This window comes from Amycolatopsis sp. NPDC051071 (genome assembly GCF_040682875.1).
In the GTDB taxonomy this organism is placed as follows: Bacteria; Actinomycetota; Actinomycetes; order Mycobacteriales; family Pseudonocardiaceae; genus Amycolatopsis.
In genome coordinates, this window is sequence record NZ_JBFBBY010000054.1 from 1 (window position 1) to 46,639 (window position 46,639).

Annotated in this window: 49 protein-coding genes and 1 pseudogene; 19 read left to right on the plus strand and 31 right to left on the minus strand. The window is 65.7% G+C overall.

The features are described from left to right. Positions 1–123, plus strand: a pseudogene (locus tag AB0M65_RS19005) (peptide chain release factor 1); the annotation flags it as partial. Positions 124–135: 12 nt separating this feature from the next. On the opposite strand, the gene AB0M65_RS19010 reads toward AB0M65_RS19005, so the two are convergent. From AB0M65_RS19010 to AB0M65_RS19020, 3 genes are all read right to left on the minus strand, one after another. Beyond that, positions 136–1,062: a hypothetical protein gene (locus tag AB0M65_RS19010; protein WP_364028918.1), complete on the minus strand. Its 927-nt coding sequence runs from the start codon at positions 1,060–1,062 to the stop codon at positions 136–138. Then, positions 1,059–1,670, minus strand: coding sequence for a hypothetical protein (locus AB0M65_RS19015; RefSeq protein WP_364028920.1), 612 nt, complete (start codon positions 1,668–1,670; stop codon positions 1,059–1,061). Before AB0M65_RS19015 ends, AB0M65_RS19010 begins: the two co-directional genes overlap by 4 nt. Positions 1,671–1,751: 81 nt before the next feature. Further along, positions 1,752–2,144: a hypothetical protein gene (locus AB0M65_RS19020; RefSeq protein ID WP_364028922.1), complete on the minus strand. Its 393-nt coding sequence runs from the start codon at positions 2,142–2,144 to the stop codon at positions 1,752–1,754. Positions 2,145–2,501: 357 nt separating this feature from the next. Between AB0M65_RS19020 and AB0M65_RS19025 the strand changes: the two genes are divergently transcribed. The 4 genes from AB0M65_RS19025 (at position 2,502) to AB0M65_RS19040 (ending at position 4,849) form a co-directional block, all read left to right on the plus strand. After that, positions 2,502–3,032: a hypothetical protein gene (locus AB0M65_RS19025; RefSeq protein ID WP_364028924.1), complete on the plus strand. Its 531-nt coding sequence runs from the start codon at positions 2,502–2,504 to the stop codon at positions 3,030–3,032. A gap of 55 nt (positions 3,033–3,087) precedes the next feature. Further along, complete coding sequence (locus tag AB0M65_RS19030) at positions 3,088–3,246, plus strand: hypothetical protein (RefSeq protein ID WP_364028926.1); 159 nt, start codon at positions 3,088–3,090, stop codon at positions 3,244–3,246. Positions 3,247–3,702: 456 nt separating this feature from the next. Then, a complete protein-coding gene (locus AB0M65_RS19035; RefSeq protein ID WP_364028928.1) occupies positions 3,703–4,278 on the plus strand; it encodes a hypothetical protein in 576 nt (191 codons plus the stop codon). A gap of 91 nt (positions 4,279–4,369) precedes the next feature. After that, positions 4,370–4,849 (plus strand): DUF6283 family protein, encoded by a 480-nt coding sequence (locus AB0M65_RS19040; RefSeq protein WP_364028930.1) that lies wholly within the window; start codon positions 4,370–4,372, stop codon positions 4,847–4,849. A 1,116-nt stretch (positions 4,850–5,965) separates the two neighbouring features. On the opposite strand, the gene AB0M65_RS19045 is transcribed toward AB0M65_RS19040, so the two are convergent. From AB0M65_RS19045 to AB0M65_RS19055, 3 genes are read right to left on the minus strand one after another with little or no spacing between them, the layout of a single operon-like run. Next, positions 5,966–6,769: a hypothetical protein gene (locus AB0M65_RS19045; protein WP_364028932.1), complete on the minus strand. Its 804-nt coding sequence runs from the start codon at positions 6,767–6,769 to the stop codon at positions 5,966–5,968. Then, entirely contained in the window at positions 6,763–6,963 is a 201-nt protein-coding gene (locus AB0M65_RS19050; RefSeq protein WP_364028934.1) for a hypothetical protein, read from the minus strand. Before AB0M65_RS19050 ends, AB0M65_RS19045 begins: the two co-directional genes overlap by 7 nt. Positions 6,964–7,023: 60 nt before the next feature. Beyond that, the gene (locus tag AB0M65_RS19055) at positions 7,024–7,239 is read right to left on the minus strand and encodes a hypothetical protein (RefSeq protein WP_364028936.1); all 216 of its coding nucleotides are present in this window, start codon (positions 7,237–7,239) and stop codon (positions 7,024–7,026) included. Positions 7,240–7,299: 60 nt separating this feature from the next. Between AB0M65_RS19055 and AB0M65_RS19060 the strand changes: the two genes are divergently transcribed. Then, entirely contained in the window at positions 7,300–7,785 is a 486-nt protein-coding gene (locus tag AB0M65_RS19060) for a hypothetical protein (RefSeq protein WP_364028938.1), read from the plus strand. Positions 7,786–7,953: 168 nt separating this feature from the next. Continuing rightward, positions 7,954–8,673 (plus strand): hypothetical protein, encoded by a 720-nt coding sequence (locus tag AB0M65_RS19065; RefSeq protein WP_364028940.1) that lies wholly within the window; start codon positions 7,954–7,956, stop codon positions 8,671–8,673. Positions 8,674–8,807: 134 nt separating this feature from the next. Here AB0M65_RS19065 and AB0M65_RS19070 read toward each other — a convergent pair whose 3' ends face one another. The 5 genes from AB0M65_RS19070 to AB0M65_RS19090 form a co-directional block, all read right to left on the minus strand. Continuing rightward, positions 8,808–9,737, minus strand: coding sequence for a hypothetical protein (locus AB0M65_RS19070; protein WP_364028942.1), 930 nt, complete (start codon positions 9,735–9,737; stop codon positions 8,808–8,810). A 185-nt stretch (positions 9,738–9,922) separates the two neighbouring features. Beyond that, positions 9,923–11,536, minus strand: coding sequence for a hypothetical protein (locus tag AB0M65_RS19075; RefSeq protein WP_364028944.1), 1,614 nt, complete (start codon positions 11,534–11,536; stop codon positions 9,923–9,925). A gap of 365 nt (positions 11,537–11,901) precedes the next feature. Then, positions 11,902–12,360 (minus strand): hypothetical protein, encoded by a 459-nt coding sequence (locus tag AB0M65_RS19080; protein WP_364028946.1) that lies wholly within the window; start codon positions 12,358–12,360, stop codon positions 11,902–11,904. 33 nt (positions 12,361–12,393) lie between these two features. After that, complete coding sequence (locus tag AB0M65_RS19085) at positions 12,394–13,404, minus strand: hypothetical protein (protein ID WP_364028948.1); 1,011 nt, start codon at positions 13,402–13,404, stop codon at positions 12,394–12,396. 298 nt (positions 13,405–13,702) lie between these two features. Beyond that, positions 13,703–14,125 (minus strand): LysR family transcriptional regulator, encoded by a 423-nt coding sequence (locus tag AB0M65_RS19090; RefSeq protein ID WP_364028950.1) that lies wholly within the window; start codon positions 14,123–14,125, stop codon positions 13,703–13,705. Here AB0M65_RS19090 and AB0M65_RS19095 point away from each other — a divergent pair. Together AB0M65_RS19095 and AB0M65_RS19100 are read left to right on the plus strand one after the other, a co-directional pair. Further along, a complete protein-coding gene (locus AB0M65_RS19095) occupies positions 14,078–14,350 on the plus strand; it encodes a hypothetical protein (RefSeq protein ID WP_364029012.1) in 273 nt (90 codons plus the stop codon). The two genes, AB0M65_RS19090 and AB0M65_RS19095, sit on opposite strands and share 48 nt — an antisense overlap. 44 nt (positions 14,351–14,394) lie before the next feature. Further along, complete coding sequence (locus AB0M65_RS19100) at positions 14,395–15,174, plus strand: abortive infection family protein (RefSeq protein WP_364028952.1); 780 nt, start codon at positions 14,395–14,397, stop codon at positions 15,172–15,174. A 365-nt stretch (positions 15,175–15,539) separates the two neighbouring features. Here the strand turns inward: AB0M65_RS19100 and AB0M65_RS19105 are convergent, their stop codons facing one another. From AB0M65_RS19105 to AB0M65_RS19115, 3 genes are read right to left on the minus strand one after another with little or no spacing between them, the layout of a single operon-like run. Beyond that, complete coding sequence (locus AB0M65_RS19105; protein WP_364028954.1) at positions 15,540–16,463, minus strand: hypothetical protein; 924 nt, start codon at positions 16,461–16,463, stop codon at positions 15,540–15,542. Then, on the minus strand, positions 16,460–16,798 hold the full coding sequence (locus tag AB0M65_RS19110; RefSeq protein ID WP_364028955.1) for a hypothetical protein: 339 nt from the start codon (positions 16,796–16,798) through the stop codon (positions 16,460–16,462). The genes AB0M65_RS19105 and AB0M65_RS19110 overlap by 4 nt, the downstream gene beginning before the upstream one ends. 27 nt (positions 16,799–16,825) lie before the next feature. Beyond that, positions 16,826–17,362, minus strand: coding sequence for a hypothetical protein (locus AB0M65_RS19115; protein WP_364028957.1), 537 nt, complete (start codon positions 17,360–17,362; stop codon positions 16,826–16,828). Positions 17,363–17,670: 308 nt separating this feature from the next. On the opposite strand from AB0M65_RS19115, the gene AB0M65_RS19120 reads away from it, so the two are divergent. Together AB0M65_RS19120 and AB0M65_RS19125 are read left to right on the plus strand one after the other, a co-directional pair. After that, the gene (locus tag AB0M65_RS19120; RefSeq protein ID WP_364028959.1) at positions 17,671–18,090 is read left to right on the plus strand and encodes a pentapeptide repeat-containing protein; all 420 of its coding nucleotides are present in this window, start codon (positions 17,671–17,673) and stop codon (positions 18,088–18,090) included. Further along, positions 18,087–21,077 (plus strand): glycosyltransferase family 4 protein, encoded by a 2,991-nt coding sequence (locus AB0M65_RS19125; protein ID WP_364028961.1) that lies wholly within the window; start codon positions 18,087–18,089, stop codon positions 21,075–21,077. Before AB0M65_RS19120 ends, AB0M65_RS19125 begins: the two co-directional genes overlap by 4 nt. Here AB0M65_RS19125 and AB0M65_RS19130 read toward each other — a convergent pair. Beyond that, positions 21,069–23,081, minus strand: coding sequence for an NB-ARC domain-containing protein (locus tag AB0M65_RS19130; protein ID WP_364028963.1), 2,013 nt, complete (start codon positions 23,079–23,081; stop codon positions 21,069–21,071). The two genes, AB0M65_RS19125 and AB0M65_RS19130, sit on opposite strands and share 9 nt — an antisense overlap. Positions 23,082–23,386: 305 nt before the next feature. Here AB0M65_RS19130 and AB0M65_RS19135 point away from each other — a divergent pair, with 305 nt between their 5' ends. Further along, positions 23,387–23,602, plus strand: a complete 216-nt coding sequence (locus AB0M65_RS19135; protein WP_364028964.1) for a hypothetical protein — start codon at positions 23,387–23,389, stop codon at positions 23,600–23,602. A gap of 615 nt (positions 23,603–24,217) precedes the next feature. On the opposite strand, the gene AB0M65_RS19140 is transcribed toward AB0M65_RS19135, so the two are convergent. The 3 genes from AB0M65_RS19140 to AB0M65_RS19150 all read right to left on the minus strand — a co-directional run bounded on the left by AB0M65_RS19140 (position 24,218) and on the right by AB0M65_RS19150 (position 25,993). Continuing rightward, positions 24,218–24,352, minus strand: coding sequence for a hypothetical protein (locus AB0M65_RS19140; RefSeq protein WP_364028966.1), 135 nt, complete (start codon positions 24,350–24,352; stop codon positions 24,218–24,220). A 15-nt stretch (positions 24,353–24,367) separates the two neighbouring features. After that, the gene (locus tag AB0M65_RS19145; protein ID WP_364028968.1) at positions 24,368–25,108 is read right to left on the minus strand and encodes a GAF and ANTAR domain-containing protein; all 741 of its coding nucleotides are present in this window, start codon (positions 25,106–25,108) and stop codon (positions 24,368–24,370) included. Positions 25,109–25,531: 423 nt separating this feature from the next. Then, on the minus strand, positions 25,532–25,993 hold the full coding sequence (locus tag AB0M65_RS19150; protein WP_364028970.1) for a MarR family winged helix-turn-helix transcriptional regulator: 462 nt from the start codon (positions 25,991–25,993) through the stop codon (positions 25,532–25,534). A gap of 180 nt (positions 25,994–26,173) precedes the next feature. Here AB0M65_RS19150 and AB0M65_RS19155 point away from each other — a divergent pair, with 180 nt between their 5' ends. Then, entirely contained in the window at positions 26,174–27,769 is a 1,596-nt protein-coding gene (locus tag AB0M65_RS19155) for an amidohydrolase family protein (protein WP_364028972.1), read from the plus strand. 285 nt (positions 27,770–28,054) lie between these two features. Here AB0M65_RS19155 and AB0M65_RS19160 read toward each other — a convergent pair whose 3' ends face one another. Together AB0M65_RS19160 and AB0M65_RS19165 are read right to left on the minus strand one after the other, a co-directional pair. Then, positions 28,055–29,251, minus strand: a complete 1,197-nt coding sequence (locus AB0M65_RS19160; RefSeq protein ID WP_364028974.1) for a cupin domain-containing protein — start codon at positions 29,249–29,251, stop codon at positions 28,055–28,057. Between the two features lie 70 nt (positions 29,252–29,321). Beyond that, a complete protein-coding gene (locus AB0M65_RS19165; protein WP_364028976.1) occupies positions 29,322–29,531 on the minus strand; it encodes a hypothetical protein in 210 nt (69 codons plus the stop codon). A 174-nt stretch (positions 29,532–29,705) separates the two neighbouring features. Between AB0M65_RS19165 and AB0M65_RS19170 the strand changes: the two genes are divergently transcribed. Next, positions 29,706–31,769 (plus strand): catalase, encoded by a 2,064-nt coding sequence (locus tag AB0M65_RS19170; protein WP_364028978.1) that lies wholly within the window; start codon positions 29,706–29,708, stop codon positions 31,767–31,769. A gap of 57 nt (positions 31,770–31,826) precedes the next feature. Then, positions 31,827–32,690 carry an alpha/beta hydrolase gene (locus tag AB0M65_RS19175; protein WP_364028980.1) on the plus strand — a complete coding sequence of 288 codons (864 nt, stop codon included), beginning with the start codon at positions 31,827–31,829 and terminating at the stop codon, positions 32,688–32,690. Positions 32,691–32,729: 39 nt separating this feature from the next. On the opposite strand, the gene AB0M65_RS19180 is transcribed toward AB0M65_RS19175, so the two are convergent. The 3 genes from AB0M65_RS19180 to AB0M65_RS19190 are packed head-to-tail and all read right to left on the minus strand — an operon-like array spanning position 32,730 to position 36,363. Then, positions 32,730–34,832 (minus strand): xanthine dehydrogenase family protein molybdopterin-binding subunit, encoded by a 2,103-nt coding sequence (locus AB0M65_RS19180; protein WP_364028982.1) that lies wholly within the window; start codon positions 34,830–34,832, stop codon positions 32,730–32,732. After that, the gene (locus AB0M65_RS19185) at positions 34,829–35,833 is read right to left on the minus strand and encodes a xanthine dehydrogenase family protein subunit M (RefSeq protein WP_364028984.1); all 1,005 of its coding nucleotides are present in this window, start codon (positions 35,831–35,833) and stop codon (positions 34,829–34,831) included. The genes AB0M65_RS19180 and AB0M65_RS19185 overlap by 4 nt, the downstream gene beginning before the upstream one ends. Next, complete coding sequence (locus AB0M65_RS19190; protein ID WP_364028986.1) at positions 35,830–36,363, minus strand: 2Fe-2S iron-sulfur cluster-binding protein; 534 nt, start codon at positions 36,361–36,363, stop codon at positions 35,830–35,832. Before AB0M65_RS19190 ends, AB0M65_RS19185 begins: the two co-directional genes overlap by 4 nt. 145 nt (positions 36,364–36,508) lie before the next feature. On the opposite strand from AB0M65_RS19190, the gene AB0M65_RS19195 reads away from it, so the two are divergent. Beyond that, positions 36,509–37,192 (plus strand): PAS and ANTAR domain-containing protein, encoded by a 684-nt coding sequence (locus AB0M65_RS19195; RefSeq protein ID WP_364028988.1) that lies wholly within the window; start codon positions 36,509–36,511, stop codon positions 37,190–37,192. A 24-nt stretch (positions 37,193–37,216) separates the two neighbouring features. Here the strand turns inward: AB0M65_RS19195 and AB0M65_RS19200 are convergent, their stop codons facing one another. The 7 genes from AB0M65_RS19200 to AB0M65_RS19230 form a co-directional block, all read right to left on the minus strand. Then, entirely contained in the window at positions 37,217–37,813 is a 597-nt protein-coding gene (locus AB0M65_RS19200) for a response regulator transcription factor (protein WP_364028990.1), read from the minus strand. Between the two features lie 97 nt (positions 37,814–37,910). Next, complete coding sequence (locus AB0M65_RS19205; protein ID WP_364028992.1) at positions 37,911–38,516, minus strand: hypothetical protein; 606 nt, start codon at positions 38,514–38,516, stop codon at positions 37,911–37,913. A gap of 114 nt (positions 38,517–38,630) precedes the next feature. Then, positions 38,631–39,644: a hypothetical protein gene (locus AB0M65_RS19210; RefSeq protein WP_364028994.1), complete on the minus strand. Its 1,014-nt coding sequence runs from the start codon at positions 39,642–39,644 to the stop codon at positions 38,631–38,633. 132 nt (positions 39,645–39,776) lie between these two features. Next, positions 39,777–40,505: a SigB/SigF/SigG family RNA polymerase sigma factor gene (locus AB0M65_RS19215; protein WP_364029010.1), complete on the minus strand. Its 729-nt coding sequence runs from the start codon at positions 40,503–40,505 to the stop codon at positions 39,777–39,779. A gap of 119 nt (positions 40,506–40,624) precedes the next feature. After that, positions 40,625–40,942 carry an ANTAR domain-containing protein gene (locus tag AB0M65_RS19220; RefSeq protein ID WP_364028996.1) on the minus strand — a complete coding sequence of 106 codons (318 nt, stop codon included), beginning with the start codon at positions 40,940–40,942 and terminating at the stop codon, positions 40,625–40,627. 17 nt (positions 40,943–40,959) lie between these two features. Beyond that, the gene (locus AB0M65_RS19225) at positions 40,960–41,976 is read right to left on the minus strand and encodes a DUF3152 domain-containing protein (RefSeq protein WP_364028998.1); all 1,017 of its coding nucleotides are present in this window, start codon (positions 41,974–41,976) and stop codon (positions 40,960–40,962) included. Further along, positions 41,966–42,964, minus strand: coding sequence for a polysaccharide deacetylase family protein (locus AB0M65_RS19230; protein WP_364029000.1), 999 nt, complete (start codon positions 42,962–42,964; stop codon positions 41,966–41,968). Before AB0M65_RS19230 ends, AB0M65_RS19225 begins: the two co-directional genes overlap by 11 nt. A 233-nt stretch (positions 42,965–43,197) precedes the next feature. Between AB0M65_RS19230 and AB0M65_RS19235 the strand changes: the two genes are divergently transcribed. Beyond that, a complete protein-coding gene (locus AB0M65_RS19235; protein WP_364029002.1) occupies positions 43,198–44,118 on the plus strand; it encodes a hypothetical protein in 921 nt (306 codons plus the stop codon). Between the two features lie 541 nt (positions 44,119–44,659). Here the strand turns inward: AB0M65_RS19235 and AB0M65_RS19240 are convergent. Next, positions 44,660–45,019 (minus strand): WGxxGxxG family protein, encoded by a 360-nt coding sequence (locus AB0M65_RS19240; RefSeq protein ID WP_364029004.1) that lies wholly within the window; start codon positions 45,017–45,019, stop codon positions 44,660–44,662. Positions 45,020–45,317: 298 nt separating this feature from the next. Between AB0M65_RS19240 and AB0M65_RS19245 the strand changes: the two genes are divergently transcribed. Further along, positions 45,318–45,644, plus strand: a complete 327-nt coding sequence (locus AB0M65_RS19245; RefSeq protein ID WP_364029006.1) for a hypothetical protein — start codon at positions 45,318–45,320, stop codon at positions 45,642–45,644. A 285-nt stretch (positions 45,645–45,929) separates the two neighbouring features. Beyond that, complete coding sequence (locus AB0M65_RS19250) at positions 45,930–46,271, plus strand: hypothetical protein (protein ID WP_364029008.1); 342 nt, start codon at positions 45,930–45,932, stop codon at positions 46,269–46,271. Positions 46,272–46,639 lie beyond the last annotated feature (368 nt).

Here is a 46,639-nt window from a genome sequence, read left to right on the forward strand (position 1 = left end):
GACCACCGGGTGAACTACAAGGCGTACAACCTGGACCAGGTCCTCGACGGCGACCTCGACAACGTGCTGGACGCGCTCATCACCGCGGACCGCGAAGAGCGTCTCTCCGCCCACGCGGGCTGATACCTGAGTCGATCAGAGCCACGACCTCGGTGTCGGTCCGTTGTCGAAGCGGCCTTCATCGAGCAGCCTTTGAAATTGCTCCTCCAGGTAGCTCGACCTGTACGTGCCGTCCAGGAGTCCGACTGCCTCGGCTTCAGCCTTGCCGATTAGGCGAATGGGGCCGTCGGAGTTGCCCGCTCCGCCGTAATCACCGAACCGACCTCCCCAGGCTGTCACCGCCTGCCAGTAGATGTCTGGTGGGTCGGGAAACAATGCGAGCAGGGCTGGATGGTTTCCGACGATTGGCCAGGTCCCGTCCCTGATCAATCTGGTGCCCGTGTGTACCGGCATATGACGCACCCGGTGCTTGCCCACATCGCCGATCCGCTGTAGAGAGAACACCCCCTCCAGCAACCCGACAGCGAGGCCCGTCGTGTCCTCGCCGAGGACAACAGCCAGATGGTGTCCCCCGGTCACCGCTGGAATCGCCACGACGTCGCCTGTCTTCGCCCGAAAAGTCTTCTTGGCGGCCGGTGGTACCAGAGCTTGTACATCTTCGGCGGCGATGTCGGCGAAAATGCGTTCTCCGGCCTGTAGGACTTCAAGCAAGTGAGTCGCGAGATCCTCGGCCGACAGCTTCCGTTCCCGGTTTGCGCTGATCCTCTCCACGAGGAGGTTCAGGAACTCGGCGGCTTCGTTGAAAGTGTTGTCGTTAAGAGAGGCCACTTGGTCCGAAGGTTCGGCCTTGTACCACCGGTTCCCCCTCTTCTTCGCCTTGAGCAGAAGAGGGAAGGGAACATCGGAAAGGGCGTCCTCATCGGACTGGAACGAGAGGCTGACTATTTCGAGGAACTCGCCGAGCGTCGGGTCCTTGCCGATCTCCTCGGTGAAGGCCTGAAACACGTGGTCCAGCGATTCCAAAGAGGCTTGCAGTTCTTCTGACAACGACTGCGGGTTCATGGACAGCTCCCGCCTCGCAGCTGCTTGAGCCGTGCCTCGTAGCCGTTGTACTCCGGCATGCTGGACGGCGCAAGGGGGCGCTGCCGGTTGCCGCGATAGGTCTTCTTGTCGCGGCCGATGTAGGTTTCGTGCTCTTCGCTAAGCCGATGTTCTAGCAAGCGTGCCTCACCATACGTTCGATTTTCTGGGAGTCGTTCATAGTGGTCGATATCCGGGTCGAATCGGTCCCTGTTCTGGGAATGACGATACTTCACCTTCGCGTCGGTCTGATCCCCGCCGTACATACCCGAGTAGTAGCCATCCCTGTTGAGGTAGTCGAAGCGATCTGCCTTCTTGGCCGCGGCGAGGGTGAGGACGGCTGTGTCACCCGCGGCCACGTAGAAGCCGTTACTGTCTGTGGGGGACAGGTGGTAGATCTGCGTGACCTGCGTGTACGAGCGGATATCGATGACCTTCGCGGGCTTACCGTCGCGAGTGCGCAGGTTCTCCCCGGGCTGGATGTCCTGGGCAGGTGCTGCCCCATGCCGGTCGGCGACCCAGAACGGCTGGTCGGCGCTTGCGTCAACAGAGCCTCGCTTGCCAGCGTCGTCGATGGTCAGCCTCACCATTTGTGTGAGGCTCTTACCGCCGATCACGGAGGTGAGCGGACGGGTGGTGACACGGCCCGTCGCGGGGTCGACCGATGCGACCTAATCACCGGCTACGACGTCCTTGGTCGTCTTGCGACTGTCGTCCGACATCACCACGGACGTGGTGGCCGCGAGCCCTGCTGGTCTCAGCGGTAGCTTGCACTGCCGCATCGCCTCATGGATGGCGTTGCGGCCTGCCATGACCTCGTCTTTGGCCTCAGCGGATCGTTTGAGGAACTTGCCGACCTTGCCGGCGATCTTGGCGATCGCGGTGACCAGCTTGCCGCCCTTGGTCAGCAGTCCTATCGGGTTGGCGAAGCGGAGGGCGTTGACAATCGTCCAGATGCAGGCCTCGACGTCGCCCTGGGTGAAGCATTTGACGGCGTCGTTGTAGCCGATCATCTCTAGGATGATTTCGGCGCCTTCTTGCTTCAGGAAGTCGAGCAACGACATGTTGGTGTCGGCGACGTTTAATCGACAGGACGGTGACGGTCGACGACGTCGACGGCCGCCCCGCCACTCTCTCCTACTCCGGCATCGCGTTGGCCGCGAGTCGTTGATGGTATGGGCGGGTGACGGTTCGGGCCTGTGCTGCGATTGGACGTCACCACGATGTCGTAGAGGGGTCGCGCACATGGCCCCCGCGCCGACAACGGCAACGGCGGTACCGAGCTCGGCAAGTTTTACGGCGCGAACCGTCTCCTCCACCGCGACGCGTTTACCGTCAACATCGTGCCCTGGCCTGAACGAACTGGTGGGGCGGCAACCACCACGATGCCGCCCCACCACCTACACGCCACGATCACAGCCATGTCCCACGACCACCCGCCCACCCTGCTCGCCACCCACCGGTTGACCATCACCCCCGACTACCGGCTGGTCTTCCTCAACGACCAGGACAACGACGCAGGACCAGGAGCCTCCGGTGTCCTCGCCGACGCAGCCCGGAACGTCGCGGCCTCCGACGGCTACACCCTTGTCATTACCGTCGCGCAAGACCTTCTCCCCGTCGGGGTCACCACCACCATCTGGGACAGCGACCCCCATACGGCACCCGGCGCTGCCCGGCTACGTCTGGAATGCCCCAGCGGGCAACTCGCGCTCGGCTCCCCCACCGGCGGCGGCATCGACCTCTACCTCGAACCCGGCACCTACGCCGTCACCGTCAAGCACCACGGCCGCGACACCGCCGCCGCACGCCATCAGGAAATACTCCACGAGTACACGTCATCCGACGACCTCGAAGCCCTCATCACCACCACCCCGCTGACCGAGCGATACACGATCACGATGTGGCGCACCGGCGACATCGGCGACACCGACGACGAAGACGACGACTAGGCAGCGGCGATCCAAAGCGGATTTTCTGTCGGTGCCGCTCGGTAGGCTGACCGCCGTGTTCGACACCAACCTCGAAGTCTGCGGCGTCTGCGGCGTGACGAAACAACACCACGGCGAAACCTGCGATCCCGCCGCTATTCAGCGCATCACGGAATTCGAGGAGCACCTCGACCGCGAACTCGACGCGCTGCTCGCGCCCACCAGCCCGGCCTGACCGCCTGGATAACCGGGAACCCTGCCCCGCCGCGGGAGCACGCCGTAGACCGGGACACCACAGGCCATGATCGAGTGACGCTGACGATGCTCTCACCTGCCGCCGATACCGGACGTTCGGTCGTCGCACCGAATCCAGGGCGTCCTTGATTTAGTACAGTTCGCCGAGGATCGCGAGTTCGAGCTCAGCTTGCGCGTCGTCGTCGGTACAGGAACGGTGGGTAGCGCTCGCTCCCACGGCACAGAATCCGTCGCCAGGACCCCCAGTACCGTTCGAGCAGCTCCTCGCCTGTGCGATATCGGTACAGCCACAGGGCTCGGTCAGGAGCGCGTCCGGTGGTCGCAGGGAGATTAAGCGTCGGTCAGACGCTGGGCGCCAGCAGGTGGTGAGCACCTGGATCGTCGTGACGGAAAATTCGGGTGCCGGAGCCCGCGAACCTGAGACAGGATCGCATCCATGCACGAGTGGCCCGCCCTGAACCCCGGCAATATCCCCACCCCAGAACTGGTCGCCGCGTGGACAGCGCTGAGCATGGCACCCACCGAACGGATTCCCCTCTGGGCGGCACACTGGCTCAGCGACGGCTACGACGGGCACGCCCTGCGGACACTCGCCGGACTGAGTGGCACCGATTCCGGTGATGTGCACGACCTCCTGCGCGACGCACTCGCCGACTGCCGCACCTGCATCCCGGACTCCGCTACAGCCGCGGCGCACACCGCGTTCACCCACCTCGCTCGCCTGCACACCGACGGCCCCGTCAGTGAGGAATGGATCGTCGGCAAGGTCGACCACATCCTCGCCCAAACCGGATACCGCGGCAGCATCATCGACCTTCCACTCGGCCAGCTCTACTACCTCGTCGACGAATGGGACGCAGGCTGGGGCCGAACCATCCCGCAACTCCGAGCAGAAGTCCGCCACGCGTGCGCCGCCCAACTCACCGCACACCCGCCCACCATCACGAACCGGTCCACAGTAGACGAAGCCATACCCGCCAGCCAGCACACCGCGCGGCGTGACGTGCCCTGAAACCAGGCCATCGCGCGCAGCAGTACGCTGATCTCCCACCCACACGATCGACAAAGGTACAGCAGGACAATGCCTGAGAGGTGCCGCGTGGATGTTCTCCACAGCTGACGCCGTTCCCGAACCTGCCGGACGCTCTGACGAGCTCGGTCCGCCTGCCGAGGCGCCCTGCCGGTCGTGCCCGTATCGGCGCGATGTGCCCTCCGGTGTCTGGGACATCAGCGAATACGAGAAACTCGCCCGCTACGACCGGGACACCGGCGAGCAGCCCACCGGCCTGTTCCAATACCACCTCACCGACAAGGACAGCCGCCCCGCCAAACACCGTGCCCCGGAGTACTCAGGTACCGGTCTCGCCGGATCTGCGCCGGCTGGGCGGGCTGGGCGGGCTGCCACGACGGTGACAACCTCCTCAGCGGCCGGGGTGCTCAGTGGCGGAATCGGCTTCCTGGGAGGCGGTAACCCGTTCTTTGTCCCCGTCGGTGTCGGTGGGTCTGTGTCAACCATCAGATGCCTTCAGAACGACTATAATATCACCCTCAACCAAGCCATAAAAAATGGCTCTCGTAGATAGCAAACGGAAGAGCGCTGTGGAAAAGGACACCACCCCAACGTGCCGACAGCTTGCTTTCTGGACAGTTCCAGGAATAGCCTGAACCATTATCGGCGCCTTCGGGGCCGGTCCTGGAAATGGCTTGGCTTTCGTCGCAGTGGGAATCATCTGCGTGCTGGGAGTTGCGTTCTACGCGCTTCGACGCCGCCGGCGCGAGCAACGTAGCAAGGGCGGAAACTAGCCAACATTTCGCTAGCTGCTTCGGCGGTAAAGCCGTCGGAGGTGCGGGCAGGTGACGCCTCTATGCTTCGGCGTCACCTGCCCGGTGGGCTACCCCGTGGCCGTCAACCCGACGTCGCGACGGCGCCCTTACGGGCTCCGCCGGCCCACTGGGCTGCCCCCACCTGCTCTTCTGACCATCACGATCGCCGCCCTCGTCGGTCGTGACCGGCCTGCTCTCCCGCTCCCGGCTCTTGAGCGTGTCCCACCCTCGCTTGATCAGCCTGGCCGTTCCTCCGATGAACACGATGAGCGCCGCCAAGACGGTGGCTACAATGAGCGATACCGGGAAGTCGCCGATAGCGAAGGGCAGAGTCATCGCAAAGCAAGTGGCCCAGATGATCGCAAGTACCCCGACGGTTTCCGCGACTTGCTTAAACAAGCGGCCAATCACCTGAAGAACCTCCAGTTCCCCCGAGTTCTGAGGAGAGCCCAGCTCACCTTGGCATGGTGCCCGTGCCTGCGAAACTTTCTGCCGTAACGAAAGATTCGGACCGTGGAGCTGATCCCAGAATAGCCTAGCTGTCCCAGGACTCCAGCACATGCGCCACCGGCCGCACCGGATGCCATCCAGCCGAAAATCTTACGCGGTGTCACCCGTGAAAGGGGTTCGGCTCGCGGTGTAAATGTCCGAACCCACGAGCACGACTGAGTTGGGTTTCGTCGCCGCGTGAAGAGGGCTTTCGCGTGAGAGAGTGGATGGTCGGTGCCCTGCGTCCCGACGGGGAGACGCCCGGGCGACCAGCCCCGCACCGGACGCCTATCGGATGCCGTCGCATCGTGATCATACTGTCAGGCAAGGTATCGTGGGCATACAGTCCTTTATGGACTCTTCCGGTCGCGGTCGAGTTTCGGCCGCTACGTGAAGCGGATCGTGACCAAGGTTTTGTCGTCATGGCGTTTCGCGCGGGGCAGGGTCCGTGCGTCGGGATCGGCGTCGCGTTCCCAGCTGTGGCACCGGGTCAGGATGTCGTGCAGAGCGGTGTCGGTCATGGCGCTGATAGTGGCCCAGTCAGTGATTCCTAGCTGTGCCATGAGTTTGTAGGCGCCGTCGGTGGCCAGGACCGCCCACGGGATCTGGTCGATGTGGACGGTGGCGCGGAGGGCGTGGCGGGCGGCGGCCGGGTCGGCTTCCGCGATCCAGTAACCGCGGGGATCATTGCGGCGAGCTGCTTGCCGTCGCTGGAGCGCGGCCAGCAGCTCGCGGTGAGTGGCGTCGAACCCGGTTCCGCCGACGAGTCGCTGCCGGTACTGGTGGCGTTCGGGGAGGTCGAGGTTGCCGAGGCGGGGATCGGTGATCATCCGGCCCGGCGCGACCGTGAGGTTGTCGCCGAGCATGAGCATGTCGACCTGGTCGCCGCGCCGGCGCAGGATCGTCACCGTGCTGGACGGGGACGCGCTCGCGACCAGCCCGAGCCGGGCGGCGGTGTCGGTGATCGCAGCGGCGAGCGCGTCAGTGAGGTCGGCCTCGGGATCGCGGTCGAGATGATCCCGCAGGTGTCGGCCGAGGATGTCGGCGTAGGTGGCGGGGCTGACCGGGAGGGGCGCGTGGGCGCTGGCGCCGTCGAGCACGATCACGGCGGTCCGGGTGGTGAAGACCTTGTCGTCGCTGGCGTCGCAGGGTGGGAGCTGGGCGGCAGCGACGTTGATCGGTGTCACCATGTGAAGGGCCCGGCCACCATGTCGGTGCCGGTGACGCGCATGTCCTCGTAGTTACAGCTGATGATCGCGGAGAACTGGGTCTCGCCGACTTTCTTGAACAGCGCCGCGATGTTGTCGGCGAGGTGCTGGGCGGCGCCGAGGGAGCCGATGCTGTGGATTCCGGCGATGTGGACGACGACTCGGCCGTCGATCACGTGCCGTGCGAGGTAGGCGATGTCGCTGTCGCGTGGGTCGGCCTGGTCGGAGGGCGAGCCCTAGCGGGCGCTGCCGGCGGTCGGCTCGATCCACCAGCGTCCTCCGTCTTCGAGCATGGTCAGCGCGGGATCGCGGTGGAGCAGGCGCGCGGCGACCGGCGCGGATTTCGGCCCGCACACCAGGATCGTGTCACCGTCGGGCAGTTCGCTGTGGCCGGGATCGATCCGCGTCGGGTCACAGCTCCCGAAGCTGCCGACGACGGTGATCGAACACATCCTCAGCAAGGCGTCCGTATCACCGAGCAGGGAGAAAAGGGGCGGACGCTGCTCGCGCTCATGGCGACCGGGTCGCGCACTGACTCGTTGTTCGCCGAAGCCGTCGAGTACCTGCGGGAGGAGCCCGACGACGAGACGAGAGCCCTCGGGTTGGGCGAAGCCGTCCGGTACGCGCCGCACGACAAAGCCGAAGCACTGATCGCGGAGTCGCTGGCGGCGATGGAAAACGTGCGGTCGGTCGCGTTGATCGGCGATGTCCAGTTCGACCTGCCCGCGGACCTCAACAAGCGGGACATGGTGCTGGCGGTGTTGCTGGCCGGGGCGCCCACGGCCCTGCGACCCGCGCTCGTTGCGGAACTGCTCGCGTCGCCTCGCAGCGAGGGCTACGAGGGCGTCGGGCCCGCGCTGGTCCTGGCCCAGCACGCCCCCTCGTTGCGGCAGGAGATGGTCCATGACGCAGTCGAGTTGGCGCGGGGGTTGCTCGACCCCCGGCTACGGGCCTCGGCGATGGTGCAGGTGTACGACTTCCTAGCGAAGGACGGCTAGCCCCGCCCGGGTATAGAGTCACCTGGCACCGTGTAGCGAGCCAGCTTAGTGCTTGCACTGCGACCGGCGTGACGTCACAGCACGATGTCCGCTCTTCGGCATGACAAGACGTTGGCAGGATGCGGACAGCAGCGCCGGAACCGCGTGCCAGAGGGCTAGCCTGCGCTCGTGGAGCGACAGGGGCAGCAGCAGTGGTTTCCGGAATTCCCGTCCCAGCCCGGTTACCCGGCGCCTTCGCCGAAACGGCGTCGCACGGGGATGATCGCCGGGATCACCGTCGGCGTGCTGGTGGTGATCGCCGCTCTGGTGGCCGGGCTGCTGGTGTTCCTGAACAGCACGGACGACAGCGCTGCCTCATCCTGGCCTATCAGCGAGGGCAGTACCTCCCGAACCCCGTCGGCGCCCGGCTGGAAGACGCTGGAGCTCGGGCTGGGCGTGTTCGTCGAGGTGCCACCCACCTGGCAGCCGGTCGATGGAACCTACATCCCGGACGTTCGAACCCGAGGCGCGCGCTACAAACCGGGCTACTGCGCAGCGAATCCGAAAGCCATCCTCGGCCAGCTGTACCTCGACCGGGCGCGTACCACCGATCCGATGGCGGCCGCGGCGGACGCGTTGATGTATCGGGGATCGCGGGCTTTCCGCAGCGGCGGTCAGGTGTCTTCCGGCCCTGTCGGACGCCGCCCGGACGGCGGGGCGCAGGTGCAGGGCACGGTCACCCCGCACGGCAGGGACGACTGCGACCCGCCGTCGACCACCTACCGGGTGGTCGCCTTGCCCACCGCGCAGGGGACGCTTCTGGTCGTGGTGTGGGGTGACCTGCAGATGCCGGACTCGCCTGCCGAAGATGACCTCACCAGGATCGCGGACAGCGCGCGCCTCGGGTGACCGGGCTCCGCCTTTCCCTTCAAGAGAACGACTCAAAACGCTCACGCACATCCCGATGGCCGTCCACAAAGGACACGAGGCAGGGAACCCTCCAACGTGCGCTTCGCGGCATGAGCGGACGATGCCGTCAGTCGTCATCGCCCATGACGTCCAGGAGTAGGCCTTCCCGTGATCGCGGCGACGGTGAATATGCGACGGAAGTGCCGCTCGCCGAGCTCCACCACCCATGAGCCGGGTTTCAGCCGTTCAAGCACGTCGGTGCGCCGCCAGCCGGGCCCATCGGGGGTCTCGTCGACCGATCCGGTGCGGCGAACGTAATCATGGAGGAGGTACCAGCCCTTTGGCGACGAGCCGAACCACACGTCGAAGTACCTGACCTCGGCGGTCTCTCGGCCGCGGATCTCCCGTTCCAGATCGTCGCGGCCGACCGGCAGCACAATCCTGTCCTGCGGTTCCTTCCCCGGCACCCACGCACCCTCTTGCAGGTAGATCTCCCAATCGCTGTCGCCGTTTGAGGGGCAGCGAATCAGTGCGTGGGCGCGGTCGAGGTCCGCGACGTCGTCCAGCTTCTCGAATTCCGCGAAGTAGTAGTGGCCAGTCACCGGTTCGGCTCGCCGACGTGCCGCCAGCAGACTGACCATGCCCGCCAGACTGTCCCGTTCGGAGGGCGTCAGCGGCAACGCGTAGGTGTGTTCCGGCAGTAGCTCGTCGACCACATAGGCGGAGCGCAGGTCGACGATGTCGGCCTCGTGCCGGAACACTGCGAAGCCGCCGCCTTCGAACCCGTCCTGCCGCTCGTGCTTCGCAGGCCCGCGATCATCGGTGAGTCGCCTGAGCCTCTCCAGCTCCGCGACGCTCACCTCGCGGTAGTCGTCGTAGGAGTACCGGTCGAGGGTTTTCGCCAGGCCATGGCTTTGCGTCCACACACCGTGGCCGACGTACTTCTGCTCGTCGTCTGAGCCGATGCTGCGGTAGAGGCCTTCGGCGTTCCCGACATCGGACATACCGCGACCGCCTTCGAACAACGCGAAGTAGTGGTAGTCGGCCAGATAGCGCTCGAACACGCGATCACCCCCTCAATGATCACCTGATTTTAGCGGGCACCGGCGCCCGGGACACCGACAGCGCTTGAGCACCCCGTGGCCTGACCGGATGGTCATCTTCGCATCGGCGCCGGGAAGCGCGCTCGCACGGGAACGCGGTCACTAGGGAAGGCCCTGCAGCGAGTGGTCGCCACTCGCACTAGGCTTTAGCCGGCTGGATCGTCTTCGCGCCAATAGCCCGGGAAATCTTCCGGGGCACATCTTCTGATCTTGACCTGATACGCGTCATAGTACATGAGGTATGCGTCATGGTAGGTGAAGCTACGGAGGTGATCGCGTTCGGCAGCGGGTAGTGATTCCACCGGTTCGCCACCGTGCATGATCATGGGAGACACCCGGAATGGCCGCCCATGATTGTCTACGGTAAGCGCATATCGATGGCCGTCGACGTCGTACTTAACGCGCAGCTTGAAGGCGTGCGACGATCGTGTCGAATTCAGCATGACCGGAACGGACACCTGTTGCCCGGCCTGCACGCAGATACTGCGCTTCTCGAAGTAACTTCCAAAATCCGTGCCTTCTTTTACTAGGCGGGCACGCGGGTACGCGGCGTCAAGGTCGAACGTTATCGGGTGCTCGTTCCAGCCTCCGCTCTCAATCCAAAAGACGACACCGTCGATAATTTGACCGTCGACTTTCTCACTGACGCTGATGTCACGAATTACCACCTCGTTCCGAGTTTTATTGTGACACGCCAACACGACAGCTGCGGGACAGTCGAACGACGTGAGGACGTAAGCACCCAAAGCAAGCTGCTCGCCGAAAAGCGCATCCATTCCTTCCTGATCGCGGGGCAGGATCGACCTTGTGGCCAGGCGGGCGGCGGCTGAGGCATCGTGTCTGGAGAAGGCATGGAACCATCCGCTGTTCATGGCGTGGATCGAGTCGACTCGAACATCGAGCGCGTGGGCTGCCGCGGCTTCTTGCGGTAGCAGCGCGATCATGGACCGCACCGCTGCGTCGATATCGGTCAGCGTCACAGTGCGCGCTGCTAGATCTTCGTCGTTGCGAAGCTGTTCAGGAGTGCGTCCACTGTCCAGGATAGACGTAAGAATGATGGGAAGACTGCGGGAGGGGGTCGTTTTGTGGCGCCGTGATGCTTCGACGAACAGGTCCCGAACGACAAGCCAAACCTTGTCCGGATCTGCATCAGGGCGTCCGAGCTGGTCGAGGACGGGCCTAACGAATTCGCTTGGAGCAAGCTTGTCGACGACATCGCGAGAGTGCCGTCCGCAGTCGATGTCCAGAACGGACAAAAATTCGCAAACCTCGGCGAAGCATTTCTTTTCTTCCTCAGGAAGCGCTTCGGATCCGGCGCCGGGGTCTCCCCAGTGTGGAGGCAGACCTCGCCCGTGTCTGCGCAACGATTTTATGAACTGGAGAATGGTTTTATCTGTTGCGGCAGGTGCGCCTGTGTCGCCGAGATCTCGGAGTTCGGAGATGGCACTTTGCAGTAGTCGTGGTTCACCGGCGGCCAACGCAGAGTTTGTGACCAGCCGTGCGCGCACTTTCTTTCCGAGGGCGGCCCACTGGGCGAAGAGATGGGCCAAACCGCCATCAGCGACGAGCTCGTTGATGGACCTCCAAGGTCCGACTTCGGGATCGCGATGCTTGGCTGAAACCAACTCGGCATGCTGACCGCTAATCACGACCCAATCCTCGTGACGCTCGCAAAGCACAGATCGTTCCAAGCCAGCCTGAATTGCACCTTCCGATGTCAGGCTGTCCCGATAAGCAGCCAGTCCGTCAGCTGCGGCCATGCATGCCTGCCAGTGGAACCGGTCGAACGTGCGAGCACCCGAGTCGTCAGGGGGGTCGACCTTGGCCACGGCCTCGACAGCTGAGTCCATCCGCTCTGCTCACCTCGCTGGACTGGCCTGGCACTGCCAGACGACGTATGGCTGACTGTCGGGTCCCTGCGCCGTCCAGTGTAGGCAACGGCCCTGACGCAAGGCCGGACCAGTATCGGCAGATTCTCCGGTCGACAAGCACCAGATCCGTCGCACCACCACCGAACTGTCCAGGATCAACCACGAGACGGTCTTCCTTGATGTCCGCTTCTCAGCAGTAGCGGACGTTCACGCGACCGAGTTGGGCCAAATATCTGGACAGGGAGATCGGATTACTACGAGGCGGGGCGTACTAGAAGGTGGTCGCTGAGTTCGACCGTTGCCAGGTACCACCAGAAGATCCAGTCTAGGAAGGCTGGGTCGTAGTCGCGTTGCTGCTTCAGGTCTTGGTGACGTAGGGCGAAGTTGTTGGCGATCTCGAAGAGTGCGCCCTCGTCCTTCTTGATGAGGTTGTCTTTCAGGAGTTGGCGGCGTTCCTCGATGATCCCAGCCAGTACGAGGATGGCGGACCGCTTGTCGTGCTCGGTTGATCCGCGCGCACGGTACAAGGCGATGCCGTGACGGACTCGGTCGGATGTCCGACCGGGCGGTTGGTTCGCGAGACGCGTGACAAGATCGGCCCGGGCGTCGTCGGTGACGGCAATGAGCCGTCCGATGTCCTCGCCGTCGTCGGCCAGCCTCAGGCCCAGGTCGCTACGGTCGAGAAGCTGGTTGACCCGCCACCTGTAGAGCACTCTGCCCGGTTCAATCGCGAACTGCGAGTAGTGTCAGCCACAGCCGCCGTAGCTGTGAAACGAGCGAGACCGCGGCCGCGCGACCAGGTCGTGGAGCGCCTCTATCACGTCGTATAGGGCATCATCGAGCGCTAAGAGTTGTGCGGTGTGCAGCGGCCAACGCAGGTTCGGGATACCCAGCATCTGCTGCAGGACATCGCCTCCATCGACGTCGACCCCGTCGTGGTCGTCGACGCAGATGTCGGGGAACGCCTTGCCGAGGTAGCCGTTCACCCTGAATGAGTCGACTATCCGTACGAACTCACGCGCGACCGCTGACATATTGAGACGGCTCGGTACAGTCGCGCGCCGCCGCTGCGACCAGTACGGCGTGCGTACAGATGCCTCTCGCAGCTGGCCCGCATTTTCCACGAGCCGCGACAGGAACCTTCTCGGACCACGTAGTGCATCGGATAGCGGGTCGCTGCCCCAGAAGTTACTGGAGGAACCGTTCGCACTCATGGCGTCGATCGCGGAAGTGCCGGCGAAGGCCTCGGTAAGCAACCATTCGCACTGCTGGGTGAAGTCCTGCCCGGCGCGCGCGATCAGTGCCTCGCCTTCGCGGACGAACAGCTCCCGCGGCCACACCAGTTCGAAATCCGCCTCGCCATATCCGTCATCGGCCAGAGCGGACCCCTGACCCGAATCCTCCTGCATCCTGCGCTTGGCCTCAGCTCCTACGGTGTGCAGCCCTACTGCCCTCAGCGCTGCGAGCCTTGCTGGGAACCACCGTTGTGTCCAGGAGATACCACCGAGAGGAACGGGTAGGTCCGGGTCGAAACGCTGGTAGTTCCGGAGCTCGGGGTCGACGGCATCCATCACGATCTGTACCGCTGGCTCCAGCCGACACAGCTCATCCTCTAGCTCGCTGATCTGCCGCTCGAAGTCCTCAGCTTCGGGCCGGTCACTACCGATTGTGTGGATCGTGCGGTAGATCTCGTCCATCTGCTCGATCTTGGCCACGAACGCCTGAAGCTGATCAACTGCCCACTGCTGGTCGACCACTGAGCCATCTCCGATCCTCGAACGGCCGATTCTAAGACGAGAGTTCGATCCAAAGCAGGCGACATACTGCGAGTCGGCGGCGAAGCTGACCTCGCGGGCCGTAGATAGTCAGCGAGCTTACGTAGCTGTTCTGTAAGCTCAGCCGTCCGACGATGGGGTTGATGGTCTGCGTAACGGTTAGACATGACTGCGATGACGAACGCTGTATCGCTTCCCTTACCCAGCCTGGTGTTGCCAGTCTGACTGCAGCCTTTCAGCGGTATTCAAGCTATGAGCGGTTACGTCGCTCGCCAACTCGTTAGTCACTGCCGAGCCGAAGATGTCCGCCGGTGACGGGGCCTGGCAGCTGCGTGATCTCGGTGCGGGCCAAGCTGGGTGTCAGTTCGAGAGCGTTCGCGATCGCGGCCGCGAGAGTGCGGCCGTGATCGGTGAGTCCGGCCATCGGGTTCGGCGGGCGGGTGCGGTGCACGAGTTGCTGGCCGAGTTCGCGTTCGAGGCGGCGGATGTCGCTGGCGAAGGCTTTCGGATCGATTCCTAGCGCGGCGGCGGTGGCGCGCATTGTCGGGTGGTCGCGGAGGTGAATGAAGGCGACCAGGCGTTTCCATGGGCGTGTGCCGGTCAGGACCGGGCGCAGTTCGGGTGAGATCGCCGTGGCCGGGTAGAGGGTGCTGCGGTGCCCGTGTGGGCCCGGCCGCCGGTCATCACCGAAGACATGCTGCACACCGTGCTGCGCCGCCGCGCGAACGGCGAGTCCGTCGAGGACATCCGCAGCGACCTGATCATCCCCACCGGCAAACGCAAAGGACAGAATCCCGGCCTGGCCAGCATTTATCGGGCGCTCGCCGAACACGAGAAGGCGCAGGCATACCCCGACGCCGTTGACCAGGCCCACGCTGAATTCGCCGCCGCAACTCCCGCGCCCAGCCGACAGGCAATGACTCGATGAAGGACCTGATCAGCTCCAGCACTCGCGGACAATTTCGCGACCTCATGACCGACAGCACCGTGGGCGCCATCGGCTCCGCGTTCCGCGACGAAGGGTTCGCCCCCAACCCCGACACCCAGTACAGCGACTCCAGCGTCCGGCGCACTGCCACCCAGGAATACCTGGACTCGGTCGCCTGGTCCGACCCTGGCCACGTCGCACGGGCATGCCGGGTGTTCGAACGGCTGCTGACCGACTGGCCGGACGGGCCCTACCTGCAGCGCTTCTACAGCGCGCTACGCCGAGACGGCTGCACACTCGCCCCTGACGGGCTGATCACCCCTCCGACCAGCCACAGCTCACAGCGCTCATTGAAGTCTATGGCCTCCCTGACTGATCCGTCCGCGATCCAGGAGCAGCTCGACCGGATCCAGCGCGCCATCATCGACGATCCCGCCCAGGCCATCGGCAGCGCGAAGGAGCTGATCGAGAGCACCGCCAAGGTCGTGCTCGTCGAGCGCGGCCGCCCCGTCAATGAGAAAGACGACCTTCCCGCGCTGGCCAGGGCAGCCCAAGACGCGCTCGGGTTGCACCCGTCGTCTGCAACGCGCGGCCCCGACGGCAGCGACGCGGTCAAGAAGATCCTGGGCGCGGTCACCACCATCGCCGCCGGCTTCGGCGAATTACGCAACCGCGGCTACGGAACCGGGCACGGCCCGGCGGCCGCGCGGACCGGGCTCCACCTCCGCCACGCGCACCTCGCGGTCAACGCCGCGGTGACCTGGTGCCAACTACTGCTCGACACGCTCGCCGACCCCGAAGCGCCCTGGCACAAGAACCCATGACCTGCGAGTTTTGGGCTTAACGCCAACGGCTGTACCGCTGCTACTCAACCCCGTCGTACGCGGGTTCGCGTGGATCGGTGCCGCCGACGGACGCCATCAGCGAATAGAGCATGAATCCGTCCGCATGGGTGTCGTAGGCGTCGTAGCTTCCGTATTGGCCCGTCTCCGGCGTGCCGTGGCTTTCGAAGAATTCCGCATTCAGGCCGAAGTGGAAAAGTGCCGGTACCGCGGCCCGGTGCAGCGTTTCGGGGAGCTCCTCGCCGTCCGCCGGAGGCGTGCGATAACCGACGGAGACCCTACATGATTGCCTGTGACCGCCGCAGGCAGTCAGAGGTCCGGTCGTGCACAGATGAGAACCGATCTGATCAGAGCCAGGACCTCGGCGCCGGACCGTTGTCGAAGCGCCCTTCGTTGAGTTGTTTCTGAAAGTACTCTTCCATATAGGTCGCTCGATAGGTTCCATCCAGGAGCCCGACAGCCTCCGCTTCGGCCTTATCAAGGAGACGAAATGGTCCTTCGAGAGGCCCCGCACCGCCGTACTCACCGAACCGATGGCCCGAGTCCGTCACTGCTTTCCAATAAACTTCGGGTGGATCAGGGAACAGTTCGAGGAGTGCCGAAGAGTTTCCGACAATCGGCCAAGTAGCGTTCCTGATTAACCTGTGGCCAGTGTAGATCGGAATGTGCCGAGCGCGATGGCGGACGACGTCGCCGACCCGCGGCCGAGAGAAGACGCCTGCCAGTAGCCCGATGGCAAGGCCCATGGTGTCAGCGCCGAGTACGACCGCCAAGTGATACCCTCGCGGCTCTGCGGGGATCGCGATGACGTCGCCTACCTTCGGCTGTACCACCTTCGTCGCAGGCAAGGACAACGCCTGGATATTCCCGACCGCGATATCGGCGAAGAAACAGCTACTGGCCTTAAGCACCTCGAGGACGCGGCTCGCGAGGCTTTCTGTCGACATCGGCTGGGCGCTACCTGCGCTACTCCGGTCGATGAGAAGTGTCAGGAACGCGCCTGCCTCGCTGAAGGTGTTGTCGTTAAGCGAAGCGACCCTGTCAGAAGGCTCAGTTTTGTACCATCTGTTGCCCTTCTTCTTCGCCTTGATCAGAAGCGGAAAGGGAGCACTAGCAAGAGCGTCCTCTCCCGGCTGAACCGACAGACTCAGAACCTCGAGGAACTCTCCGAGCGTCGGTTTTCCATCGATCTCCTCGGCGAACGCCTCGAAGACATGGTCCAGTGAGTCCAGAGCGTCTCGCAGATCGCTCGCTGCTAGCGGCGGGTTCACGGGCAGCTCCCACCCCGCAGCTGCTTGAGCCGCGCCTCGTAGCCTTCATACTCCGGCATGCTGCGCTCCGCGAGGGGGTTCTGCCGATTGCCGCGGAAGTCCCCCTCCCTGCGGCCGATGTAGGCCTTGTTCTCCTGGGTGAGTCGATGCTCCAGCAAACGGGCCTCCCCGTAGGTCCGGCTGTCCGGAATGGGATCCAAGTAGTCGCCATCGTCCTTGTTGAACCGGTTCCCGTTCCTTGAGTGCCGGTACTCCACGGATTCGACGGTCTCGCCGCCACCGAACATACCCGAGTAGTAAATGTTGTCGTCTTTGTCCTTAGCCCTAAAGCGCACGCTAGAACTCGTTTCCCGAACAGGACCTCAGGCAACTTGGCCTTGCTGGTGGCGATCCGGAGGCGGACATCGGCGCGCGCGCGACGATGTCCGCTGCCCAGCGGACGTGCCGCTCGGGGTGCGCTTCAGGGGGTCGCTTGGCCGGAACCGTAGCGATAGCGGGCATGCTGGCGATGACGTGGTGTGAGGTGGTTCAGCGAGATGAAGTCGGCCCTGAAGCGGCAGTGGCGCCACCGTGGCGGGACATGGTGGTGGGCGATCGTCGTCATCGTCCTCCCGGTCGCGCTGATCGCGGCGCTCGCCATGACCGTGCTGCTGATGGCCGTCGATGTCGGCGGTGACGCGAAGATCCGGATTGAGCTGATCAAGATTGGGCTTACCGTCGGCGCCGGCACCGGCGGTGTGGTCGCCCTGGTACTCACCGGGCGACGGCAGTGGTCTACCGAGCACGACGCCACCGAACGACGCCTCACCGAGCTGTATGTGAAAGCTGTCGAGCAGCTCGGCTCCGACAAGGCCCCGGTACGGCACGGCGCGCTCTACGCCCTCGAACGCGTCGCCCAAGACAACCCCGACCACCGCCAGACCGTGGTCGACGTGCTCTCCGCCTACCTACGAACCCCTTTTCGCCTGCCCGGGCAACCACGGCCCCGCCGCCAAGCCGGGATCCACCGCCCCCGGTCCACTCTGGTCGCTCCGAAGATCGAATCCCCGAACCGCCCCCGAACCGGGCGGGTTCGGGGGTGCGCCAGCCGTCAGGCCGGCGCCTCCGCATTTCGCACGCGCCTACTCGCCGGAGGAGACTGTCCGCGCGGGCGGGGGTCCGTGCGCTGGACCGCATCCCGCACGACTCCCCCGCCGACAGGAATCGCGTGCTGGAGAGCATCACCGAGTTTCTGCGCCACCGGACCCTCGCGACCGGTTCAGCGAATCAGGACGACGTCGCCGCGGCACTGGCCCTCCTGCGCGACCGCGGGACCGCGAAAAAGCGCGCCGTCGCGGACAACCCGTTGGACCTGCGGAAGATCCGGGTCGGCGAAGCCAATCTGCGAGGTCTGGTGTTGACCGAGGCCGACCTCAATGGCTCCGAACTGACCGGCGCGCGCCCGTCCGCCGCGAATCTGACCTCGGCCGACCTGCGAGGCGCCATCACGACCGGAACCCACTTCGCCGACGCGATCCTTGACGACGCCGACCTCCGCGGCAACGATCTCACCGGTAGCGATCTTCCCGGCAGCCGAGGACTCACCGAAGAACAGTTGGCCGCCGCCGTCATCACCCCAGCAGCATGAACCGCCGCCCGACCATCGCGGTCGCCGTCCACGACGGCTGGTTCGGCTGCGGCACAGGGGCCGGCCACGCGAACTTCGGTTTCCTCGAAACGCTGGTGAGTCTCGCTCCCTCCGGCGTCCGGCTTGTTGTCCTGCCGGTGATACTCGCCCCTTCCAGCGCCGAGTATCACCCCGGATGGCACGACCGGGCCACGGCCTTGGCCAAGGCGGCGCGGATCGACGTCCTCCCAGTGGACAATGGCACCGGCGGCCTCGATCGATGGGGACGGCTGGAGAACTTCCGGCACGTGTCCGCACACACCGCGACCAGGATCGCCCGCGAGGTCCTGCCCCGGTCCGGGCCGCTGCTCATCGTCGCCTTCGACGTCCCGTTCCTCGGGCTGCCCGCTCTCCTTCCCGATGCGGCACGCGCGAGGACCGTGCTGGTACCTCGTTCCAGCGGGCACGTTCACACACCCCACGACCAGGCCCGGCTGCGCTGGGAACTCCGGTCACTCCATGCCGGGATCGCCGACGGCACGAGAATCGGCACCATCTCACCGTTCATGGCCAGACACCTGCGCACCGACTACGCGATCCCGCGTGCCGTCATGGTCCCGCTCCCGGATGGGCTCACTCATTCCGAGTGGTCGAATACGAGAACCGGCGATCACGACGAAGTTCACAGCCTGCCCGATGAATTCCTGTTCGCCATGGGTCGTGCGGAACCGTACAAAGGCTTCGACGATCTCCTCGACGCCATCGCGATCCTGAAGAACGCAGGTGCGGCCCTGCCGCCACTGGTCCTCGCCGCGACCAGCGAACTCTCCCGGCCCAGTTCCTATCAAAAGCACCTTGCCCGCCGCCTCCGGGCTCTCGGGCACCCGTACACCTTTCTGACCAGGTTCACGCCCGCTGTCACCGCCCTGCTCAAGCACCCAGGACTCAGAGGCGTCGTCGTTCCCTCGCGGGTGGAACCGTTCGGACGGATCCCCATGGAGGCGTTCGCCGCGGGCGCGGCTCCCGTGATCACCACCACAGCGGGTGGCCTCGCAGACCAGGTAGTGGAAGGCCGGACGGGGTTCTCCTGCACGCCGGGCTCACCCCACCAGCTGGCCCGGGCGCTCATGCGCGCACTCGCCACAAGTCCCGTCTACCTGCGCCGACAGGCCTACCGGCACGCGCTGCGCGCTTTCGACCACACCGACGCGGTGCGCCTGTTCCTGTCCTCGACCGCGCCCTGGCTTCGCCTGCCGGACCACGATGATCGGCTACGGTGGCTGAGCACCACCGCACCGCTCGTTCCTGCAGGGAGTCCAGTGTTCACCGTGCCGCCGGTCAAAGTGCCGATCAGCCTCCAGGCACGGCACTGGAACACCGTCCGACCCGAACGAGTCGTCCTCGTCGTGGCTCACCACGTCACGTCCCTGCTCAGACTGCTGGACGTGCTGCCCGTCTTCGACTCCGACGCTCGCGTTCAGGTGGTGTTCAGCTGGAACGGTTCCGACCCCTTCCGGCACGGGACGGATCGGCTCCTCCAGCACCTCGGCGTCGTCGTCATTCCCTGGCAGCAGGCCATTGACACCGAATTCGATCTCATCCTCGCGGCCAATCACGGCGGGCTCACCGAATTGACCGGACCCATTGTCGTCATGCCGCACGGAGCCGGATACAATAAGAATTCTCCCGGAAACCGGAAACCGGAAACCGGAAACCGGAAACCGGAAACCGGAAACCGTTCAGTCTTCGGTCTTTCGCCCGAATGGCTGCTCTACGACGGCGAGCCGATCGCAGCGTCACTGGTGCTGTCGCATGAGGAACAACTCACCCGGCTTGCCGAGATCACCCCTGCGGCGTCCGGTACCGCGGTCGTCGCCGGGGATCCGTGTTTCGACCGGATTCTGCGCAGCGAGCACCTCCGTGCCCGCTACCGGACCAAGCTCGGCGTAACGGCCGGTCAGAAGCTCGTCACGATCTCGAGCACGTGGTTCACACGATCGCTCATGGGCACATGGCCCTCCCTGTTCAGGGAAGTACTCGCCTGCCTGCCGAGCGACGAATACCGAGTCGCCGCCGTCATCCATCCGAACATCTGGCACGGCCACGGTCCGTGGCAGGTACACACGTGGCTGGCCGACTGCGTCCGCGCTGGTCTGCTGCTCGTCCCACCGGAGGAGGGCTGGCAGGCCGCGTTGATCGCCTCGGACCTCGTCTTGGGTGATCACGGCGCGACGACCTGCTATGCGGCGGGCCTGCTACGCCCAGTTCTGTTGGCGGCTTTCCCCGACGAAGACGTCGCGATCGGATCGGCGGCCGAGTTGCTGGGCACGGTGGCGCCGCGGTTGCACCGGCACGCGTCCCTGCGCGCTCAGATAGAGGAAGCCCTCAGCCAGGACGTCGAGGGGCATCGTGCCGTTCGCGAAGCCCTGACCTCCTGCCCAGGGCAGGCGGCCTCCCGGTTGCGTGCCCTGTTCTACCGGCATCTCGGACTCTCAGAACCGGGCAGTGCCGCGTTGGTGCCGATCGTCCCCGTCGACGCACTCGTCTCGGCGGCGCAGCCGACGCCTGCCGCGGATCACGTCAGATGCTCGACCGACGATGCCGGTATCGCGAATCTCGTTCGCTATCCCGCCGAAGTGACTTCACCTCGGTCACCACGCGACAACACGACCCTGGTGGTGCACGAAGACCACCCTCAACGCGATCTGCTCGACAACGCCGAAGTGATCATCATCGGGCGCGGCGACACTCGAGCCGGAACCGAAGCCCTGCTGGACGACGCGCTCCAGCGACATCCGGGCGCGACTCTGGCCGTAGCCACCGGTGACCTGCTTGTCGTGCGAGTGCGAGACGAGGACTTGACCGTTCTCGCCGTCGCGGATCCAGTCGTCGCCGGAGCCTTCATTCACGAGTGGCTGCTCACCGGAAAGCCAGTAGCCGACCTGCCGTCGGCGTGGCATGTGTTGGCCGGTGCTACCCGCTTCGACGTCCGGACGGTGTCAGAGTGACCCCGTCTTCCTGTCGTTCAGAATCTTCTTCAGCTCCTCGGCGCGCCGGCGCAGGGCGTCGTCCTGCCGTCCTGTCTGTGCGAGCAGATCTGCCAGGACCGTGCTGCTGTGGGCCTCCCAAAACGGCATTCCCAGCTCGTCGAGCCGCCTGATCGCGTCACGCAGAGTATGTTCGGCCTCCTCATGATGTTCCGGCCCCGCGAGGACAAGGGAGCGTCCGAGGTTCGCGAGAGCCTTCGCCTGGTTGTGTTGTTCCTTGCCATCGCTGAAGTACTCCAGAGCGATGCGGCCTCGGGACACCGCGTCTTCCGTCCGGCCCGCCTCGGCCAGCATGGGGCCGCCGTTGAGATCGAGCAAGGCACGTTCCCGCGCTCGGTCGTTCTCGGGAAACGCCGGATCGTCCACTAACACACGTGCCTGGTCGATCGCGTCGACGGCGGCCTCGATCTCGCCCCGACGCTTGTGGACGAACGATTTCCACTGCAGCACCTTCTCGCGCGTGAACAACGCTTCACCGGACTCCGGCAGCTCATCGGCGAGAGCGGACGCGGCCTCGAAGTGCTCCATCGCGGCTTCGTCGTCCTCCACACCGAAGTACGCGGTTCCCAGTTCGGCGCGCATCCGCAGCACCGGCCGGGCATCCCCCGTCCTCGACCGGACCACGCTCGCGGCGGCGAGACCGAGTGTGTGGACGGCGATCGCGTCGCCATGAAGGTCGCGCTGGAAGTAGAAGGTCGCGAGTGCCTCGCTCAACTGCCAGGTCAAGGCGTGGAGTTCCTGGTCCGCGGCCGCTCGGACCACCCGCCTCAGATTCGCGCGCTCGGCTTCGAGGTCACCGACCGCCTTCCCCCATGCCTCGCCACCTGCGTACGCCGGTGCGACCCTGCCGTCGAACCGGTCACCGAACCTGGGACGGTCACTGATCGCGAGGTGGCGCGCCGCGACGAACTCCAGATACCACTCGACGACCCGCTCGACCGAGGCGTCGGCGTCATCAGGATGTTCGAAGTGCTCCGCCAGGCCGGCCGCGTGCTCTCGGACGAGACTGTGGACCTCATAGCGGTCGTGCCGAACCCGGGTGAGCAGGTTCGCCACGATCAAGCTCTCCAGCTCGACGTCACTCTTCGCGCCGAGCAACGCGTGGGCGGCGTCCTCGCAGAACCGTTCCCCCGGATGCAGGCTCAGCAACCGGTACGCCCTCTGGGCTTCCACAGGGAGATCCTGGTAGGAGACTTCGAAAACGGCCTCGACCACCGGACGTCCGTCCTCGGTCAGCTTCTTGAGGACCGATCGCGCGGCGCTGAGCTGACTCACATAGTCGGGCAGCCGCCCCGCGTGCCGGCTACCGAGCTGGGCTCCGGCGATGCTCAATGCCAGAGGCAGACGCCCGCACAACTCGACCAGTGCTTCCAGCGCTTCCAGATCGACCGGTGCCGGATCGGCCGCCAGGTCCACCGAGAGCAACTCGACCGAGCTCGGCACTGAGAACGGCGGCACCTCGACCACGGTGAACCTCTGCCGCGAGAATCCCTCGGACCGTTTGCGACTGGTCGCGATCACCGTGCTTCGGGAAGAGGACGGCAGGAGGTTCACGAGCTGCGCCGCCGACTCGACATCGTCGAGCACCACCAAGAGCCCGAGATCCGCGGTAATGGTCTGGAACTGCGCACGCAGCCCTTGCGAACTCGGCGACGGCTTCTCCACACCCAGCTGGCTGAGGAACAGGAACAGCACGTCGTCGACCGTCACCGACTCCGACGAGCTCCCCAGATCAGCCGACAACCAGCCGTCCGGGAACAAATCCTTGACCAGATGTGCGCACCTGGTAGCCAGCGTCGTCTTGCCGACCCCGGGCAACCCGGTCAGCACCACGACGCCGACCTGACGAGAAGCAAGCGAGGACGTGATGTCCCGCTCGATCAGCTCGAGCTCGCTCTCCCGGTTCACGAACAAACGAGGATCGGGCGCCAGCGCCCTCGGCACCGGCCTCGCGCCCACTGTCACGAATACCCCCTCGCGTAGACCACGGCCACCCTACCGAGGGCAGCAGGAACGTGCGTGCCCAAACGCACCAGGTCGCCGCCTTTACCCTATGGCGCACGCCGAGTTCGGAAAATGGACCGCTATGGACGGACAACCGGCTGAACGCGGCACAAGACCAGGCCAGATCGGCGAAAGGCACCTTTTGTTCGCGTTCTGTAGCGTCATCCCCAGCCTGTCGTCGAGGACTTCCCACGTCGCGCCGGACATCGACGCGTAGCCCAACAAACCCCGCAGTAGACGTCGAAGGCGCCGATCACACTGCGCAGGTGCGCCTGGGCGCGGCGGGGATCTCCGAGCGGCAGCGGATCAACAGCTGGACAGCGAACATCGGTTCGTCCGTGGCGAACTTGTTCGGTACCGGCGCAACCACTCGCCCGGGAGGTCTCCGGTCTCCGCGCGCCGTCGGCACGAACTCACTGACGATCTCGCTCACGGCCTCGGCGAGCGCTCCCACCACCGTCCTTTCCTGCTTGGCTGTCTGACGAGCGAGGTAGCGGATCCTTGCCGGAGTCAGCGGAATCAGGTCGAGGCAGCCTGCGAGGGCTGCGGTTCTGGTGGACCGTTTGGCGGTGTAACGCTGGACCGAATACCGTCGACTTCACTTGTACATGACGCCCGTCACACACAAAGTGATCCACTGGAGACAGCCTGACTTGCGGATGACAGCGCCGCGCCTCTGCTACTGAGGGCTCCGCGTCCCCAAGCTGGGCGGAAACGGAAAGCTAATGTCACGTAGGCACTTCGCCGCGAAAGTCGCGGCGATCCCCGTTGCTGTGGCGTTGCTGTTGGGTATGACGACCGGAGTGGCCTCCGCAGCCATCATCGGGGGCAGCGTCAGCGGGCAGGCCGACAGCGACGGTTCTCTTGTCAGCGTCAGTCTCAGCAATGTCCTTCAGTGCAATGCGGTTATCGGATCCCTACAGTGCACGGGCAACAACTTCCTCACCGGTGGCAGCTTTGCGGGCGGGCTTGTATCGGGAGGAGGTTCACTCAATCACATCGTGTCAGGATTGTTGCGGCCAGCGGGTTAGTCAGGCGGCCTGCGTGGGGCAGCGTCGGTGGCGCGGGTGCGGATCTTGATCAGTTCGTTCAGGCCCTTACTGAAGCAGAAGGTGACCCTTCGGCAGGCCCACGATGACGGCGTTGGTGCCCGGGGCCGGTTCGGCGTCCAAGGCCGCCGCCAGCGTCGTGCTGGTGAGCAGATCGATCTCGCCCACGGCCTCGATGATCACCTGGCCGCCGTCCTTTTAAGGCTGTTTGCCGGTGGCGTGGTCGACGAACCGCACTGCCAGGTCGCGGAGTTTGATGTTCTCTCGCTGGGACTGTTCGACCAGCAGGGTGAAAGCTTCGTCGGCGGAGATCTGCCGGATTGCCATCAGGATGCCTTTGGCCTGGTCGATCACCGCGCGGGTGGTCAAAGCGGTGCGCAGCTGATCGGTGGTGTCATGGGCCCGCTGGTAGCGGCTGTAGGCGCGCAGAGCGGCGGTGACGGCGCTGGTGTAGAGGTCGAGCAGTTTCTCGTCCAGCTCGGCGAACCCGTGCCTGCGGGCGCTGTAGCAGTTAACGGCACCGGAGTGGTCGGCATCGATGACCAGCGGCGCGGAGAGGAAACTGCCGAAGCCGGCGGCCTTGGCGTCTTTCGCGAACGCGGGCCACAGGTCTGCGGCGTCATCAACCGAGATTCGCACCAGCTTGCCGGTGCGGGCGGCCCGCAGACAAGGGCCGTCGCCGCCGGCGTACTGGTCGTGGTCCAGTTCGGTGACCACCTCGCTGGTGGTCGCTATCGTGGTCGGGCTGCCGTCGTCGGTCAGCAGGGTGACGGTGGCCTCATCGACCCCCGGCACGGCCTGGGTGACCTGCTCACACACCTGGCGCAGCAGCACAGTGAAATCCTCCACGCTGTCCAGCGCCGCGGTCAGCGTTTCCAGCGCGCCGGTCACCTCGTCCAGCACCGACGGCCACGTCTCGTCCCGCTCGTGGTCGGTCATCGTCGCCACTCCTGCCTGCCGCGGCGACCGGGCAGGAACTTCAGGGAAGCAAGAGCGTGGGCGAACCGGAACGGACATCCATCGCTGGATGCGGTTCTTCCGTGCCACACTGCTGGACAAGGAGGGATCGCGCCGCGTTCTCCCTCCACCAAGGGTCCTGTCGACGTTCGCGCAAGATCAATCTGCCGCGAAGGCGGCGTACCGCTTAACCGGAACGCACGAGAAACCTCAGCCCCCCACGCTAACACACGCTTTCATAACGATCGTTTCCGAACACTTCAGCTGAGCGCCACTGGTTGATCGCCGAGACCCGGTATAACCGAGTCCGCCGAGCGCTTCGTAGCGTTCGTCAGACAGGTCGCGGCCAAGGGCAGGCCGGCTGAGATAACGGCCCGGGCTCAGACTCGCAGGCTTCCGCCGCCGCTAGAGGGACGGCTGGTCTGCTTGCAGGTTCTCGAGGATCGTGGTGGCGATGTCGGCGAACTGGTCGAGTTCTTCAGGCGTGAGCCGGTCGATGACAAGGCGCCGGACCTCCTTGGCATGACTGGGCGCGGCTTGTTTGAGCGCGGTGAGGCCTTTCGCTGTGATCACCGCCTCCATGCCGCGCGAGCCGCATCGTTCCCGCGTGACCAGGCCTCGCTTGCACATCCGGGTGAGCTGATGGTGCATGCGGCTCTTCTCCCAGCCGGCCACGCGACTGAGCTCGTAGGCGCGCATCCGCCCGTCCGGCGCCTCGGACAGCAACGCGAGCACGGTGTAATCGGCGTTGGACAGGCCGCTGCTGGCCTGGAGCTGCTGCTCGATGCGTGTCCGCAGCAGCTCCAGCATCTGGAAGGACACCCGCCACGCGCGGAGCTCGTGTCCGGTCAAACCCTCCTGCTTCATGCCGTCACTATACCTCGCGAGTTGACAAATCAACTCGGCAGCGTAGCCTTCAGTTGATACATCAACTCGCTGCCTTGATCGGGACGCGTCACCGTCGGGGACTTCGTGAACACCCAGGCTGACCGCACCGGCTTCCGTGCTTCCCGATTCCCGCAGCCATCCCACGCAGGAAGGCACACCATGACCAAACGACGTGACGATGGTGGGCAGCCGGAGCGGCCCACCCCGCGCACCGGGCGGCGCCACTTTCTGAAGGCGGCCACAGTGGCCGCCGCGGGAACGAGCTTGTTCGCGACCGGCCCGGCCGCAGCGGACGGTGATGCCGAGACGCACGCCGTCGGACAGCCGCCGGAGGACAGCGGGCAGCGGGGACGCCGCTACATCATCCGTGGCGGCGCGGTGATGTCCATGGACCCGAACGTCGGCAACTTCGCGACCGCCGACGTTCTGATCGAGGGCAGCAAGATCGTCGAGATCCGGCCCGGCATCCGCGCCGCGAACGCCGGCGTGATCGACGCGCGGGGGCGCATCGTGCTGCCGGGCTTCGTCGACACGCACCACCACTTGTTCGAGACCGCGGAACGCGCGTTTCTCGCCAACGGCCTGCTCCTCGACGATCACTCTGGCTCGCCGAGCGCGTACCCGAACTACGGCGAGCACATCCTGCAGGGCTTCGCGCGGGTCTACCGGCCGGCAGACGTCTACATCAACTCGTTGTTCGCCGGGCTTTCGCAGCTCGACACCGGTGTCACGACGGTGCTGGACGTCTCGCAGATCCACCACTCTCCCGAGCACACCGATGCCGCGATCCGGGCGCTCGTCGACACCGGGCGGCGTTCGGTGTTCGGGTTCTTCGAGGGTGACGGCCGCACGGGAGCCCGATATCCACAGGACGCCTACCGCATCAGGGATCGGTGGTTCTCCTCGGACGACCAACTGGTGAGCATGATCATGGGCGGAGAGCTCCACCTCGGCAGGCAGGTGTACACCCGCGCCTGGGCGATCGCCCGCGAGCTGGATCTCAAGATCGCCGCGCACTCCGTCGGCTCGTGGGGGATGCGGCCGGTCTTCGACGACCTAGCCAAGGGCACCGCTGGGGTCGACGTGGGGCCGGACAACCTGTTCTTCCACATGACCGGCATGTCCGACCAAACCTGGCGACGGTTGCGGGACGCCGGTGCACAGGTCTCGCTGGCCTTCCCGATCGAGATGAGCATGCGGCACGGCACGCCGCCCATCCTCAAGATGCGACAACTCGGCATGGAGCCCTCACTGAGCTCAGACGTCGAGACGACGATGGCCGCGGACCCGTTCACACAGATGCGCTCCGCGATGACCATGCAGCGCATGATCGTCAATCAGATGATCCTGGACCAAGGCGACCTCGTACCGCCGAACAACTGGCCGACGCCGGCCCCGGGCACGCCCGAACCGCTCACGGTGCGCGATGTGCTGCGGTACGCGACCGTCAATGGCGCCAAGCACCTCGGACTCGACCGCAAGACCGGCACACTGACACCCGGCAAGGAAGCCGACATCGTCCTGCTCGACGCCACCGCACTCAACGTGGCCCCGCTCAACAGCGTGCCGGGAGCGATCGTGTCGCTGATGGACCGCACCAACGTCGAGACGGTGATCGTCGCCGGCAAGGTGCGCAAGTGGAAAGGGCAGCTGCTCGACGCGGACCTGGCCCGGTTGCGCCGGGAACTCGAAACGTCCCGCGATCACCTCTTCGCGGCGATGGACCTGACGCAGGACCTGTTTGCCTGGAGCTGAGCTCGGCGGCCCGGCTCGCCATGACCGTGCGCCGACGCGCACTGGACTGGAGTTGCCCTGGGCGGCCAGGCCGCGCCTTGACCATCCACAAAGGACGCTTTTTGGCTGCAAAATTCCCGACTCATGCTCACCTGCGCTCTCGGGCTTGTCTGTGAAGGATTTGGGACACTCGACGTCCCAAATCCTTCATGGACGCGGACAGCGGCCTCCGGATCACAACGGCACCGACATCCGCCACACCACCTTTGTCTTACCCCTCAACAATGATCGCCTCGTCCGAAGCGATCATGCGGCCGCGGCCATCAGCACGCCTTCCCGAAGCAGGCGTCGTACGAGCACGAGCTGATCGGCTCGGTCCATCCCCGGGATCTCCCCCACCCGCCAGGTATTTCCGTCCAGCAACGCCGACAAGGCGCGTGCGGTGGAATCGGGAAGCGAGATGTGCCGGTCCGGGAGTTCCAGGACGACGAGGCCGTCCCTCGCGTTTCGAACGCGGAAACGCAGACCGTCGCGGCGGCGCACGGAGTCGCCGTCGCCGAGGTTCACCGCGAACGTGGCGGCCGCGACCGGGGCCAAGGGCTCCGGTCGATTCCCTTTCCACGCCCTGTCACGGACGTGCCGGGCGATGTCTTCGGCTGGAACGGTCTTCAGCGCGGCGATCAGGTCTGCCCGGACGGATTCGAGATGAGCGTCCAGCGCATCTGGATCGGCGATGTCGATCCCCAGGGGCAGGGAGGTACGCAACCGGTCGTCCGCGCCGACGAGAGCGGTGAGTGCCTCCACCAAGGCAAACCTGGTCACGACGTGGACGCCGACGGTCAGGTGCGCGGAAACATCACCGAGAGCGGTCGCGGAATGCAGCCAGCCGCGAGGTAGGTACATCACGTCACCGGGCTCGAGGACTTCGTCGATGACCGGAGCGTCGTCACGGGCCCGCGCCTCGACGGCGCCGGCGTGCTCGTGCCACTGCTGGTCACGCAGGGGCGCCGGGTGGACGGGTGCGTGCACCTTCCAGTGCTTGCGACCGGCGAACTGGAGGACGAAGACGTCGTGCACGTCGTAGTGCGCGGAGAACCCCTGCGATGACGGCGGGGTGATGTAGGCGTTGACCTGCGCCGGATGGCCGAGTTCGGCGGTCAGGCCCGTGGTGAAGTCGATGATGCCCGGCCAAATGCGGTGCAGGCCCTGCAGCACGATGGTGCCGCCGTCCGCGAAAAGAGCGGCGACCCGGTCGTCGAGGACCTGATCGCCGATCTCGGCGCCGACACCACCGCCACCGGTGAACGAACGAGAATCGATCACCGCTCCCTTACTGGCCATACGCAGAAACGGCGTACGCAAACCGCGGCACGACAGCATTTCATCGACGCCGTCCAAGTCGAGCAGATCCCCGAAGCGGTCGCCGGTCCGCCGCAGCAACGGCTTCCGGCCCCAGTGCCGGGTGGAGAACTCTTCGACGTCGGATCCGACCAGCCTGGTCAAAGGCCTCTTCGAAATACGGCCGTCCACCGGTACCGGGACTTCCCCGGTACCGGTGGACGGCTCGCTCAGGTCAGCTCGCGCCACTGTCCGCGCCGCCGTCGGCTCCGCCGTCATGCTTGCCGGAAGTGCCCTTGCCCGCGCCGGAGTCGGCCGGGCCCTCGGCACCGCCGTCGGCACCGCCGTCATGCTGACCAGGACTCCCCTGGCCCGCGCCGGAGTCGGCCGGTCCTTCCTTGTCCTTGCCCGATGTGGTGGAAATGTCGTCGTCGTTCAGGCTCACGTCGGTTCCCTTTCGGATGATCCGGCCGGTCGCCGGATGAATCACCGGCTGACTACCCCCGATCGGCACCACACACACCTCGAACAAGGAACACCAACGAGATCGTCAAGGACCGCTTAGAGACGGCGAAAGCGGGGTAATCGCGGCGGATCACCACTATCGGCAAGGAGAGTCATGCCCCCTCAACGTCAGCGCGAGCAGGAACCCGAGTCGAATACGACCGTCGGCCGGTCGGGTGAGGGGCAGCTCGGGGATTACCTGACGACCGCTCAGGGAGTCCGGCTGCCGGACACCGATCACTCACTGAAGGCGGGCCCGCGGGGGCCGTCCCTGATGGAGGACTTCCACCTCCGCGAGAAGATCACCCACTTCGACCACGAGCGCATCCCGGAACGAGTCGTCCACGCGCGGGGCGCGGCCGCACACGGCACTTTTCGCGCCTACGGCAACGCGTCCGCGGTGACCAAGGCCGGCTTTCTGGCCGAGGGGCGAGAGACCCCTGTTTTCGTGCGCTTCTCCACCGTGCTGGGATCGCGAGGATCCGCGGACACCGTCCGGGACGTCCGCGGGTTCGCGGTGAAGTTCTACACCGACGAGGGGAACTTCGACCTGGTCGGCAATAACATGCCGGTCTTCTTCATCCAGGACGGCATCAAGTTCCCCGACGTCATCCACGCGGCCAAGCCCCATCCGGACCGGGAAATCCCGCAGGCGCAGACCGCGCACGACACTTTCTGGGACTTCGTCTCCCTGCACACCGAAGCAACGCACCACGTCATGTGGGCCATGTCCGATCGCGGGATCCCCCGCTCTTACCGGACCATGGAGGGCTTCGGGGTGCACACCTTCCGGCTGGTCGCCGCCGACGGTGGGACCAGCCTGGTGAAGTTCCACTGGAAACCGGTGGCCGGGGTGCACTCGCTGGTCTGGGAAGAGGCCCAGATCGCCGCCGGGGCCGATCCCGACTTCCACCGCCGGGACATGGCCGAAGGCATCGACGCCGGGGCCCCCTTCGAGTACGAACTCGGCCTGCAGGTCCTGCCGGATTCCGACGACGAGATGTTCGAAGGGATCGACCTGCTCGATCCGACCAAAATCATCCCGGAAGAGCTCGCCGAGGTCCAGCTGGTCGGCAAGCTCACGCTGGACCGGAACCCGACCAACTACTTCGCCGAGACCGAACAGGTCGCCTTCCACACCGGCAACCTGGTACCGGGCATCGAGGTGACCGACGACCCGCTGATGCAGGCGAGGCTGTTCTCCTATCTCGACACTCAGCTCACCCGGCTCGGCGGCCCCAACTTCACGCAGCTGCCGATCAACTGCCCGCACGTGGCCGTCAACGACAACCTCCGCGACGGGATGCACCAGACCCTCGTTCACCACGGACTGGCCCCGTATCTGCCCAACAGGGTCGACAACGCCCTGCCGACGACGGCCACGGAAGCCGAAGGTGCCTACGTCCATCGGCCCTTCGAGGTCGCAGGCCCCAAGATCAGGGCCAACCCGGTGTCGTTCGACGATCACTTCTCGCAGGCCACGCTCTTCTGGAAGAGCATGTCCGGGATCGAGAAGGCCCACCTGATCGAGGCGTTCACGTTCGAGCTGGGAAAGTGCTTCGCACAGTCGATCCAGGCACGTGTCCTGGAATCACTCGCCAAGGTCGACACCGAACTGTGCACGGCGGTCGCCAAAGGACTCGGGCTGGCCGCCCCGCAGGGCATCCCGGCCGAAGACGTCATCCCGTCGGCCGCGCTGTCGCAGATTCCCGCGGGCCCAGGCCCGATCACAGGCCGCATCATCGGGGTCGTGGCGGCGGACGGCGCAGACCTCGGCGGGATCGGGAAACTTCGCCGGACCATCGAGGCCCAGGGCGCGATCCTGCGGGTTCTGGCACCGGCCGGCGGAACAGTGAAGCGAGGACGCGGACAGCAACCGGTGGCGAGGACCTTCCTCACCGCCCGTTCCATCGAATTCGACGCGGTGGTGATCGCCGGCGGCACGGCCGGCCTGCGCGACACCAAGCTGACCATTCTGCTGCAGGAGATGTTCCGCCACTGCAAGGTCATCGGTGCCTGGGGCGACGGAAACCAAGTGCTGACCGACGCCGGGATCGACGTCGACGCACCGGGAATCGTGCTCGCCGGCGAGGTCGCCAAACCGTTCTCCGCCGAGCTGGTGAACTCCGTGGGACTGCACCGGGTTTGGGAGCGGGCCGAACAGGTCATGAACGACTGAGAAAGCGAAAGTGATGACGAGCGCCCGGCAGAACGGCCGGGCCCAGAACGGAGGCGAATGTTCGACGATTTCACGCTCGAAGAAGTCGACGTCGGTGAAGTGACCCTCAGGGTCCGGCACGGCGGCTCAGGGCCACCTCTCGTCCTCCTGCACGGTCATCCCCGCACCCACACGACCTGGTACGACGTCGCGCCCCGGCTCTCGGACGCGTTCACCGTCGTCTGCCCGGATCTACGCGGCTACGGCCAGTCCTCGAAACCCGAGAGCACCGAAGACCACTCCTCCCACTCGAAACGCGCCATGGCGGCCGACGTCGTCGCGCTCATGCGTCATCTCGGGCATGAGCGGTTCGCCGTCGCCGGACACGACCGCGGCAGCTCGGTCGCCTACCGGCTCGCCCTCGACCATCCGGAGTCCGTCACGAAACTCGCCATCCTGGACGGGATCCCGATCGGCGAGCACCTCGCTCGCGCCGACGCGAAGTTCGCGCGGGCGTGGTGGCACTGGTTCTTCTTCGGGCAGCTCGCGAAAGCCGCCGAACGGGTGATCAACGCCGATCCAGACGCCTGGTACAGCGGGGATCCCGAAAAGATGGGCGCCGCGAACCACGCCGACTACCTGCGGGCCATCCACGATCCCGAGACTGTCCACGCCATGCTGGAGGACTACCGCGCCGGTCTCGGGCCCGACCGCGAGGCCGACGACGCCGACAAAGCGGCCGGAAACAAGATCACGTGCCCGCTCCTGGTGTTGTGGTCTAGCCTCGACGACCTCGAATACCTCTACGGCGACCCGGTCGCGGTCTGGCGCGAATGGGCCGAAGACGTCCGCGGCGGCCCGATCGAATCGGGGCATCACATGGCCGAGGAGAACCCGGCCGACCTCGCCGCGGCACTCCGGGAATTCCTGACCTCGGCGTGAGGTCCAGTGACGTTGTCCCAGGGTCGAGGTGCACGACGCTTATCGGCCGGCTCCCGGCAGGCCGGGCAACAGCTTGTCGAGAGTGATCGGCAGTTCGCGGATCCGGACACCGGTGGCATGGTGCACGGCGTTGGCGATGGCGGCCGCCGTGCCGACGATGCCGATTTCACCGATTCCCTTGCTGCCCATGGGGTTTACCCGCGAATCGATCTCGTCGAGCCAATCGGCGCGGAAATCTTCGACGTCCGCGTTGGTCGCGATGTGGTATTCGGCGAGATCGTGGTTGACGACGTGCCCGAACCGGGGGTCCAGCACACTGTTCTCGTGCAGGGCCATCGACAAACCCATGATCATTCCGCCGAGCAGCTGCGACCGCGCGGTGATCGGGTTGATGACGCGTCCGGTGTCGAAAGTGCCGTGCAGTCGTGAAACCCGGATCTCACCGGTGTCGGCGTCGACTCGCACCTCGGCGAACTGGGCGCCGAACGCATACATCGCGTAGTCGTTCTCGGCCGGGTTGTCCGGGGTGTCGGCGCTGATCTCGTCGCCTTCGGCGGGCTCGGTGCCGTACTTGCCGCGGAACTTTCGCGCGGCCGCGACCAGGGTCGATCCCCAGGACGCGGTCCCGGTGGAGCCGCCTGCCACGGTGGCGGACGGGTAAAGGGTGTCGCCGATGCGGACGTCGACCGAATCCGTGGGTACTTCCAGTGCGTCGGCGGTGATCTGCGGCAGGATGGTCCACGCGCCCGTTCCCAGATCGGCGGCACCGATTTCCGCGACGTACCGGCCATTTTCGAAGCGGATGACGGCAGTGGAGCCGGGCGACCGCTTCGCCGGGTACACCGACGCGGCGACTCCGGTGCCGACCAGCCAGTGCCCGTCTCGCCTGCTGCCTGGACGGGGATCGCGGCCGGCCCATCCGAAACGCTCGGCACCCGTTCGCAGGCACGCGACGAGATGACGGCTGGAGAACGGGTTGCCGGTCTCGGGGTCGCGCTCCGGTTCATTGAGGACGCGCAACTCGACGGGGTCGAGTCCGAGTGCGACGGCGAGTTCGTCCATGGCCACCTCGGGACCGAACATCCCGGGGCATTCACCCGGCGCACGCATCCAGGACGGCACCGGTACGTCGAGCGCGGCGAGGCGGTGGGTGGTCACCCGGTTCGGGACGGCGTACATCATCCGGGCCGGCACGGCGGTCTGCTCCGCGTACTCCTTGATCCGTGATGTCTGTTCGACGACGTCCACACGCAGGGACCGCAGCCTGCCGTCGGGGTCTGTGCCGAGCCGCACGCGCTGGATCGTGGGTGTGCGATAGCCGGTGAGGCTGAACATCTGCTGCCGGGTCAGCTCCAATTTGACCGGCCGTCCCGGGAGTGCGCGGGCGGCGAGTGCCGCGAGTACCACGTTGGCGTGCGGGTTTCCTTTCGAGCCGAAGCCGCCGCCCACGTACGGGCAGATCACCCGGACTCGCTCGCCGGGCAGGCCGAACACCTCCGCGATCGTCGACCGCACCGGATGGACGCCCTGGGTCGAATCCCACAGGGTCAGCGTTTCGCCGTCCCACAACGCCGTCGTGGCGTGCGACTCGAGCGGATTGTTGTGGTACATCGCCGTCGTGTAGGTCTCGGCCACGGTCACCGCGGCTTCGTCGAACGCCTTCTCGACGTCACCTTCCGAGGTGTCGGTCGGGAAACCGCCGTTGACGCTGTCCGGCTTGCGCAGATCGGACCGGTCCGCCGCGAACCGGGCGTCGTGCGGCTCGGTGTCGTACTCCACCTTCACCAGCTCAGCGGCGTGCCGTGCGACTTCGGGTGTCTCAGCCAATACCAGGCCGATCACCTGGCCGCGAAACGCGACCTCGTGGTCCTGCAGTACAGCCAATTCCGCATCCTCGGTGGACGCGAGCCGCTCGGCGGTCGAAGGCGTGATCACCGCCACCACGCCATCGAGAGCCTCCGCCGCGTCCGTCGTGAACCGCGTGCACTTGCCACGAGCGATGCCTGCCTGGATCAGCCGGCCGTACACCGGCCGCTCGACAGGGGTTTCGTAGGCATACGGTGCCGTCCCGGTGACCTTCTTCGGCCCATCGTCGCGAGTACGGCCTTGGCCCATCGCGTGTGGTTCCAGCAACCCGGTCATCGTTCACCTTCCGCGGCCGTCAGCTCGCGCAGCACCGCGGCCAGGGTGCGCGTGGCGAGCGGGATCTTGAACGCGTTGCCCCCGTCGAGCCCCTCCAGCGGTCGCGCTTCGAAGAGTTCGGCTTCGGCGGCGGACCGGAAGAGATCGTCATCGGGCCTCGCGCCGCGGAGAACCTCTTCGGCGCGCAGCGCACGCCAGGGTTTGTGCGCCACTCCCCCGAAAGCGACGCGAATGTCGCTGATCTTCCCCTCCAACATGGACACGGCGGCGGCGACGGACACGAGCGCGAAGGCGTAGGAGGCTCGGTCCCGGACCTTGCGGTAGGCCGACCGGCGAGTCCACGGCGCGGGCAGGCTGATTTCGGTGATGAGCTCCCCGTGCTCCAACACGGTGTCGCGTTCCGGATGGTCACCCGGCAGCCGGTGCAGCTCTCCGAAGGGGACGATTCGCTCACCCGATGGGCCGAGAACCCGGACCTGTGCCTCCAGTATCGACAGCGCGACCGCCATATCCGAAGGATGCGTCGCGGCGCATTGTTCGGACGCGCCGAGGATCGCGTGGTGACGCGTATAGCCACCGAGCGCGGAGCAGCCGGAGCCGGGCGACCTCTTGTTGCACGGTGTCGTGACGTCCTGGAAGTACACACACCGGGTGCGCTGCAGTGGATTGCCGCCGACGGTCGCCATGTTCCGCAGCTGCGGCGACGCGCCCGACAGCAACGCTTCGGCCAGGACGGGGTACCGCTCCAAGACGCGGTGGTCGGCTGCCAGCTCACTGTTGCGCACACCGGCTCCGATCACCAGTGCACCGTCGGCGTCCTCACGGAGCCCTGTGGGGGTCACTCCGGTGATGTCGATGACACGGGCAGGCCGCGCGATCCCGAGCTTCAGGTGGTCGACCAGGTTGGTCCCGCCGCCAAGGAAGACGGCCGACGGGTCGTCAGCCACCGCCCGCACGGCATCGGCGGGGGTGGACGGGCTGGCGAAGGTGAACGGCCTCATCCACCCTCCCCTGTCCGGTGGATGGCCGCGACGATGCCGTCGTAGGCTCCGCAACGGCAAAGGTTGCCGCTCATCCGTTCGGCGATCTCCGCTTCCGTCCACTGTGGAGTCGAAGCCACCGGTGAGGTGACGTGGCTGGGTGAACCATCGCGGAACTCCGTCAGCAAACCCGCCGCCGAGCAGATCTGACCAGGCGTGCAATAGCCGCACTGGTAGGCGTCACTGTCGAGGAACGCCTCCCGCAAAGGATGCGGTTCCCCCTCGGTGGTCAGGCCCGCGGCCGTGGTGACGTCCGCCCCGTCGCAGGTCACGGCGAGCACCAGGCAGGCCAGCACCCGGCGGCCGCCGACCAGGACCGTGCAGGCCCCACATTGGCCGTGGTCACACCCCTTTTTCACGCTGTACGAATCGAGCTGGTCCCGCAGCAGGTCCAGCAAGGTACGACGCGGATCGACGGTCAGCCGACGCGAGACCCCGTCGACGCGAACGGCGATCGTGCCGGTTTCACCAGCCGATTCGGTCAAGGCCATGGTTTACCGCCTGTCCTGGAAGTCCTGTCGCCGAGGCGTACCCCGCTTCCATCGCCGCGAAACCGACACGGCCGGCCACAGGTCCCCTGGTCCCCTGGTCGGAGAGCTCCTTCATCTCGGCAGGCGGCTTTGGCAGAATGAGCCGGTGACCGACATCGATGAGCCCGCCGCAGGCGCTTCGCCTTCTGGCCTGGACGAGATCATGGGTGGGCGCCCGCACACCATCGGCAGCTTCCGCTTCCGCTTCGCCGACCAATCCTGGGTATGGTCCGACGAAGTCGCACGACTCCACGGCTACGCGCCGGGAACCGCCCAGCCCACGACCGAGCTACTGCTGTCGCACAAACACCCCGAAGACCGCGATACCGTCGCCGGAACACTGGCCGCGACGGTCCGCGACGGTACGGCGTTCTGCAGCCGCCACCGCATCATCGACACCGCCGGGACCGAACACCACGTCCTGGTCGTCGGCGACCGTCTCTACGACAGCACCGGCACCACCGTCGGCACCACCGGGTACTACATCGACCTCGACGCCAGCCGAGACGAACACCGGCGGCAAATCCTGGCCGAAGCCCTCCCGGAACTCCTCGACGCCCGCGCCTGTATCGAACAAGCCAAAGGCGCACTCATGCTCGTCTACGGCATCACCGCCGATCAAGCCTTTCACGTCCTCAGATGGAGATCGCAGGAAACCAACACCAAACTCCGTGACCTCGCCGGAAAACTCGCCACCGCCATCACCACCCTCGGCGGCGGTCCCCTGCGGCAGCGCGGCCAGTTCGACCACCTCCTGCTCACCGTCCACCAGCACCCCGACCCGGCATAGGCCGTGCCGGGGCCCTAGCGCGCCCTAGATCAAAACACCTCGGCGGAAACCGTGTGCGACGGCCTGTGCACGGTCTTGTGCCCCGAGCTTGCGGAAAAGCCGTTGTGCGTGCGTCTTCACCGTGTCTTCGGCAAGGTGCAGTTCACGACCGATTTCCACGTTGCGTTTGCCCTGGCTCATTCCGGTCAGTACCTGCAGCTCACGACTCGTCAGCTGGACGCCGGAAGAGGACGGCTGCCTCGGCGTCGGCACGGAAATACTGCTGAGAGTGTCGGTGAGAGCGGAGACGACCTCCGGCCACGAGGTGTTCCAGCGAAGGTAACCCCGGGCGCCGCAGACGATCGCGTTGGCCACCACCACAGGATCGTTGGCAGCGCCGAAGACCAGGACGTTGGCCCGGACGTCCGCTTCGACGAGCCGCCGAATGGCCTCCACTCTATTCGGCGCCGCACGCTCCAAGCCGACCAGCACCAGATCGGCCGGACGACGGGAATACCTGGCCAGCATTACCTCCGCCTCCGCTACACAGTCGACATGGCCTACGCCGGGGACAGCGGACATGGCACGTCTGAGCAAATCCCGCACTTTTCCCCGGCTGTCACAGATCAGGACCTCTGTCACCGCTTTACCCCTACTCCGCTCTTGGCTGCGAGCGAACGTGATCGGCAGGCAGGGGCTCGAGCACTGCTTCCCCGAGCCCCTGCCGCGTGAATCGACACTACTTTCGCAGCAAGCTTTCAGTGTTCGCGGCGGTCACCCGCGTGCCCGAACCAGCGTCGAGCGGATCCGTGGCGACAGTGCCGTTCACCGGAATGGGCAGCATCTCGAACTCGCTGTGGACAGGAGTGCCCGGCTTCGCCGTGGAAAGGGAATTCTGCTCCATCCGCGAGAGAATCGGCACGACAGGCAACTCGACGTTATCCAGCTCGGCGCTCAGCGGGCTGTTCAGATCCGCTTCCCGCAGGTCGCCGACCACACGGCCGATCTGCGCGGGCAGGGATTGCACCGAACCCGTCGACGGCGGGTAGACCTGCCCGACCGGTGTGGTGGTGGGCGGTACCGCGGCAGGCACGTCGGTCGTCACCCTGGTGACGGCCGGCCGCAAGGAGTCCTGCTCAGCCGCGACCAGCTGTTCCAGCGGCCGCGCTTGCCGCAGGGCCTCGGCCAGTTCGCTCACGGCGGGGCTGCTGATGGGCTGGTCCACCGGAGTCGCGGGCCGGTCGGGACCGACGTTTTCGGCCGCCGAGGCCACACCTGTCCCCAGCATCAACAGACCACCGCCGGCGATCGTGGCCCGCAGGGTGTGCTTCACCCAATTCTGCATGACAAATACTCCTTCTTGAATGAGCAACAAGGGAAACAAGGGTGACCAACCGTCGCAAGACAGCGACGCCTGATCATGATGATCGGCCGAGTCCGACGCCGATCACTTATCCGGTCAGCCGGGCCTGACCCCTGGCTGAATCACCGCTGCCGGTACGGCTTGGTGTCCGAAAGCGCCGCCATCCAGCGGAATCCGCTTGGCAGGCGCGGCACAGTCGGGCATGGCGGCAACGCTCCCGTGATCACCACTGCCCGCCACAGCGAGACTTGTCCGTCCTCCGCACGTCGCCATCGGCGACCACGGCGGAATCGGCTTCCCCACAGCATGACCGGACGCGCGTGGGTGCGATGCCCATGGGTGCGATGTCCAAGACGCTTGGTGGCCGGCAACCTTGTGTCCACGCGGAGACGGCCGCGATGTGGCGGCGTGGTCCGCCTTGCCCTGAAGGGTCTGGGCGGAGATGACGTCGGCCGGATCCGAGGCGGGAGCACCACCGTCGGAGACCGTGACGCCGCCCCGGCCGCGACCGGCTTCGGCCAGTCGCCGCTGATCGGGAACGTCAAGCGTGGTGGCCCTCTGGCGGGCTGCCTCGGTACCGGCCGGTGCCACAGTCATCGCGGATTTCACTGTCTCGTCAAGGAAGTTCGACGAGACAACCACGTGGCCGACGAGCGCTTCCACGCCTTTTGCCTTCTGTGTCCCCGGCGATACCGCGATCGCGCGCAAAGTTCGGTTCGCTGTCAGGGATATCGGGCTCATCTCGACCGCGGCCGTCGGAGCACTCGATCCGGGCAAGCCATCGATGATCAGGGGGTCGGCCCTCGCGCCGCCATCACCCGCGATCCAGGCCACGGCGGTAACCGCGGCGACACCGCCCACCAAGACGAGCACACGAGCCAGAAGGCGACCGACGCGCACCGCGTCGATTGTCCGGCTTCCCGCGTCCGTCACAGCGACCGGCTCCCTTTTCTCGTCAGCTTGTCCGCGCCCGGCATCAGTACGTCGATACCGCGAGGGAATCATAGGAGTTTCGTACGGCTGCCGACTCGCGCCCCTCACCTGATAATCCGCCGACAACCGGCGTTTACGCCGTGTCGCGGCCACCGGATCGAAGCTGACCAGCGACAATTCACTGAGTATCATCGCGGCGACAGGTGTCAATACACGGGAAACCAATACACCCGAATCAGTGACCACGTGCGGGGCGGAACGACATCCCCGCGTAACACGATCGCGGGAACCGTGTTCTTGGTTGCGCGGTCAGGCGCGCCGAAGCTGCTCGCGCAGCTCCCCGAGCACCTTCGTGAGCAACCGGGAAACGTGCATTTGGGAGATACCGATCCTGGCCGCGATCTGCGCTTGGGTCAGGCCTTCGAAGAACCGCAACTTCACGATCGCCCGCTCACGTTCCGGCAACCGGCAAAGAAGGTGTGCCACCGTCTGGTGGTCTTCGATGAGGTCGAGACGCGCGTCCACCTCACCGATCACGTCAGCCAAGACCGTCGTCTCGTCACCCTTGGCGGCCGGTCGATCCAGTGACGCGGTCCGATAGCTGTTCGCCGCCAGCAAACCTTCACGGATCGTTTCGACGTCGTCGCCGAGATGACCGGCCAGCTCGCCCGGCGTCGGAGCGCGACCGAGAACCTGGCCGAGTTCCGTGGTTCCCTGCCTGAGCCGGAAGCTCAGTTCCTGCATGCCTCGTGGCACGTGCACCGCCCAACCCGTGTCACGGAAGAAACGGCGCACCTCACCCATGACCGTCGGGACGGCGAACGACAGGAAGTCACCGCCTCGGCCCGGGTCGAACCGGTCGACGGCCTTGACCAAACCGACCCTGGCGGCCTGGACCAAATCGTCTTTCGCCTGTCCCCGGCCGAGGTAGCGCAGCGCTATGTGCTCGGCCAGTGGTAACAGCTCGAGGATCAAGCGTTCACGCAGCCCGCGGCGACACGGATGATCGGCCGGAAGGGCGGCCAGCTGAGCGAACATGGGCCGGCAGTGCGCGTACTCGTCGTCCCGTCCGCGTCGGCTCTGCGTCGGCACCAGTACCCGGTCCGTCGTGCTCTGGCCGGTTACCACGGCAGGCTCCACAGTGGACGCGACAAGGTTCACCGCGAAGTCCTCGACCGAGTCCGGCCCAGCACGATCCGGCGGACTTCGGCCAGCACCACGTCACCGATCACCTCGTCGACCGGGCCGCATGCGCCTCGACTGCCCACCGCGACGACCACGGTGGCCACGTCGTGCAGTTTGACGTTGGTGTGCTGGGAAATCGCCTTCAGTGCGGCAAAGGCCTCGTCGGGTGTCCAGTGCCGCAACAGCATCAACATGCCCTTCGCCTGTTCGATGCTCGGCTGCGTGGCCAACGCCCGTCTTAGCTGCTCCACTTCTCCGGCGGGAGCCACCGTCAGCTCTGGTCTTGGCATACACCGCTGCCGGAGGCTCATCGCGCCGTCGTGACCCACGGATTGGGACGGCACACCGCTCCATCCGAACGGACGTTCACCGCCGCGCCCGGTTCGGCACGGTTGAGGTTCGCGACATAGCTGTTGGACAGTCCGAAGGTCTGCTGCATCATCACCGGCGCCACGGCGCCCGGCGCGGGGCAGCCGACGTGCCCGTGCCCAAGGGCGTGGCCGACCTCGTGGTTGACCGCATACCGGTGATAGCCCAGAAGATCATCCTCGTACGAATGAGCACCACGGACCCAGCGTGCGAGGTTGACGACGACCCGGTGATCGTGGGTGAGATAGCACGACGAGTCGTAGGGAATCTCGAATCCGCAAAGATCCGGGCGGCGGCTCGTGGTGGGGCTGGTGAGGCTGATCCGGAACGACGGTGAGGCGTCGAGATCATCGATCCGGCGGAGCGACACGTCGTCGGACGTGATCCATCCGCGCGGGTCCGAGAGGATGGTCTCCACTTCCGGGGCGAACGAGGGAAAGTCCACCCCGTCCTCGATCTCGACGGTGTAGGTCAGTTGCCGCGTTCCGGTGCCGGACACCGAACCACTCACACCGGGTACGACATGCCACGCTCCCGCGCCGGCCGGTGTGAAGGGAGCACCGTCCGGTAACGCGGCGGGCTCCGACGGGGGCGCGATCGGCTGGCTACTCGTCGGTGACGGCGACGGTTTCGGCTCCGGCGGGCCTGGGGCGACCGGAGTCTCGATAGCGAAAGGTGCCACGAAAAGCGCGGTCGAAAGCACCAAGGCGACGAAGACGACGATCAACGGCCACCACGTCCGGTCCGCCTCCGAAGCCTTCCGCGACCGGCGAGACGGGGCCTTCTCCGGCGGACTCGGGATCGTCTCACGACTACGCGGGGGTAACCGGTGCGCAGGGGGCGGAACCGGTTTGGCGCTCGCGTGCACCGGCGGCTGGGTCAAGGGAGCGCGAGGCTGCGGCAGCCAGTCGACGACGGCGCCGTCGCGTCGGACATGTGGACGCTCAGTAGGCAAGGCTCACACCCGCACAAGCCGGAGCGGGGGCGGCGTCGGATCGCGGGTACGACACCGTCTCCGGATCGCCGTCCGACGTATACCGATGCCCGGCAGGCGAACCGAGCTGGTCGAGCCAGTGGACCGAACCGTACTCCGCCTCCTTGCCGGACGACTGTGATCGGATCCGAGGGATGGCAGCGGGTTCGAACGCACGGGAACACGGAGACGGCGCGGGCCCGGCCCCGACGAGCAACGCCCCGCGATAGGCGTAGCCCGGTCCTTGCAACGCCAGTCCTTCGCGCCGGGGCTGCGCGCCATACGGCAGTGCGAGTGTGCTGGGCGCGTAACCGGGCAACGCTTGCCTGATCAGCGCGTCTCCCTGGGCGATCGCGGCCGACGCCTCGGCTTCGTCCGCGCGGCGCAGGTTCGTGTGCCGCGCGGTGTGGTTGCCGATCTCGAAATGGTGGTCGGACAACCAGCGCAAAGCACGTTGGTCACCGCCGAAAGGATGCTCGTTGACATACAGGCTGGCGACCGGCCGGAAGCGGGGATGCGCGGCCGCGACATCCATCAAGATCCGTACGGCGGTCCCCTGGGCCGGCTGTCCCTCCGGGGTGAGCGTGAACACGCTCGGGTCGCCGTCGTCGAAAGTCAGTACGACCGGATGCGTGCCCGCGGGCAGATCGAGCCGCCTGCTCAGCAGATCGGCAGTCGTGACCGGTACGTAGTCCTCGGCGGCCAGCCGTTCCAACTCCGCGGTGAAATCGGCGGGAGTACGGTCGTAGACAGATCGCGGCTTCTCGACGAGCCGGTGGTACATCAGGATCGGTACTCTGCCGAGTTCGTCGGCGCGCACCTGACGCGCGAACGCCGGTGTCATGCGGGTGGGCGCGACCGCGGGACGGGTGCCCAGCTCCGGCGACGGGGAAGCAGCCGGGACCGGCGGCCCGCATGCCGCCACGAGGGCGACGGCAATCCCCGCGCCGAACCGGAAGAGAAAAGACATTCTGAAAGTGTGCTGCCGGAACCGGGAGCGGGCACACCGATCCACCGAGTCGGGTGAGTCCGAATTTTGTTGCCCTCACGCGAAACCCGAAGTATCCCCAGCTCGGGGCACCCGGCCCGGAATCCGGCAAGGCACGATGTGGTGATCGTCGGCGGCTGGGTTTGCGGGTAGATCAACAGGGGTATTTCCCTGCACTGGTAACGAAAACATGAGTGCAGCTCGAAGGAGACCGGATGACCGACCACAGTCGCCGTTTCGTCCTCACCGTCGGACTGGCGGGACTCGCGGCGAGCGCGTGCGGTGCGCCCCGGCAAGGGAGTGCGGCCGCCGCGCCGGTGGCTACCACCCCGGCCGCGGCACCGGCGGTCGTGCAGCCGCCCACCGACCCACTCGCGACGAGCCTGCTGGTCGGCTTCTGCGGAGCGCCCGGCTCGAAGGCACTCGGCCGGATGACCGGAGACCTCACGGCCGCGAGCCGGGAACTCCGGAAACAGATCGGAAGCTTTCCGCCGGTGCGGCCGATCACACCGGTCGTGGAGTTGATAGCGACCACCGTGCACCGGTCACCCGGCGCGGACGGTATGTACCGCAGCCGATGCGGCGACGAAACGGTGAAGCGATACCTCGACGCGGCACGCGCGATGAACGGCTTGCTGTTGCTCGACATCCAGCCCGGTCGCGCGGACTTCCTGCCCGAGGTACGGGCCTACGAGCACTGGTTGAAAGAGCCCGATGTCGGGGTCGCGCTCGATCCCGAGTGGGCTGTCGAACCAGGTGTCATCCCCGGGAAGAAGTTCGGGCGCACCACTGGCGCCGAACTCGACGGGGTCGCCCATTACCTCGGCGAACTGGCGCAGCTTCACCGAGTGCCCGCCAAAGTCATGGTCTACCACCAGGTGGCTTCCAAGGTGGTGGGCGACGAGGAACTCCTGAAACCCCACGCGGGCGTCTCCGTGGTGAAGGTCGTCGATGGGATCGGTTCCGCCGAAGCCAAGAAGGCGACCTGGAAGACGCTCATGCCGACCAAGCCCGACCACGTGCGAGCGGGCTTCAAACTCTTCTTCGACGAGGACGCCCGCCGAGGGGCGGCCTTGATGACCCCGGCGGACGTCCTCTCCTTGGCGCCCACCCCGGCATACGTCCTCTACGAATAGTCCCAGACACGCCCTAGGCCAATCCGGTAACGCCGACGGTTTCCGCTGTCGCGCGGGTGGGATTTTGCTCTTTTCGTGGAACGCTGAGTCAGATCGTGCGATACGGCGTCATCGCGCCCGACAACTGATTCATCCCAGGAGAGGCCTTTGCGTCAATGATCACTCTCCGCCACGGTTCCACTCGCGTTGGCCACTCGTCCGTGTGTAACGGCCGTCGTTTTCGCGGGAAACAATGCGCACTGGTTGTATGACCTTCACCGACTACACCCGTTCGTGTGGTTTAGCCTTACCATACAGTGGGTAATCAATACAGTTTTTGTTCAGCCGGATATACACCCTTAGGAAGGGAACCACCCCCGATCTCTTCTCATCCTGACGACGTGTCGCTATTGTCGGCGGCGGTCGAAACCACGGCCCCCCTGGCAATTAGCGCTCAGCAACAAGTGCGAATCCCGTCGGACACGCGGACGTCCGACGCGGTGCGCCGGACGTCCGCGGAGGAGACAGGGACTGGGCGGTTCCAGCCCCACCGAAAGCATGGTCAGGCGCCAGGAGGCTGGCGTCGCGGCTCAGCGGGCGGATAGGTGTTGACGGGCGGCGCATCGGCCCCCGAGGCCGGGTACCCGGCCATCGCGCCGTCTTTCGGTCCTCGCCGGGCAAGGCCGGCGAGACCGAACAGGCCCACCAAACCGAGAAGACCCCAGAGTCCGTTGTCGCCCCGGTCGCCATCGGACCGCTCATCGCGCGAGTTTCCGTTTCCATCGTTGTCCACCTGCCGCGATGCCGGTGTCGCCGGACCGGGCTCGTCGGTCGCGGCCGCGGCCGCGGGAGTCACTCCGGTCAACAGGATGGCGGCGGCCGCCACACCCGCACAGGTCGACTTCCGTAGTGCCTGTTTCATTTCGATCCTTCTTTCGAATTCGGCGCTGAACGGTCGATCACCAAGGGCATACCCAGGTTGAACGAGTTCACACGCGCCTCACGCCGGACGTGTCGGCGCTTGACTAGCGGAACCCCGGATGCCGGCCGGATTATCCATTCACTAGTATGGCGATCGGTTCAAACAGGAGCCGTGGAAGTACGGACCGTGTCTTCGAGTCCTCCACTGGCCGTCCTTCCTGTTCGCGCGGTTAGCGCATCTGTCAGTGATGAACATGGTCCACATCCCGTGGATCGGGGGAAAATTGAACGATCGTCATGTGATCGCGCCTTTGGGTGCCGCCTTTACACCACGTCTGATCTGCACGGCCGGCGACCGTCTCATACATCCGGCGGACAGCCACAACGACCTCGCCCGCATTGTGGTGCGCTGGGCGCGCGCTTGGATTCCCGAGACCTGGCCTGCCCGCCAGTACTTCACCTCGCTGGGCATCGGAGATGACGAAAACCCTTGCTACACGGACAAGGACGTCGTCGGCTGGTTGCTCATGCAGCCTCGGCCGGGGTCGCTGGCCTGGCGTGTGCGCTCGAGGGAGATCGACGTCACGACGGCACTCACCGCGGAAGCGGAGGCCTGGCCCGGTTGAAAACGAAAAAGGACACAAGAAGCCCTGCTTCGCTCACATCACGGCGAAGCGGGGCTACTTCGGGCCTCTTCTTGCGGGGCAATATTTCGGCAAGCCGGTGTCGAAGATCAGAATGCGGTTAACCCGATTGGACCACTGTTCACGCGGTCAGCAGGTCGCGGTACCCACACGATGGTGGAGCAGGTTGGAAAAGAAAGCCGATGATCAGTACGTTTCCTCACACTGGACGGGAACACACCTTTACTGCCGTCCCGCACGACGCAACCGTCGAATCGAGGAGAACCCATGCTGAAGAAAATCGGTTTCGTAGCGGCCACCATGGCCGCCGGAGCGATCCTGAGCGGCGGTATCGCGTCCGCCGACACCCCGGACGGTGGAGTTGACTACAGCAGCCAGTTGGGCTTGCTCAACCTCAACAACACCGACATCCTGCACAACGTCAACGCCGTGGTCGGCGTCTGCGGCAACGACGTGAACGTCCTCGGTGTCCAGGTCCCGATCCGTCACTCGCTCAACGGAATCGGCGTGCCGATCCTGTCGCCGGGTGAGCACGAGGCCAGCGGCGAGTCCCCGTACAACTGCGCCGGTGGCGCCATCGTCGACGGCGGAACGTCCCAGGGCAACTGATCTCCCTGCCGAAGCCGGCCGCGGTGGTGCGCGGAAGGCGGCTTAGGCATGGGGTCCGGCGATTCGCCACGCAGTCTTAAGGCCCGGGACACGGAGAAGAGATGCACACTCCGCTACGTGTTCCAGCGCTGCCACGATGCGGACGCGACGTCGGCACGGGTGGGGCCGGTTCATCCTGCCCAGGAGTTGACCGGCCCCACCCGGCGTAAAAGCACCATGACCATCATTCACGGGACGGCGTGCCATTGGCTCGCCGTCCCGTGTCTTTCCTCCCTAGGAGTTTGTCTGTGATCAAGCAGCTTGGTTTTGTGGCTACCGCGTTGGCGGCTGGGATGGCGATCGCGGGTGGGTCGGCGTCGGCGGCTGGT

Excerpts from the sequence above, each read along its gene's own strand:
- AB0M65_RS19235 (WP_364029002.1), top strand. The coding sequence starts at position 43,198 with ATGACCGACCACAGTCGCCGTTTCGTCCTCACCGTCGGACTGGCGGGA.
- AB0M65_RS19010 (WP_364028918.1), bottom strand. The coding sequence starts at position 1,062 with ATGAACCCGCAGTCGTTGTCAGAAGAACTGCAAGCCTCTTTGGAATCG.
- AB0M65_RS19035 (WP_364028928.1), top strand. The coding sequence starts at position 3,703 with ATGCACGAGTGGCCCGCCCTGAACCCCGGCAATATCCCCACCCCAGAA.
- AB0M65_RS19180 (WP_364028982.1), bottom strand. The coding sequence starts at position 34,832 with ATGACCGGGTTGCTGGAACCACACGCGATGGGCCAAGGCCGTACTCGC.
- AB0M65_RS19185 (WP_364028984.1), bottom strand. The coding sequence starts at position 35,833 with ATGAGGCCGTTCACCTTCGCCAGCCCGTCCACCCCCGCCGATGCCGTG.
- AB0M65_RS19145 (WP_364028968.1), bottom strand. The coding sequence starts at position 25,108 with ATGACCGACCACGAGCGGGACGAGACGTGGCCGTCGGTGCTGGACGAG.
- AB0M65_RS19240 (WP_364029004.1), bottom strand. The coding sequence starts at position 45,019 with ATGAAACAGGCACTACGGAAGTCGACCTGTGCGGGTGTGGCGGCCGCC.
- AB0M65_RS19100 (WP_364028952.1), top strand. The coding sequence starts at position 14,395 with ATGACCGACAGCACCGTGGGCGCCATCGGCTCCGCGTTCCGCGACGAA.
- AB0M65_RS19220 (WP_364028996.1), bottom strand. The coding sequence starts at position 40,942 with ATGCCAAGACCAGAGCTGACGGTGGCTCCCGCCGGAGAAGTGGAGCAG.
- AB0M65_RS19055 (WP_364028936.1), bottom strand. The coding sequence starts at position 7,239 with ATGTGTTCGATCACCGTCGTCGGCAGCTTCGGGAGCTGTGACCCGACG.
- AB0M65_RS19230 (WP_364029000.1), bottom strand. The coding sequence starts at position 42,964 with ATGTCTTTTCTCTTCCGGTTCGGCGCGGGGATTGCCGTCGCCCTCGTG.
- AB0M65_RS19205 (WP_364028992.1), bottom strand. The coding sequence starts at position 38,516 with ATGCAGAATTGGGTGAAGCACACCCTGCGGGCCACGATCGCCGGCGGT.
- AB0M65_RS19075 (WP_364028944.1), bottom strand. The coding sequence starts at position 11,536 with ATGGCCGCAGCTGACGGACTGGCTGCTTATCGGGACAGCCTGACATCG.
- AB0M65_RS19190 (WP_364028986.1), bottom strand. The coding sequence starts at position 36,363 with ATGGCCTTGACCGAATCGGCTGGTGAAACCGGCACGATCGCCGTTCGC.
- AB0M65_RS19170 (WP_364028978.1), top strand. The coding sequence starts at position 29,706 with ATGCCCCCTCAACGTCAGCGCGAGCAGGAACCCGAGTCGAATACGACC.
- AB0M65_RS19025 (WP_364028924.1), top strand. The coding sequence starts at position 2,502 with ATGTCCCACGACCACCCGCCCACCCTGCTCGCCACCCACCGGTTGACC.
- AB0M65_RS19045 (WP_364028932.1), bottom strand. The coding sequence starts at position 6,769 with ATGGTGACACCGATCAACGTCGCTGCCGCCCAGCTCCCACCCTGCGAC.
- AB0M65_RS19175 (WP_364028980.1), top strand. The coding sequence starts at position 31,827 with ATGTTCGACGATTTCACGCTCGAAGAAGTCGACGTCGGTGAAGTGACC.
- AB0M65_RS19040 (WP_364028930.1), top strand. The coding sequence starts at position 4,370 with ATGTTCTCCACAGCTGACGCCGTTCCCGAACCTGCCGGACGCTCTGAC.
- AB0M65_RS19155 (WP_364028972.1), top strand. The coding sequence starts at position 26,174 with ATGACCAAACGACGTGACGATGGTGGGCAGCCGGAGCGGCCCACCCCG.
- AB0M65_RS19150 (WP_364028970.1), bottom strand. The coding sequence starts at position 25,993 with ATGAAGCAGGAGGGTTTGACCGGACACGAGCTCCGCGCGTGGCGGGTG.
- AB0M65_RS19015 (WP_364028920.1), bottom strand. The coding sequence starts at position 1,670 with ATGGTGAGGCTGACCATCGACGACGCTGGCAAGCGAGGCTCTGTTGAC.
- AB0M65_RS19125 (WP_364028961.1), top strand. The coding sequence starts at position 18,087 with ATGAACCGCCGCCCGACCATCGCGGTCGCCGTCCACGACGGCTGGTTC.
- AB0M65_RS19215 (WP_364029010.1), bottom strand. The coding sequence starts at position 40,505 with ATGTTCGCTCAGCTGGCCGCCCTTCCGGCCGATCATCCGTGTCGCCGC.
- AB0M65_RS19020 (WP_364028922.1), bottom strand. The coding sequence starts at position 2,144 with ATGTCGTTGCTCGACTTCCTGAAGCAAGAAGGCGCCGAAATCATCCTA.
- AB0M65_RS19060 (WP_364028938.1), top strand. The coding sequence starts at position 7,300 with ATGGCGACCGGGTCGCGCACTGACTCGTTGTTCGCCGAAGCCGTCGAG.
- AB0M65_RS19250 (WP_364029008.1), top strand. The coding sequence starts at position 45,930 with ATGCTGAAGAAAATCGGTTTCGTAGCGGCCACCATGGCCGCCGGAGCG.